The sequence below is a fragment of the Alteromonas hispanica genome, from assembly GCF_010500915.1.
GTDB lineage: Bacteria > Pseudomonadota > Gammaproteobacteria > Enterobacterales > Alteromonadaceae > Alteromonas > Alteromonas hispanica.
This window is the reverse complement of sequence record NZ_JAAAWP010000017.1, coordinates 1-48179: the sequence shown is the minus strand read 5'-3', so window position 1 is coordinate 48179 and position 48179 is coordinate 1. Positions and strand designations below refer to the sequence as shown.

Annotated in this window: 46 protein-coding genes and 1 tRNA gene; 23 read left to right on the top strand and 24 right to left on the bottom strand. The window is 42.9% G+C overall.

From position 1 onward, the window contains the following. Nucleotides 1-413 precede the first annotated feature (413 nt). Both GTW09_RS17260 and GTW09_RS17255 read left to right on the top strand, forming a co-directional pair. Entirely contained in the window at nt 414-959 is a 546-nt protein-coding gene (locus tag GTW09_RS17260; RefSeq protein ID WP_163112859.1) for a heme NO-binding domain-containing protein, read from the top strand. Between the two features lie 8 nt (nt 960-967). Next, nucleotides 968-2221 (top strand): sensor histidine kinase, encoded by a 1254-nt coding sequence (locus tag GTW09_RS17255; protein WP_163112858.1) that lies wholly within the window; start codon nt 968-970, stop codon nt 2219-2221. A gap of 61 nt (nt 2222-2282) precedes the next feature. Here GTW09_RS17255 and GTW09_RS17250 read toward each other — a convergent pair whose 3' ends face one another. Both GTW09_RS17250 and GTW09_RS17245 read right to left on the bottom strand, forming a co-directional pair. Continuing rightward, nucleotides 2283-2906, bottom strand: a complete 624-nt coding sequence (locus GTW09_RS17250; protein ID WP_163112857.1) for an HD domain-containing protein — start codon at nt 2904-2906, stop codon at nt 2283-2285. Between the two features lie 11 nt (nt 2907-2917). Then, entirely contained in the window at nt 2918-4042 is a 1125-nt protein-coding gene (locus GTW09_RS17245; protein WP_203565819.1) for a TauD/TfdA family dioxygenase, read from the bottom strand. Between the two features lie 98 nt (nt 4043-4140). Between GTW09_RS17245 and GTW09_RS17240 the strand changes: the two genes are divergently transcribed. Continuing rightward, nucleotides 4141-5043: a LysR substrate-binding domain-containing protein gene (locus tag GTW09_RS17240; RefSeq protein ID WP_163112856.1), complete on the top strand. Its 903-nt coding sequence runs from the start codon at nt 4141-4143 to the stop codon at nt 5041-5043. 54 nt (nt 5044-5097) lie between these two features. On the opposite strand, the gene GTW09_RS17235 is transcribed toward GTW09_RS17240, so the two are convergent. Further along, a tRNA-Arg gene (locus tag GTW09_RS17235) sits at nt 5098-5174 on the bottom strand. Between the two features lie 245 nt (nt 5175-5419). On the opposite strand from GTW09_RS17235, the gene GTW09_RS17230 reads away from it, so the two are divergent. Together GTW09_RS17230 and GTW09_RS17225 are read left to right on the top strand one after the other, a co-directional pair. Continuing rightward, complete coding sequence (locus GTW09_RS17230; protein WP_071978191.1) at nt 5420-5827, top strand: c-type cytochrome; 408 nt, start codon at nt 5420-5422, stop codon at nt 5825-5827. A gap of 104 nt (nt 5828-5931) precedes the next feature. Next, on the top strand, nt 5932-8532 hold the full coding sequence (locus tag GTW09_RS17225) for a sensor domain-containing phosphodiesterase (RefSeq protein ID WP_163112855.1): 2601 nt from the start codon (nt 5932-5934) through the stop codon (nt 8530-8532). A gap of 51 nt (nt 8533-8583) precedes the next feature. Here the strand turns inward: GTW09_RS17225 and rep are convergent, their stop codons facing one another. Continuing rightward, complete coding sequence (gene rep / locus GTW09_RS17220) at nt 8584-10599, bottom strand: DNA helicase Rep (RefSeq protein WP_071978189.1); 2016 nt, start codon at nt 10597-10599, stop codon at nt 8584-8586. Nucleotides 10600-10817: 218 nt separating this feature from the next. On the opposite strand from rep, the gene ubiK reads away from it, so the two are divergent. Continuing rightward, a complete protein-coding gene (ubiK, locus tag GTW09_RS17215; protein ID WP_163112854.1) occupies nt 10818-11069 on the top strand; it encodes a ubiquinone biosynthesis accessory factor UbiK in 252 nt (83 codons plus the stop codon). On the opposite strand, the gene ubiA is transcribed toward ubiK, so the two are convergent. Further along, entirely contained in the window at nt 11055-11918 is an 864-nt protein-coding gene (gene ubiA / locus GTW09_RS17210; protein ID WP_163112853.1) for a 4-hydroxybenzoate octaprenyltransferase, read from the bottom strand. The two genes, ubiK and ubiA, sit on opposite strands and share 15 nt — an antisense overlap. A 24-nt stretch (nt 11919-11942) precedes the next feature. Then, the gene (locus GTW09_RS17205) at nt 11943-12515 is read right to left on the bottom strand and encodes a chorismate lyase (RefSeq protein ID WP_163112852.1); all 573 of its coding nucleotides are present in this window, start codon (nt 12513-12515) and stop codon (nt 11943-11945) included. A gap of 235 nt (nt 12516-12750) precedes the next feature. On the opposite strand from GTW09_RS17205, the gene GTW09_RS17200 reads away from it, so the two are divergent. Then, nucleotides 12751-13167 (top strand): flagellar basal body-associated protein FliL, encoded by a 417-nt coding sequence (locus GTW09_RS17200; RefSeq protein ID WP_163112851.1) that lies wholly within the window; start codon nt 12751-12753, stop codon nt 13165-13167. 19 nt (nt 13168-13186) lie between these two features. Here the strand turns inward: GTW09_RS17200 and glpG are convergent, their stop codons facing one another. The 8 genes from glpG to GTW09_RS17160 form a co-directional block, all read right to left on the bottom strand. Then, complete coding sequence (gene glpG / locus GTW09_RS17195; RefSeq protein WP_163112850.1) at nt 13187-14071, bottom strand: rhomboid family intramembrane serine protease GlpG; 885 nt, start codon at nt 14069-14071, stop codon at nt 13187-13189. Nucleotides 14072-14183: 112 nt separating this feature from the next. Further along, nucleotides 14184-14495: a thiosulfate sulfurtransferase GlpE gene (gene glpE / locus GTW09_RS17190; protein WP_163112849.1), complete on the bottom strand. Its 312-nt coding sequence runs from the start codon at nt 14493-14495 to the stop codon at nt 14184-14186. Continuing rightward, nucleotides 14492-15520: an L-threonine 3-dehydrogenase gene (tdh, locus tag GTW09_RS17185; RefSeq protein WP_163112848.1), complete on the bottom strand. Its 1029-nt coding sequence runs from the start codon at nt 15518-15520 to the stop codon at nt 14492-14494. Before tdh ends, glpE begins: the two co-directional genes overlap by 4 nt. Next, nucleotides 15517-16713 carry a glycine C-acetyltransferase gene (locus tag GTW09_RS17180; protein WP_163112847.1) on the bottom strand — a complete coding sequence of 399 codons (1197 nt, stop codon included), beginning with the start codon at nt 16711-16713 and terminating at the stop codon, nt 15517-15519. Before GTW09_RS17180 ends, tdh begins: the two co-directional genes overlap by 4 nt. Before the next feature lie 171 nt (nt 16714-16884). Continuing rightward, the gene (locus GTW09_RS17175) at nt 16885-19347 is read right to left on the bottom strand and encodes a putative bifunctional diguanylate cyclase/phosphodiesterase (RefSeq protein ID WP_163112846.1); all 2463 of its coding nucleotides are present in this window, start codon (nt 19345-19347) and stop codon (nt 16885-16887) included. A 7-nt stretch (nt 19348-19354) separates the two neighbouring features. After that, nucleotides 19355-20530, bottom strand: coding sequence for a TonB-dependent receptor (locus GTW09_RS17170; RefSeq protein WP_163112845.1), 1176 nt, complete (start codon nt 20528-20530; stop codon nt 19355-19357). Continuing rightward, nucleotides 20527-20997 (bottom strand): hypothetical protein, encoded by a 471-nt coding sequence (locus tag GTW09_RS17165; protein WP_163112844.1) that lies wholly within the window; start codon nt 20995-20997, stop codon nt 20527-20529. The genes GTW09_RS17170 and GTW09_RS17165 overlap by 4 nt, the downstream gene beginning before the upstream one ends. Nucleotides 20998-21154: 157 nt before the next feature. Continuing rightward, nucleotides 21155-22159 carry a glycosyltransferase family 9 protein gene (locus GTW09_RS17160; RefSeq protein WP_163112843.1) on the bottom strand — a complete coding sequence of 335 codons (1005 nt, stop codon included), beginning with the start codon at nt 22157-22159 and terminating at the stop codon, nt 21155-21157. 94 nt (nt 22160-22253) lie between these two features. Here GTW09_RS17160 and GTW09_RS17155 point away from each other — a divergent pair, with 94 nt between their 5' ends. Together GTW09_RS17155 and coaD are read left to right on the top strand one after the other, a co-directional pair. Further along, a complete protein-coding gene (locus GTW09_RS17155) occupies nt 22254-22985 on the top strand; it encodes a 3-deoxy-D-manno-octulosonic acid kinase (RefSeq protein WP_203565818.1) in 732 nt (243 codons plus the stop codon). Between the two features lie 119 nt (nt 22986-23104). Beyond that, a complete protein-coding gene (gene coaD, locus GTW09_RS17150) occupies nt 23105-23590 on the top strand; it encodes a pantetheine-phosphate adenylyltransferase (RefSeq protein WP_071978177.1) in 486 nt (161 codons plus the stop codon). A 23-nt stretch (nt 23591-23613) separates the two neighbouring features. On the opposite strand, the gene mutM is transcribed toward coaD, so the two are convergent. The 4 genes from mutM to rpmB all read right to left on the bottom strand — a co-directional run bounded on the left by mutM (nt 23614) and on the right by rpmB (nt 25546). Next, the gene (mutM, locus tag GTW09_RS17145; RefSeq protein WP_163112841.1) at nt 23614-24423 is read right to left on the bottom strand and encodes a bifunctional DNA-formamidopyrimidine glycosylase/DNA-(apurinic or apyrimidinic site) lyase; all 810 of its coding nucleotides are present in this window, start codon (nt 24421-24423) and stop codon (nt 23614-23616) included. Beyond that, entirely contained in the window at nt 24424-24888 is a 465-nt protein-coding gene (locus tag GTW09_RS17140; RefSeq protein ID WP_163112840.1) for a hypothetical protein, read from the bottom strand. A gap of 254 nt (nt 24889-25142) precedes the next feature. Continuing rightward, nucleotides 25143-25298: a 50S ribosomal protein L33 gene (gene rpmG / locus GTW09_RS17135; RefSeq protein WP_013786148.1), complete on the bottom strand. Its 156-nt coding sequence runs from the start codon at nt 25296-25298 to the stop codon at nt 25143-25145. Between the two features lie 11 nt (nt 25299-25309). Next, nucleotides 25310-25546, bottom strand: coding sequence for a 50S ribosomal protein L28 (gene rpmB, locus GTW09_RS17130; protein WP_032094753.1), 237 nt, complete (start codon nt 25544-25546; stop codon nt 25310-25312). A gap of 370 nt (nt 25547-25916) precedes the next feature. Between rpmB and GTW09_RS17125 the strand changes: the two genes are divergently transcribed. The 3 genes from GTW09_RS17125 to GTW09_RS17115 are packed head-to-tail and all read left to right on the top strand — an operon-like array spanning nt 25917 to nt 28427. Continuing rightward, nucleotides 25917-26990 carry a CDP-glycerol glycerophosphotransferase family protein gene (locus GTW09_RS17125; protein WP_163112839.1) on the top strand — a complete coding sequence of 358 codons (1074 nt, stop codon included), beginning with the start codon at nt 25917-25919 and terminating at the stop codon, nt 26988-26990. 13 nt (nt 26991-27003) lie between these two features. Beyond that, complete coding sequence (locus GTW09_RS17120; protein ID WP_163112838.1) at nt 27004-27402, top strand: FAD synthase family protein; 399 nt, start codon at nt 27004-27006, stop codon at nt 27400-27402. Next, complete coding sequence (locus tag GTW09_RS17115; RefSeq protein ID WP_163112837.1) at nt 27399-28427, top strand: CDP-glycerol glycerophosphotransferase family protein; 1029 nt, start codon at nt 27399-27401, stop codon at nt 28425-28427. Before GTW09_RS17120 ends, GTW09_RS17115 begins: the two co-directional genes overlap by 4 nt. 41 nt (nt 28428-28468) lie before the next feature. Here the strand turns inward: GTW09_RS17115 and GTW09_RS17110 are convergent, their stop codons facing one another. The 5 genes from GTW09_RS17110 to radC all read right to left on the bottom strand — a co-directional run bounded on the left by GTW09_RS17110 (nt 28469) and on the right by radC (nt 33240). Further along, nucleotides 28469-30571, bottom strand: coding sequence for a YjbH domain-containing protein (locus tag GTW09_RS17110; RefSeq protein ID WP_163112836.1), 2103 nt, complete (start codon nt 30569-30571; stop codon nt 28469-28471). Further along, nucleotides 30568-31317, bottom strand: coding sequence for a capsule biosynthesis GfcC family protein (locus GTW09_RS17105; protein ID WP_338024975.1), 750 nt, complete (start codon nt 31315-31317; stop codon nt 30568-30570). Before GTW09_RS17105 ends, GTW09_RS17110 begins: the two co-directional genes overlap by 4 nt. Beyond that, the gene (locus tag GTW09_RS17100; RefSeq protein WP_163112835.1) at nt 31314-32006 is read right to left on the bottom strand and encodes a YjbF family lipoprotein; all 693 of its coding nucleotides are present in this window, start codon (nt 32004-32006) and stop codon (nt 31314-31316) included. Before GTW09_RS17100 ends, GTW09_RS17105 begins: the two co-directional genes overlap by 4 nt. Before the next feature lie 97 nt (nt 32007-32103). After that, nucleotides 32104-32469, bottom strand: a complete 366-nt coding sequence (locus GTW09_RS17095) for a hypothetical protein (protein WP_163112834.1) — start codon at nt 32467-32469, stop codon at nt 32104-32106. Nucleotides 32470-32562: 93 nt separating this feature from the next. Then, a complete protein-coding gene (gene radC, locus GTW09_RS17090; RefSeq protein ID WP_071978170.1) occupies nt 32563-33240 on the bottom strand; it encodes a RadC family protein in 678 nt (225 codons plus the stop codon). 193 nt (nt 33241-33433) lie between these two features. Between radC and coaBC the strand changes: the two genes are divergently transcribed. From coaBC to GTW09_RS17075, 3 genes are all read left to right on the top strand, one after another. Continuing rightward, the gene (gene coaBC / locus GTW09_RS17085; protein ID WP_163112862.1) at nt 33434-34690 is read left to right on the top strand and encodes a bifunctional phosphopantothenoylcysteine decarboxylase/phosphopantothenate--cysteine ligase CoaBC; all 1257 of its coding nucleotides are present in this window, start codon (nt 33434-33436) and stop codon (nt 34688-34690) included. Nucleotides 34691-34917: 227 nt separating this feature from the next. Continuing rightward, nucleotides 34918-35505: a nucleoid occlusion factor SlmA gene (slmA, locus tag GTW09_RS17080; protein ID WP_163112833.1), complete on the top strand. Its 588-nt coding sequence runs from the start codon at nt 34918-34920 to the stop codon at nt 35503-35505. Nucleotides 35506-35549: 44 nt separating this feature from the next. Then, a complete protein-coding gene (locus tag GTW09_RS17075) occupies nt 35550-36308 on the top strand; it encodes a glycosyltransferase family 25 protein (protein ID WP_163112832.1) in 759 nt (252 codons plus the stop codon). Nucleotides 36309-36374: 66 nt separating this feature from the next. On the opposite strand, the gene GTW09_RS17070 is transcribed toward GTW09_RS17075, so the two are convergent. After that, nucleotides 36375-38027, bottom strand: a complete 1653-nt coding sequence (locus GTW09_RS17070) for a M28 family metallopeptidase (protein WP_163112831.1) — start codon at nt 38025-38027, stop codon at nt 36375-36377. 246 nt (nt 38028-38273) lie between these two features. Between GTW09_RS17070 and GTW09_RS17065 the strand changes: the two genes are divergently transcribed. From GTW09_RS17065 to GTW09_RS17030, 8 genes are all read left to right on the top strand, one after another. Beyond that, on the top strand, nt 38274-38609 hold the full coding sequence (locus tag GTW09_RS17065) for a DUF1820 family protein (protein ID WP_071978166.1): 336 nt from the start codon (nt 38274-38276) through the stop codon (nt 38607-38609). A gap of 38 nt (nt 38610-38647) precedes the next feature. Beyond that, nucleotides 38648-40405, top strand: coding sequence for a DUF885 domain-containing protein (locus GTW09_RS17060; RefSeq protein WP_163112830.1), 1758 nt, complete (start codon nt 38648-38650; stop codon nt 40403-40405). After that, nucleotides 40402-40914, top strand: a complete 513-nt coding sequence (locus tag GTW09_RS17055) for a hypothetical protein (RefSeq protein ID WP_163112829.1) — start codon at nt 40402-40404, stop codon at nt 40912-40914. The genes GTW09_RS17060 and GTW09_RS17055 overlap by 4 nt, the downstream gene beginning before the upstream one ends. A gap of 256 nt (nt 40915-41170) precedes the next feature. Next, nucleotides 41171-41866 carry a translesion DNA synthesis-associated protein ImuA gene (imuA, locus tag GTW09_RS17050; RefSeq protein ID WP_163112828.1) on the top strand — a complete coding sequence of 232 codons (696 nt, stop codon included), beginning with the start codon at nt 41171-41173 and terminating at the stop codon, nt 41864-41866. A 2-nt stretch (nt 41867-41868) separates the two neighbouring features. After that, nucleotides 41869-43290: a Y-family DNA polymerase gene (locus tag GTW09_RS17045; RefSeq protein ID WP_163112827.1), complete on the top strand. Its 1422-nt coding sequence runs from the start codon at nt 41869-41871 to the stop codon at nt 43288-43290. Nucleotides 43291-43297: 7 nt separating this feature from the next. Then, nucleotides 43298-46414, top strand: a complete 3117-nt coding sequence (locus GTW09_RS17040) for an error-prone DNA polymerase (RefSeq protein WP_163112861.1) — start codon at nt 43298-43300, stop codon at nt 46412-46414. A 65-nt stretch (nt 46415-46479) separates the two neighbouring features. Continuing rightward, nucleotides 46480-47304 carry a type 2 periplasmic-binding domain-containing protein gene (locus GTW09_RS17035; protein ID WP_203565817.1) on the top strand — a complete coding sequence of 275 codons (825 nt, stop codon included), beginning with the start codon at nt 46480-46482 and terminating at the stop codon, nt 47302-47304. 180 nt (nt 47305-47484) lie between these two features. Then, nucleotides 47485-48024, top strand: coding sequence for an acyloxyacyl hydrolase (locus GTW09_RS17030; RefSeq protein ID WP_163112826.1), 540 nt, complete (start codon nt 47485-47487; stop codon nt 48022-48024). The last annotated feature ends 155 nt before the right edge of the window (nt 48025-48179 follow it).

The following is a 48179-nucleotide window of genomic DNA, read 5'->3' as shown; positions in this document are numbered from 1 at the left end:
GGTTCTGGCGACTGGATTATAACGAAGAAAGAACACATGAAAGTCTCGGTAACCTGCCTCCGGCAGCTTACCGAGAAAAACTGGAAAACTCTAGTTTAGAACTGTGTCATTAATGGGGAAGTGGACACTTGCATTGAAAGAGTTAAAAAGCACAGCGATGCTAGTGAATATCTCAACTTCATTCCATTGTTCCTTGTTGTAAATAAATTTTTTATTATGTAAATGTTTAGAAAAATTTTTAGCAATAAACACGCCAACAAAAAAAGCAATAAATTTCAAGCAATTAGATAAGCTCACTTATTCTGATGATTGCTTTGTAAAAAAGCCTGACAATTAAGCCCGCTACTTTTGAATTACATTCTTTTTTTTAGCGCTGTGCTATGTTTTATAAAGTTTAAGTAGGGAGTATTTTTATGTACGGCATGGTAAACAAGTTTATTTCAACTACGGTAATAAACCGTTATGGCGAGCAGGCGTGGAACGAGATCAAACAGTCGCTCGACGACTATGAGTCCTCTTTTATTGAAATGCAGCCCTACAGCGATGACGTAACTTTTGGGCTTGTGGGTGCCTCCATAACTTACTTGGGTGTCGATCTAGCCACTTTTTTACGTCAAATGGGAGAAGACTGGGTAAAAGAAACCTCTCAAGGCAGTTACCATTCTATGTATTCTCTGGTATCGGGGGGAGCATTTGAATTCCTATCAAATCTGAACAGTATGCACCAAGTCATTTCTGCACAACTTAAAGAGCTGGTCCCACCTTCTTTTTTATGCGAAAAAAACGATGACGGAAGTATTACCATTCACTATTATTCTAGTAGAGAGGGCTTGGAGCCCTTTGTTGAAGGTTTGCTAATAGGCGTGTGTAATTACTTTGAAGAGCCTGCTGCAGTTACTCAGGTTAAAACAAAAGATGAAGACACACCATTTAGTACGTTCCGGATTAATTTCATGTAGGAAGAGTTTTGCAAATTCAAACATTCCAATTTGAGCTAGACCAACAGCTTAATATTAAGAGCTTCTCTCCAGCGTTTGCAAAAATATGCAGTCAACTTTGCGAAAACAAGCCGCTGCTAGAAGCTTTTACATTGCTTACGCCCAAAATTCCCGTAAGCAAGCAATTCCTCACCATGTTTAACGGTCAATTAGTCACTATTTGCCCGACCGGCAATACCAACTTTGTGTTTGGAGGAGCGTTTTACCAAATTCCTACCGGGTATTACTTTATAGGTTACCCACAGCTTACTGAGATGGGTAAGCTGGCAGAAATGGGATTGTCGCTCACTGATTTTGTTAATCACGACCCCATTAATTTCTACATCGGTACACTTCAGCTAAAAGAAAGCATGTACGAGGATGTCAGGAAACTAAATAAAGACCTTAAGGCCAGTGCAGAGCACCTTGAATCTTTGGTAGACCAACGCACCAAAGAGTTGCTTCAATCGGAAAAAATGGCCTCTATTGGTACCCTTGCTGCTGGTGTAGCCCATGAAATTAATAACCCCATTGGCTTTTTACTCAGTAACTTGTCTAGCCTCGATGCCTACATGCAAAGCATCATTCCGCTAGTAACCGCATTGTCAAAACTATCACCTGAAGATAAAAATCAGATAGAAAATTTAACGCAATCCAGTATTAATTGGGATGATTTAGCGTTTATGTCAGAAGACATTCCGCCGCTTATTCATGAAAGTGTTGATGGTGCTAGGCGAGTAAGCAAAACCGTAGCAGGGTTACGCAGCTTTGCTCATCCTTCAGATTCAACACAAGATAGAATGTCTGTTCAATCTGCCATTAACTTAGCTATTTCTTTGGTTAATAACGAATTAAAACATAATGCTGCCTTACATTATGAACCCGGTGACGATTGCTATGTAAATGGTAACTTAACAGAGCTAAGTCAGGTATTTGTAAATCTACTCGTAAACGCAGTGCAGGCCATTGAAAAAAACGGTGTGATTGATATTGATATAGAAGAAACGGATAACACTGTACAGGTAAGAGTTAGAGACAACGGCTGCGGAATTCCCGCTAAAAATATCGACAAACTGTTTCAACCGTTTTTCACAACAAAAGAAATTGGCGCAGGTACAGGGCTTGGTTTAGCCATAAGTCATGGCATTATTGAAAGCCATAACGGTGAAATAACCATTGACAGTGAGGTAGGTAAAGGCACTTGCTTTATCATCACGCTACCTGCTGCTGATACCCTTGATTAGAGCCCGTTATTAACGCGTTTAATCACGGGCTCTACTGAATTTTTAAGGGGCTGCAGTTAAACTAAGCGCTGCTTTTTCCAGACATTGCTATATCTACCGCGCTTTTCCCCATGGTTTGATTGCCCACGTATTGTGGGTCGAACGCGGGGCGAGTAAAAATGCGGCGCACGACTGGCTCGAAGTGAGACAGGGGCTTAGTAGGATAATCAGGGTCGAATGATGCCTGGTCCCATTTCTCACAAAAATCCACGCACGACTGATACCAAGGGTGGTCTTTTAAATATTCACGCTCGTTCGGATCGCCGCCAAGATGGTGGGCGTAATAGAAATTTTGAAACAAGCCGTGCTGATTAATCACCCATGTCACTTCGGGGCGCACGTAGGGACGTAAAATAGCCGCTGCAAATTGTGCATGATTATGAGGTGCTAAATCGTCGCCCAAATCATGAACTAGCGCAGCCACTATCATTTCATCATCAGCACCATCTTCTTCAGCCCGAGTGGCCGATTGCAACGAATGCTCCAGACGCGACACCTGATAACCAGAGAGCGTATTTTCTAACTGCTGCAGGGCATTTAAGATCCTATCGGGCAGGCCTTTAGCAAAGTCATCTTCGTGCTTGTTCAGAAATAGATACTCTTCTTTGGTACCCTCTTTCATTTGTTTAAAAGATACGGTTTCCATATAACCTCCTATTACTGACCACTCATTTTTTGCTTCAACAATTTATAACGACCTTTTGGTGCATCGTAATCGATGTAAGCACCGTGCAAGTGTCTCAATCCTTTATTCGGATCGAAACCTGTTCTACCGTGTAACACGCGGGTATTGTGAAACATCTGCAGCTGACCTGGCTGTAAGCAGAACTTCCATTCAAACTCTGGCGAGCTTAATAGTTGCCCTAAACGTTTTCGCGCATTGTGAAAGGTAATAAGATCGCCATCGTTCAGCAAAGGCAAATTATCTAAACGCGGGCTATAGGCAATGCCGGTTACTTTTCCGGTAGCGTCCGACTCAATAATGGTGCGTCGCTCCACTAAATCGACTTCGCTATCGAAATGACGAAAGCGAACCGGCACTTCACTTAACATTTTGTAGCCCTCGGGCTGCTCTTTCTTTAGTTGCTCTAAAACAGACAAACTATCAACCAGTGTAGATAAGCCTTCGCCCGCTTGGTTTTGTAGGCAATGCAATAGCTGAATACCCGGCATTGGGTCGCGATAAGGGTTATCGGTGTGCGGCCCAAGTGGCACCGAGCGATAGGCTAAGTCGCTTGAATTAGGGCGTGAATATACTTCAAAAGACTTACCAAAGTTGGTTTCTCTTACGTGGCCAAAAATCTCCGCAACCTCAATAGTGGCATCAAGATTTTGGGGTACGTTATCAACTATTATTACTCCGTAGGTAAGAAACTTTTCAATACCTGCAATAAGCCCTTTATCTGAATGCAACGAATGATAATCCACATGAAAAACAGACTTATCGATATCGCTTTTCCAGGGGCGAGGGGCTGGAGCGCCATCAAGGTGGTCAAAATCGGCATTAAATTCGCTGAGATCATACTCACCGCTGTAACCGTCGCTAAAAGTTAAGCTAGCGCGTAGTTCACTTTTCTTTTCCACCCGCGTAAGCGCTAAATCTGTATCGAGTTGATGCGGATCGAACAGGCGATGCTTAGTTGTCTTATCCACGTTTTCCGTATCCTGACAACGCTCTCTTAGCCACAGCGCGGGTAATGAAATTTCTTTGCCATCGATGGAGGCCAGAACGCGAACTTGCTGCTCATCTATGTGGTAATTGAGTGTTTGCACCTGTTGCATTTTTGATTTTTCCTCTGTGAAATGTCAGGCTGCGAGTATCAAGCAATTCGCTTTAGCACAACAGTAGCTAAGGCTTATGGAAAACATGCAAATTCATTATGAAGCAGCGCAAAGAGTCACCAACACTACACAGCCTTATTGCCTTTGACGCCACTGTTAAACATGGCTCTATGACACTTGCAGCCGAAGAACTAGGCATAAGCCAACCGCTTGTATCACAAAGAATTAGAGCGTTAGAAGAAGTATTGGGCGGTGTACTGATAAACCGGGAAAACAAGCCAACAACACCTACTATGGCTGGCACAAAGTACCATAATGAAATAGAACGCTCTCTGGCGACCATCTTGCGGGCAACAGATAGTGCAAAACATGATTTCAACGATTTCAGAACCAAGATATCTATAAGTGCTTATTTTGGATTCGCTTTTCATTGGTTAATGCCAAGATTGCAGCGTTTACAGCAAGCCTTTCCCGACTATTTATTTGAAATACAGCCGACAAATAGCTTATCTGATTTAATAGCTTCCCAAGCCGACATTGTTTTTCACTATTCAAGCTTAGCGGGTAAGTATGAATATGAGCATATGATGATTAAGGAAGAGGTGTTTCCTGTGTGCTCACCCGACCTTGCCAAAAAACTAGGTTTAAAGCCTGGCCAAGCGCTTAACAATTTAAGTGACTTTCCTTTGCTACATAAGGATGTTGATGATCCGCGCTGGCCAAACTGGAAAAGCTGGTCGAAGGGCGTGGGCATTAAACCTTCAAATAATCCTATTGGGTTTCGCTATAACAATTTTCCATTAATTGTTGAAGCCGCTGTAGCTGGGCAAGGATTATGTCTTGGCTGGAAAGGTTTAATTACCTCATTCATTGAAGAAGGAAAGCTTGTTCCACTCGGCCCAAGCTTAACATCGCCAGGCCGTGGCTATACCATTTGTTCTAACTATCATTCTACCTTCGCCATAGGCAACGTGATTAAGTGGCTGGTGAACGAAGTTTAGGTAGTGGCAGTTGAAAAGTGAAAACGATGATTTGTTTGAACTAAACAGAAGAAATGGCGCACCTGGCGCGATTCGAACGCGCGACCTTCGGCTTCGGAGGCCGACACTCTATCCAGCTGAGCTACAGGTGCATTAAAGACGTTTGCAGATATTAATGTATGTTAATAATCACACGTTGCAAACGGGGCGTATGATACTTAGGGCTACGGCGAGCATCAACTAATTTGTTCTTTTCTTTTTATTTTACCAAAGCCCAATTGTTAAAAATCCTTACTTTTTATAGGTAATTGGATTCTAATAGTTGTTCAACCGCCAATTACCGTTATAATCTGGCGAGTTATATTTTAAACAAATTCATCATTGCCTGGAGACAGATGTGAAATTAAAGACTTGGTTAACTGTTGCTGCTACAGCGCTTACTGTTTTTGCAGCACAAGCACAAGAAATGAGTAACGATGAAATTGCAGATCGTATTAAACCACTAGGTAAAGTGCATGTTGCAGGCGCAGCAGCACAAGGCGACGCTGCTGCGGCAGGCGGAGCAAAATCTGGTGAAGACATTTACAATTCTGCTTGCGTTGCGTGTCACAGCGCAGGCGTTCTTGGCGCACCCAAATTACAGGTAGCAGCAGATTGGCAACCACGCCTTGATGAGCGCGGCTTAGACGGCGTTTGGCAAAATGCTATCAACGGCATCAACGCTATGCCTCCAATGGGTACTTGTGGCAACTGTTCAGAAGACGATATTAAAGCCGCTATCGAGTATATGATCGAAGGAATTTAAACTAGTCTGCTTTAGTTTAAGTTGTTTGAAAAATTAGCGTTTTTTCAGTGGATGAGGTAAGTTATTCCGCTACATAAAATGTTAGTTTTATATTGGCGAGTGGAATGTCATCAAATTCGACACAATCTGAGCTGTCTGAAGAAGAACTGCGGGAACTTATACCGCAGCTTCAACAGCTTACAGATAAGTACAAGCGCGCTGAACGTGTTCAGAAAGCGCTTTTTGATATTTCCGAACTCGCCAGTTCAGTTAGTAACCTAAACCACCTCTACACGTCTATTCATGAAATCATTGGCGATTTTATGAACGCAGACAATTTCTTTGTAGCCTTTTACGACCCCGAAAGCAATGTTGTCGACTTTTCTTATTTCGTTGATGAATTTGACGAACAAACGGTTCACCAGCTTCCCGCGGAATCGTTAATGGACGGCATGACCGGCTATATTCTTAAGTCGGGTAACCACCTTTTTTACAAGCGTGACGAAGAGCAATCTCTTTCCAAGGAATTAGGGTTTAAACTTGTTGGCTCTCCGCCTTTTGAACTGCTCGGCGTACCACTTAAACGTGGAAGCCAAGTTATAGGGGCTATGGTAGTTCAAACCTACGATGAAGGTGTTCACTACACGCAAGAAGACCTTGAGGTTCTGTTGTTCGTGTCTCAACACATTGTAACCACTGTTGATAGAGTTAAAAACAGAGAGCTTACTGAACGCACTATTCGTGATCGCACGCGACAGTTGAGACGAACTAACGACGATTTACAAGAAGAAATTCTTGAACGCCAAAAAGTAGAATCGCTGCAGCAGGCGTTATTTGAAATATCAGAGTTAGCGGCCAACCTTGAAGGCGATATGAACGTCTTCTATTCAAGTCTGCATGAAATTCTCGCCAGGCTTATTAGTGCGCCAAACTGTTACATCGCTATTGTAGATAAAGAGCAGAACAAACTAGAGTTTCCTTACTTCAGTGATACTAATCAGGCCAGTATAAATTCAAGGCCAATGAGTCGTGGTTTAACTGAGTTTGTGCTTCGCACTGGTCAAGCGGAATTAATAAACCCGCCTCGCGTTTTACAATTGGCTGAAAGCGGTGAACTAGACGTTACCGTTGCTCAGAAAATGCTTAAGAGTGCTAACTCTTGGCTGGGCTCACCGCTAGTTGTAGATGGCGATATTGCCGGTGTGATCGCAGTACAAACTTATGGTAAGCACGCCAAATATACTGCGAGAGACCAAGAACTTTTGCGCTTTGTTTCGCACCATATTGCTGTGGCTATGGAGCGCAAGAGCAACACCGAGGCAATTCAAAAGTATAATCTTCAGTTAGAAGAGCGAGTAAAAGAGCGCACTGCTGAATTAAACCGCGCTAACAGCTTTTTACAGCAGCAAATTGATGAACGTAAAGAAATTGAATTAAAGCTTATTCACGACGCTCATCACGACTCTCTTACCGACTTACCCAACCGAGCCATGTTTACTAGCCGCTTAGAATTAGCCGTTGCTAGCAAGCAGCGTTATAGCGAAAACATGTTTGCGGTACTATTTATCGATTTAGACCGCTTTAAAGTAATTAACGATACATTAGGTCACCACGCTGGCGATGAATTTTTAATTGAAGTGTCGAAACGCATTGCGCTTTGCATTCGCGGCCATGATTTATTGGCCCGCTTAGGCGGTGATGAGTTCGTTGTCTTATTGGATAACTTTGAAGACAGTAGCGATGTAGAAGAAGTAGCTCGTCGCATTATTTCGTCTATTTCAGAGCCGTTTTTACTGGATGGTCGAGAAATGTACTCTGGAGCAAGTATTGGTATTGCTCACATTCAAAGTTACTACAATGCCGCTGATGAAGTGTTGCGCGATGCAGATGCCGCCATGTATCAAGCAAAAACACTGGGCCGTGGGCGCTTTGTAATGTTCGATAAGAGCATGCGTGAAAGGTTAATTGAAGAGCTTGAGCTAGAGAATGAGTTTAGACGAGCACTAAGAGATGAAGAGTTTGATTACTTTTTACAGCCGGTAGTCAATCTTGGTGATAAAACCACTCTGTATAGAGAAATGTATATTCGCTGGTCTCATCCCACTTACGGGAAAATTGCGCGAGAGCAATTTAGGCAAGTTGCAGAACACAGCGGGCTAACGATTGATTTGGATCTCTTTCAGCTGACAAAAGCGTGCGAATTAATTAAGCGTTATGAGTCTACCGATACTCCTATAGAGCGTATTGCTGTAAACGTTTCAATAAATCATCTATTACAGCCCTCTATGGTCAATCGAATGACCGAAGTTATTGCAGAGCAAGGCGTTAAAGCCAAGCAATTGGTGTTTGAGTTCGATGAAAATGATTTAAATCGTCGCTCGCAGTTTATACTCCCAGCCATTAAAAAGCTTAAGCGCGCTGGTGTCACCTTGGTATTAGATAACTTTGGTAGCGGCTTAGCCTCTCTTAGCTATTTATTTGCCTACCCTTTCGACTTCATTAAAATTGATCATCGATTTGTTAAATCCCTACCACGATCACAACGTAACCTAAAACTTATTCAGTCTGTCATGTTGATTTCTGAGCATTTAAAATTCAGTGTAATCGCTGAGGGTGTAGACGCTAAATCTCAGCTTGATGCTCTTAACGACATTGATTGTGTTTACGGACAGGGCAAAGCGCTTGAACGCGCAACTGTACTGGATATGTCTAAGGTCACCGAGTAACTGTACACTTCTCTGCGCTCTGCGCTTCGTAGTTAGTAAACATTTACTTTTTTATTTTTTACCTAATATATCCCGTAAATTTGCAATTCCTACCTGCGCTTTTTGTTGGCGCTCTTCTTTTGTCGCTTTTGGTTTTTGATTTTCCCACTGGATATCGTCTGGGGGCAATTCAAATAAGAATCGACTTGGCTCGGGCTGAATAACTTCACCAAACTGCCTGCGCTCTTTTGCCAAACTAAAGATAAGCTCTCGTTGCGCTCGGGTTATTCCTACGTAAGCTAAACGGCGCTCTTCCTCTACATTATCTTCATCGACACTGCTTTGGTGAGGTAGTAAGCCCTCTTCCATACCCACTAAAAATACAATGGGGAACTCAAGGCCCTTAGACGCGTGTAGCGTCATGAGTTGAACTTGGTCGCTTTCACCGTCTTCTTCTCCCCGCTCCATCATGTCGCGAAGTATTAAGCGATTTACCACTTCATTTAGCGTCATGGGGCTGTCGAGATCGTTCCCCTCTAACATATCGTTCACCCAACCAAACAGTGTACTTACGTTAGCCATCGCCATTTCCGCAGCTTTAGGACTTGCGCTAGTTTCGTATAACCACTCTTCGTACCCCATGGTACGGATCATACTTCTCACTGCCTCTACCGTATTTCCACGCTCAGCGTTATCAGACAATTCAACAATCCAGCGCGCAAAGCCTGACACCGAATGAAATGCTTTATCCGGCAGCACACTATTTAAGTTATTGTGCGTAGCAGCTTCGAACATCGAAACCCCCAGGCTATTTGCAAAGTTACCCAGCTTTTCTAAGGTAGCTCTACCAATACCCCGCCCCGGCGTATTAATTACCCGCAGCAACGCATTGTCATCGTCTTGGTTTACCAGAAGCCGTAGGTAAGCCATGATGTCTTTCACTTCAGTGCGACCGAAGAATGACATGCCCCCACTTATTTTGTAGGGAATACGGTTACTCATGAGTAACTTTTCGAACAAACGACTTTGGTGATTACCGCGATAAAGAATGGCGTAATCTTTAAACTTTGTACGGTTCATAAACTTGTGCGCCAGCAGCTCGGCAACAACCCTCTCCGCTTCGTGCTCTTCGTTTTTTGCTTCAATCACTTTTAAAGGTTCGCCGTAATGAAGCTCAGAAAATAGGGTTTTATCGAATAAATGCGGATTGTTTTGAATGAGAATATTTGCACAGTGCAATATGCGTCCAGACGAACGATAGTTCTGCTGAAGTTTAATAACGTTTAGGCGCGGAAAATCTTTTTGCAATAGGTTTAGATTTTGAGGCTTCGCACCGCGCCATGAATAAATAGATTGGTCGTCGTCTCCCACCACGGTAAATCGAGAGCGCTCGCCTACCAACAGCTTCACTAACTCATACTGACTGGTGTTTGTATCTTGATATTCATCAACCAGTAGATAGCGTATTTTATTTTGCCACTTTGTCCTTATTTCTTCGCTTGTTTTCAGCAATAAAGTGGGCAGCAATATAAGGTCGTCGAAGTCTAATGCGTTGTAAGCTTTAAGGTTATCTTGATAGCGCCGGTAGGCTTCTGCAAACTCTTTTTCTCCCGTGCTTGTGGCTTGTTTAAGCAGCATATCGGGCAAAATAAGATCGTTCTTCCAATTAGAAATACAACTTTGCAGCAGTTTTAATTGGTCTTTGTCGCCGTCAAGCGTGTCGGCTGTAAGGTCAGTAAGCAGAGAAATGGAGTCTTTATCATCAAAGAGCGAGAACCCCGGCTTAAGGCCCAAATCTTTCACATGCGATTTAATTATGTTTAAACCTAACGTGTGAAATGTAGATACTTTTAACCCTCTTGCCTCGGGCTTTCCTAAGGTTTGAGCCACCCGCTCTTTCATTTCACGAGCAGCTTTGTTAGTAAACGTTACCGCCGCGATATAGCGTGCCGGCATATCGCAGTTGCGAACTAAATGGGCGATTTTATTTGTAATGACTCGTGTTTTACCGCTGCCAGCCCCTGCTAATACTAAACACGGGCCAGATACGTAGGTAACAGCAGATTCTTGAGCATCATTGAGTTTCATTGTGTTCCTAAAGCAGAGTTAATAGTCGTCGGTGACGAATAAATCACGTTGATTTTGTCATCAGTCAAACGTAGTGCAAAGATACCTGTAAAAAGATACGCGTAATAAACGGCCTAGACCGGCTAGCTAATTTTGCGGTTCACGGTTTTCATTGCATGTCGTGTCGATACCGATAGAATAGAATGACTATTTTGAGCTGTGTATTATAAGGGAATTCCATGCTGGATCCGAAAAAACTAGAAGAGTTAGCAAAACAGATTGCAGATGCTGTACCGCCAGGCGTAAAAAATATGGCCGAAGGCGCAGAATCACGTGTAAAAACAGTACTTCAGTCGCAGCTGTCGAAACTCGATTTAGTCACACGCGAAGAATTTGATATTCAAAGCCAGGTGCTCATTAGAACACGTGAAAAACTGGATATGATGGAAGCGCGTATTACCGAGCTTGAAAGCCAGTTAAACGAAAAATAAATAATTCGCCGCTAGTCCGATGGTTATACAAAGACCGACTTTATGACTTTCCAAAAACGCAGTAAAACAGCCCTCGCGCTGTCTGCGTTTTATTAGTTGGTAATGCCTTACACATAATAAACCAGCTGCTAAAACAGACACAAAGTATGGCCATGCGGCCCCTATCGCTAAACCAACGCCCCACAGAATAGTAAGAGTAACTGCCTCTAAAAGCATAACTATAGTGACATCGTGCTTGCCAAATAATATTGCAGAAGACTTCACTCCAATTTTAAGGTCGTCGTCTCTGTCTACCATGGCGTACATAGTATCGTAAGCAACTGTCCAAGTGAGGTTGGCTATAAACAACCACCAGCCATAGGCAGGTACAGTTTCTAATACCGCCATAAATGCCATGGGGATAGCCCACCCAAATGCGGCACCCAAAACAGCCTGTGGCAAATGCGTGTAGCGTTTCATGAAGGGATATGAAGCAGCAAGTAACAGTGCCACCACAGATAGCGCTATGGTTTGCCAATTTAAAAACAGAACCAGGACAAACGCAATGGCAATGAGCAAAGCGAAAAGCTGCAACGCTTGTTTTGACGTCACCTCACCTGTAGCTAGGGGCCGAGCAGCGGTACGCTTTACACTTCCATCAACCTTTCTATCGGCATAGTCATTAATAACACACCCTGCACAGCGCATAACAATCACTCCCGCGATAAAAATAGCGGTAATACCGAGCGATGGTAACCCCTGTGAAGCAATAATTAATGCCCATAGAGTTGGCCAGAGTAAAAGGTAAAAGCCAATGGGCTTGTCTAAGCGCATTAAGCGAGCATATGCGCTCCAGTTATACTGTTTCATGTCCACTTCTCACTCATTAATGACCTACAAATATACGCCATTTGAGGCATAAACTGGCGACGGGGGCAGGAAAACTTCAGCCACTATTAGGTGGTGAGCTTCAAAAGTAAATACAGAACGTCTACCCCACAAGCTATGGCTAGTATCGCCTCCTAACTGGGTAGCTTGTGCCGACGACAGCTTACACACCTGAAATTCCGACCGTAAAAAACGTTTATCATTAAATAACCGCTTTCCTAAAGGTTCACGGCCTAGATTTGATAACTCGGCGTCTATAATGGCTTGGGGGATAACAGAGCGGGCAAACACCCAAGGACTGTCGTTATCGCACAAAAGGATTTCTCGTACTTGGTAAGAAGTGGCCTGATGATGGGTCTCTTTGTTCCCTTGCAGTAGAGATAGCTCATTTTTGTGAGGGGTTAACACTTCTTGACCTAACAAGCGCAACGAGAAGCTATTACAAAGCGACTGTACTCTATCTGTTAACGAGCCCGTATCTAACAGCCAATCTTTTAAGGTTACATTGGGTATATTTGCGTCTTCTGGAGGCATCCATTCAACAGTAAGGCCAACAGGGAATGTAGCGGTAAAGCTCACTTCAACACACTCTCTTTCTTAGTCTTTTTGCATGATAACATTTATTTATGCACTGTAATTGCCTTCAACGCTAAACTTTACATAGTTAATAAGCGTAAGATGTTGTAGAACATAAACAAAGGGCTTTGTGCTATTCGCACCTTTGTAGTGGTGTACTACTTTTGCAGTAGTGCGTTTAGGCGCAGCTTTGCTACAATAAGGCTGATCAAAATTTTATCACTTTTCGGTTTTCACCATGCCCAAGTCTTTCATTTTACATTGTTTAGCGTTAAGCACGTTATTATTAAGCGTATCGTTTTCTGCTCAGGCTCAAGAAAAATCACAGTTTGCCTACATTGGCCTAGAACCCGAGATTGTAACAAACTATATAAGCGATAGTTCTAGCAAGTTAGGCTATGTGCGCGTTCAAGTTGAATTGATGATATACGATGTAGACCAGCTGGAAATTGCTGAACATCACATGCCTCTTCTGCGCTCTACGGCAATCGAAATTTTTGGTCAACAACCCGCCGAAAAAGTGAAGTCGTTAAAAGGGCGCGAAGACATTCGCCTAGCACTTTTAAAAGCGCTTAAAGAGCACATGAAGCAAGAAACTGGCGGTGAAGTAGTAAAGAACGTGATCTTCACAAAGTATCTTTATCAGGGCGATTAAGAGACTGACGCTGCCGGCTTTATTTAGATTTTCCAGACCCTAAGCTTAATACGCCGGCTAACAAGCACCCTGTTATCAAACCAGCTGTATGGGCTGCATTAGCCATATTGACCCATAAAATATCTGCGTAGCCCAATACCAACCACACCAACATAAAACCAACAATGGAATTAGGCAACGATAGCCCCCATTGCGGTCGCAACCACCCTAACCACCACACAAAGCCCATTACGGCGTATACCACACCAGATAAACCACCAAATAAAAATATGTTGGACGAAACAGGCTCGCTAAATAAGGCTTGTGCTGCGTTTGATACAACTGCCGATACAACGAACACAATGCACAGCATTGATACGCCAAACGTACGCTCAATTTTGGCGCCGAGCATGCTCCACCACAAAAGATTAAACACAATATGCAGTATGCTGAAATGAATAAACGCAGGGCCTAACAAACGCCACCATTGGTTATTTTCAGCCAACAAACCAAAGGGCTGCATGAGCAGCTGTTGGGGAAAAGGAGCGAATAACCCTAACTTAAAAATTCCATAGACACATACGCACAACATAAAAATAAGCGACGTAAACGGGGTTGAAACAGCATTTGCGAAAAGCTCACCAACAGAAAAACTGCTACCAGAGGATGCCAGCTTTACGTTTTGGCCGCTATCCCATGCGGCTTGCTGATATTTAGGGTGTGTTGGGTTGGCAAGAAAGTCTTTAGCAATGAGTTCAGCTTGAGCGGTTTGCTCAGCATCTTTGAGCACAACTATAAATTCAGACGATGATTTTTGCGATGAGCCAGACTCGGAGACGGAAGAGTGGATACCTTGGCTATTAAGGTAATTAGCGAGTAAATGCGCAGCGCTTTGCTGATTAAAGGCAATGAGCGGATGGTCCATCTAAGAATAACTCCAAAACACAAAGGAATACTGTAAACACCATATAGGTATTACGTCATTAGTAAATAGGAGGAAGAGAAGAAAAGGTGCACAAGGCACCTTTTTACTGGAACTATTCTGTGTCGACAGGATTGGCTAAACGCCACGCTTCGAAACCGCCATCCATACTATAGACAGTCTCAAAACCTTGCTGAGCAATAACTTGGGCGGCTTGTTGACTGCTCACACCGTGATAACACACCACTACCACGGGTTTGTCTTTCGGAGTCTGCTCTACAAACTCAGAAAAATTATCGTTATTTAACGGCTTTGCATTAGGTATGTGCCCATTGGCATAAGACTGCGGGTCGCGAATATCGACTATAGATACATCGCCTTTAAAGTCAGCGACATCTTGTACACTAATGTGTGAAAACGTGGTCATGATTGCCAGTCCAAAATAACTTTTCCAGATTGCCCAGAGCCCATGGTATCAAAACCTTTCTGAAAGTCATCAACGCTGTAGGTATGAGTGATTATGGGCGACAAATCTAGCCCGCTTTGCAGCAAACTTGCCATTTTATACCAGGTTTCGAACATTTCTCGTCCGTAGATACCCTTAATCACTAAGCCTTTAAAAATAACTTGGTTCCAATCAATGGCCACATCGCTTGGTGGTATACCAAGCATTGCCACCTTACCGCCGTGGTTCATTTTATTGAGCATATCGCGCAGAGCTACTGGTACACCAGACATCTCTAAACCCACGTCGAAGCCTTCGGTCATGCCCAGACTGTCCATGACATCTTGCAAATTCTCTTTAGATACATCGACAGCACGGCTGGCGCCCATTTTTTCAGCTAACGCTAAACGGTATGGGTTGATGTCTGTTATAACCACGTGTCGGGCGCCAACATGCTTAGCCACTGCTGCAGCCATAATGCCTATAGGGCCAGCACCTGTTATAAGCACGTCTTCGCCTACAAGGTCGAAGCTGAGTGCGGTATGCACTGCATTGCCAAACGGGTCAAAGATAGATGCCAGTTCGTCGCTAATGTTATGAGGAATTTTAAACGCGTTGAACGCAGGAATAACCAAAAATTCAGCAAACGCACCAGGACGGTTTACGCCAACGCCCTCTGTATTGCGGCACAAATGTCTGCGCCCAGCTCTACAGTTTCGGCAATGGCCGCAGGTAATATGACCTTCTCCAGATACTCGGTCGCCAATGTCAAAGCCTTTGACTTCCTGTCCCATGCCTACCACTTCGCCCACGTACTCGTGACCAACGACCATAGGTACAGGAATAGTCTGTTGAGACCATTCATCCCAGTTGTAGATATGCATATCGGTTCCGCAAATGGCGGTCTTGCGAATTTTGATCAGTAAGTCGTTATGGCCTACTTCTGGCTTTGGCGTGTCTTCTAACCAAATGCCCCGCTCAGCCTTCGCTTTTACTAATGATTTCATGCTATGACTCCCATTTCTTTGCCCACTTCAATAAACGCGTCTATCGCTCTATCGACGTGTTCAAGAGAGTGGCCAGCTGACATTTGCGTACGAATACGAGCCTGTCCTTTTGGCACTACTGGGTAAGAAAAGCCAATAACGTACACGCCTTTTTCAAGCAGCTTGTCGGCCATTTCGCTCGCTAAGCGAGCATCACCTAGCATGACTGGGATAATAGCGTGATCTTTGCCTGCTAACGTAAAACCAGCCTCTTCCATACGATTGCGGAAATGCTCTGCATTGCGCCACAGTTTTGCTCGCAGTTCATCGCCATCTTTCATCATTTCAAACACTTTAAGCGATGCGGCAACAATAGGTGGCGCAACTGAGTTAGAGAAAAGATAAGGGCGAGAGCGCTGGCGCAACCATTCAACCACTTCTTTTTTGCCCGACGTGTAACCGCCTGAAGCACCGCCTAATGCTTTGCCAAGTGTACCGGTTATGATATCTACGCGGTCAAGTACACCGCAGTATTCGTGGCTACCTCGCCCATTTTCCCCGAGAAAACCTGTAGCGTGGCAGTCATCTACCATTACCATAGCATCGTACTTGCCTGCCAAGTCACAAATAGAGGCAAGGTCGGCAATCACACCGTCCATAGAAAACACACCGTCAGTTGCAATAACCTTAAAACGGGCGCCTTCTTCGTTTGCCTTAATTAGCTGCTCTTCCAATGCAACCATGTCGTTATTTGCATAGCGGTAGCGTCTTGCTTTACTCAAACGGACGCCATCAATGATACTTGCGTGGTTGAGCGCATCTGAAATAATAGCATCTTCGGGGCCTAGAATAGTTTCAAACAGGCCGCCGTTAGCGTCAAAGCATGATGGGTAAAGAATAGTATCTTCGGTACCTAAGAACTCACTTATAGATGACTCTAGCTGCTTGTGAATGTCTTGCGTGCCGCAGATAAACCTTACCGATGCAACGCCAAAACCGTGCGTATCTAAGCCTTGCTTGGCCGCTTCAATTAATTGTTCGTTATTTGCGAGGCCAAGGTAATTATTGGCACAGAAGTTAACGACATGGTCTCCGTTAGCAACATCAATATCAGCTTGCTGCTGAGAAGTGATCACGCGTTCTTTTTTATATAAACCATCTTGCTTGGTGGCTTCAATTTGCGATTGCAAATGCGAAATAAATGCCGCTGACATGCCGTTCTCCGAAATAAATAAAAGTGTATTTTAGTAAAAGCCTAGTGAGGGGTATACAGTGATACGTTCTATTTCATAGGAAAGCCGATGAAGTGTGTAAATTATTTAGCACACTTATAGTAATCAAGATGGTAGTAATCACGATGGCCAGACTCGAGTTTTGGATGAAAGTTAGCTAGTAGTGCCGGTCGACTTTGAAAGTTTCCAATATCCACCTTCAACATACTTATTTAATACACTCCAAACCTGATGCTCTGGAATTGGCTTGCTAATCATGTAACCCTGACCATAATCGCATTCAAAATCACACAGTAAGTCATATTGAGCTTGTGTCTCGATACCTTCGGCAACCACCTGCATACCCATGTTACGTACCATAGACACAGTGGAATTAACGATATTGCGGTCGTCGGTATCATTGGTAATATTTGACACAAAGGAGCGGTCAATTTTTATATAGTCTGCAGGCAGAGACTTAAGATAGCTCAATGACGAATATCCTGTCCCAAAATCATCTATGGCCAACATGCACCCCATATTGCGAATGGTTTGCATAATATCTCTCGCTCGCTTTATATCCGACACTAACACCGTCTCTGTCAGTTCTAGACACACTTGCTCGGGCGCTATTTCGTTACGTTCGATCTGTTGCTGTAAATAGTCAGGTAAGCTGGGGTCGATAAACTGACCGGCCGATACATTTATTGCTACCTTAATGTCAGGGAAACCACTGTGACCCAGCTCCTGAATCAGTGAGCAGGCTCTCGCTATTACCCAATAGTCTAGTTCAAGCATAAAGGTGGTATTTTCTAAAAGCGGAATGAAGTCTGCTGGCGAAATAGCACCTTTGGTCGGGTGGTACCAACGCAGTAAGGCTTCAAAGCCTATCACTTTACCTGATTTCATGGCTACTTGAGGCTGTAGCGCCAGACTAAACTGGTTTTCTCTCAGCGCTTCTCGAGCTTCAGACTCTAGCTCGACCTTTTGCATTACGGCCAGGTTCATTTTAGCTTCATACACTCTGTAAGCTGCACCTTGCTTAGATTTTGCCGCGTACATGGCAATATCTGCATGCCTCAATAATTCAACAGGGCTAGCTTGAGAATGGCTCGTTATAGCAATTCCAATGCTTACTGAAATATAAAACTTGTACCCTTCGATAATAATAGGGGTAGCGAATTCATTGATTAGCTTGTTGGCAATATCATCGACCTGGGTGCGCTCCTCAATATCAGAAAGCAACACCACAAACTCGTCTCCACCAAATCGCGATGCGATATCACTCTCTCGAATGGGGCGGGATATTCGCATTGCCGCAGCTTTGAGCAGCGCGTCGCCTACATCGTGACCGTGGCTATCGTTTACTTTTTTAAAATCATCCAAATCCATGAACATGAGTGCCACTAGCTTTTCATCACGAAAAGAACGGGCAAGTTGCTTTTCAATCTGAAACGTAAGCATGTTTCGGTTGGGAAGCCCCGTAAGCGCATCGAACATGGCCATTTTTTCTAGCTTTGCTGTGTTGATAGCCATTTGACCGTCAAAATCTTCGAGCTGTTTCGCTAAATTATTGGCAGCGTTCTCTACCACATCTAATTCATCGACAAAGGTTACGTTTGATAAGCGTTTCTGCTTAGCGGCCACGGCATGGAATTCATAAAACTTGTGATCGGCTAACAAGGGGAGCCGCTCACTAATAGAAAGCAACCGCTTTTTATAACCGTTCAAAAAGAGGTAGAGCAGAATGGTAAAAATGAGGAATAAAACGATAGCCGAACCAACAACTACCGCCTGATATTGTTTAGTTTGCTGAACAACAGCCGTCACATCTTGCACCAACAAAAGGTACGGGCGGTTTGCATTACTTTTCGAAAACGGCAGCAAACTTATCAGCAACTGTTGCTCGCCAAGAGTGATATTAACCCCTCTGCTGGTTAGGCGATTAATAGACCAGTCAGGCGGTAAGCTATCGAACACCTGCGTTATATATTGACGATTTGCCGCAGAAAGCTGGCTAGCAATAGATAATGCAGCTTGGCTGCTTTTATCAGTGCCTTGCTTCACGATTGCCACCTTGTGCACACCGGCGGCTCGGTTAAATAAATAAAGTAGTTCGCGTAAAGATGTCGAAACCACCACAACCGGGATAGTGTCATTGCTACTCATTAGTGGAATAGACATGTAGTGCGTGCACACCTTGGCGCAAAAAATAGTAGAGCGGCTTTCTATGTTATTTCGGGTTGCTCTGACAAGTTGCTCCACAGCCTGGCGTGATTGATTGACACTTTGTCCAACAGGACCTGCCTCATCGAAAAGTATTAGCTCTTCGACCTGAAAATTGAGGGTAAAATAGTCAGACAGATTGTCCAGCGTGCGTTTTAGTTCATCAAGACTTTTATATTGAAGCTCTCTTTGCTGACTCACCACATCAATAAGGTTAATCATGCGGTTGTGCAGCACTTCTTCAAAAAGTTGAATTCGACGTTGATGGCTGACTTGGCTTTCTCGCTGCTGAAGCAATAAGCTAGCTTCCGACTCTTTAATTAGTAGTGCGGAGACAACAATAGTCACGGTTAAGACCATCGCCAACAGTATGGTGATGGTCTTAGTCGTGAAAGATACTTGAACCTTCATGGTATCTCTACCACCAATACATCAGTTGCAGAGACCACATATCCCAGTTTTTATCAGCCTGCTCTGCAACATTCAGGTTGAGAAGACTGACGACGCGCGTAGCGCCTTCAACCCAGTGATATTCTCCCTGCAGCCTCCATTTTGGAGCAATATCCCAGCGCAGCCCTATAGTCGTTGTGTCTTGATAACCAAAGTAAGCAGGGACAGCACCGCCAGTAGACTGCTCTAACAACTTTCCATCTCTATCGTTTCGATCATTATCATAGGTGTCGTAACCAACTAATCCGCTTAACTCACTGTTAAATAGATATCTGAGCTGGACAAAACCGCCTTGCCCTCGGCGCTTTTGATCAAAGTCTGGTGCAAAAAGCCCTTTGCTATGTTGAGTTTCAGAGAGAAGCTCCATGGAGAATTCCCACTGCTCTGCAAAATATTGTGCAGATAGCATGAACCTCTCTATGTTTGCATTACCCGCAAGACGATTATCTTGCGCTGCAGGTGTATAGCTAAAATCAGAATTGAGCCAACTCACTCCCACCTTCCATGTCATGGATGATGGCTGCCAAAACACGCTCGCCTGATGCACAAAATCTTGCTTCGCCTTACCGTTTGCTTCCTCACCTAACAAAAAATTCCGCTGCGCATCGTTTATATGAGAACGACCATAGCTCCAATTTATTTCCCATATATTGTTTTCCCCAAAATGGGTAAAACTGGTTAATACACCGTTACTGCCTAACGCAATATCGCGAAAGCCATCGAAATACACCGACTGAGGAAGCACAGCGGTGTAACGGGTTTGCGGTACATCCCGGGTTACAGAGTAAAGCCAGTGTCTGTTTTTAAAGCGTCCTGCATGAATGTGGGCTTGCCACCCTGCGCCCAAATCAGGAATTTTCCAGTCGACAAAAAGATAGTCAAGACGTGTGCCTTGCTCAAACCGGTTGCCGCCATCTAGATAGTTTATTTGCCCAGCAATAGATAAATTTTCAGACAGTCGATATAAGCCGTTAATGCCAATTTCAGTGAGTTCTGCAGTAACAGCGTTATTGTCGGTGATAAAACTGCTGTCTCTAGACTGCGTTAGCCCTTGAGAAACATATCCATGCCAAGAAAAATCTGACTGAGCAGAGAGAGCAGTAAAACTGCTTACAAGCAGCGAAAAACAAACCAATACTTTCATTTTTCTTCTACCTCTATGCGACGAAGTTTAACAATGTCGTTTTTGTCGCCATAACCAATAGCTCCCTCTGTTGACTCGAGCGCTTTTATTAAAGCGTTATATGTTGATACCCGTACAGGTGTAACGCCTTGCCCCGAGTAGGTTAATTGATCCCATAACCGAGATAGCTGATAAGGAAACATCTGTAAGATGTCTCTACAAAATTGCTGATGTAGTTCGTCGCTGTCTTGCAATACAAATACGGTGATTTTTGTTCCGTCTTGCCAGTATTGGCGATGACCTGTGAATATTTGTCGCAGCTCAGAACGATTAAGCTGAGACACGGTGACACTGTCATGAGCCATTACTTTTAACTCCGCCGCATGTAAAAAAGACGAAGTCATAATTATTGTCATAACAACAAGAAAAGTACGATAAGAAATAAGAGAAAAAGACTCTACGAGCCGCCTTATCAAGGGCGTTTTCATTTGGTAACAGCTCCCTGTTGTTGAGCAACAGTCTTTAATGAAATAAAAAGCACTGTGCTTGTTGAAATATTCAACTTTATTTTAGAGAAATAGAGCAATTAAGGTTGCTAAACACAGTGTAGTTACAAGCTGAACAATTTACCCAGAAAAAAGCAAGCTAAACCATATAGCCACTAACTTTTTCTTTTACTTGTTCGATGGAAATTCTTTCCATTAGGTGGCTGCCTTTTGCTCTTATCCCCCACGGTAGCTTGCGCCATGACTTGCCTTTTTGCTCTTCTATGCATTCATTATAAACGGACACAACATCATCAAGATTATTATATGGGCCTGTTCTAAGAGGGTTTGAATGCGCATAAAGCCCAATAACAGGGGTGCCAACGGTGGTCGCCATATGTGCAGGGCCAGTATCTGGTGCGATAACTAAATCTGCGTGTTTAAGTAACATAAGCAACTGATGAAGCGACGTTTTTCCCGTGAAATCCTGTAACTCCGTGGCTGCATGGTGCTTAATGGCGTCAGCAGTCTCTCTATCGAGCTTTCCTGGGCCGCCGCAGAGTATTACATTTACATTTTGTTGTTGAATATAATCAGCAATACTCGCGTATCGTTCTGGCAACCAATTGCGTTCGGCTTTGCTAGCAGCTGGGGCAATAACGATATACTTACCTAATTTTTGAGCTTGTTGACGCGCCCATAATTTATCTTCGTCAGACACTGGAATGTCCCATTTCAGCTTCTCTACACTGGGCACGCCGAGTGCATCTGCAAAATCCATGAAACCGTCTAAAACATGGGCATGCTTCCTACTTGCTACACGCTTATTCGCAAATAACCAATGAAGTTCTTTACTGCGTGTCCAATCGAAGCCAATGCGCAGCTTTGCATTGATTACCCGAGACGCTAAGTTAGCTCTAAGCGCCACTTGCATCATCAGTAGCGCATCAAATACCTCGTCTTTAACCGCATGTTTAAGATCGTCTACAGCCGCCTTTCCACGTTTTTTGTCAAAAATAATGAAACGAATATTGGGCATAAGCCTAACTAACTGGTATTCAACTTTACCGATAACCCATGTAATTTCAGTATCAGGCCACGCTGTTTGGATTCGATTGACCATCGCCACGGCATGACACACGTCGCCAATGGCTGATAAACGCATTAAACAAATCTTTTTTCCCACTTAGCGCTCTCTCATTGCTGAAAAACTTAAATAAATCGTTAGAATGTTAAATTTACCATAAGTTGTGAAAAACATGGCGATAATACGACGAGACCTAGGTGCCGGACACCACTTTCTATACGATGACGCCATTAGTGATGCCCTCGATGAAGAACTTGGCATCGACACTTTCACGCCCGAATATTGGCAGTTTCAAAATAAAATTACCGGTAAAGCAAAAGGCCGCGGCACTACCCTGTTTATTGAACACAACCATCATCAGTGGGTATTAAGGCACTACCAACGCGGCGGAATGATTGGCAAAGTGCTAAGCGATCAGTATCTGTTCACTGGTGTAGAGCACTCACGGCCATTCGAAGAGTTTAGGCTGCTGGCTGCTATGCGAAAAGAAGGTCTAAAGGTCCCCCTTCCGGTTGCGGCTCGCATCCATCGCCGAGGGGTAATTTACCGAGGTGACCTTATTACCGAAAAAATTCCCAACAGCCAAGATTTGCATCGCGTTTTATGCCAAAAGCCATTAGGAAAAGACCTATGGCGCAGCGTTGGCGAAGCCATGGCAGCTATGCACAAGTGTCAGGTTCACCATCACGATGCAAATATTCGTAATATCATGATGGATGATGACCAACAAATATGGCTGATTGATTTTGACCGTTGTCGCAAACGCAAAGGACATCACTGGAAAACGAGTAACTTAGACAGACTATTGCGCTCACTACAAAAAGAGAAAAACAAAAACCCTATATTTCATTGGTCTTTTGATGATTGGCAGTATTGCCTCGATGGCTATCACTCAATGCTATGAGGTGAAAGTAATAAGTTGAATGCAAAGGGTGTCATGCTTGGCCTGGTTTGTTCAGGCATTAACTGTGATACATTAGTGCCGTAAATCACTCTGACTACACAACTAAAAGATTTAACAATATGCATACACGAGCACTCTACCCGGGAACGTTTGATCCAATAACAAACGGTCATGCCGACTTAATCGAACGCGCTTCTAAATTGTTTTCTCACGTTATTATTGCCATTGCTTCTAACCCTAGTAAAAAGCCTCTTTTCACATTAGAAGAGCGGGTAGAGATGATTAAGCAAGTCACAGCAGATTTAGCGAATGTAGAAGTAGTTGGTTTTACAGGCTTGCTTGCAGACTTTGCCGATGAACAAAACGCCACCATACTTATTCGCGGGCTACGTGCAGTATCAGATTTCGAGTATGAATTTCAACTCGCCAATATGAATAGACGACTGAACCCGAAGCTAGAGAGTATTTTCCTCACCCCAGCAGAAGAAAACTCATTTATTTCTTCAACACTGGTAAAAGAAGTTGCGCTTCATAGAGGTGCCGTAGACGGATTTTGTCATCCCGTAGTAGAAGCCGCACTGCGAGAGCGATTGGGAAAGAAATAATCTTTAAAGCTCAGCTTTATAAGTTAGCGCTGACAATGAAGACAGAAAAAAGTGTTTCGCTGCCCAATCACTTTGCTTTGGATCATGTTTCCACACACTTCACAGTTTTCGCCTTTTTTACCATAAACGTTAAGGTGCTGAGCAAAGTAACCCGGGTTACCATCAGTCTGAGCAAAGTCTTTAAGTGTAGTTCCACCTTGCGTGATTGCCTTTGCAAGCACGAGCTTAATGTTTTCAGTTAAGCGCTTATATCGCTCAGCGCTAATTCGCCCTGCCTGTCTTCGAGGGTCGATACCGGCTAAAAACAAAGCCTCGTTGGCATAAATATTCCCCACACCTACCACTACGGCGTTATCCATAATAAAGCTTTTTACCGGGCTTTTTTTACCTCGCGACAATGCAAAGAGACGATTATCGTCAAACGCGTCAGTAAGCGGCTCTGGGCCTAAGTTATTAAAAAGCGTCAATGCTGCATTGGGGGCTTGGAATAACACTGCGCCAAAGCGCCTAGGGTCATTTAAACGTAAACATAGGCCTGTGTTTAATACAATATCGACATGATCGTGTTTTATCAGCGGAGTAGACGCGTCAATAACCCTTAGCTTGCCAGACATGCCCAGATGCAGTACCAAGCTGCCCACATCGGTTTCAATTAGCAGATACTTGGCTCTTCGTTTAACATCATTGATTTTATGCCCTACCACTAACGAGACGTCGTCAGGTATAGGCCATCGCATGCGCCGTTCTCGAACAATAATATTGTCGATTGTATTGTTGATGAGATGCGGTGATACACCTAAACGGCTAACTTCAACTTCCGGTAACTCAGGCATTTACTTTTTCCATGGCAGTAGTGTATCTAAACTAACCTCTTGTAATGTATACCAGGCATTATCGACTTCGACGAGAGTAGATGAAGAGCGTGGATAAAAGCCGTAAACGCGGCCATTTTCTTCACCGGCCAGCCAAACAACAACAACTAGAGGCTCTTCTCCAGCTACCTCACTTGCCACCGACGGAGCACGTTGTAATATGCCATTCTGCCAACCTAGCAGTTGCGCTTCTGGGCTTATTGACGGCGTGTGCTCAACGGTACGCTGAAGCCACTGCTGCCCCTGTCGTATTAGCTGGTTCCCATCATGCTCTATCTTCAACAGATAGGCGTTTTGTGGCAATAAACTGCGAAACTCGGACGCTCCCTTCTTAGGAAGAAAACTGTCTATATTAAACAAAGCAATCATGATCAACATGGCAACGATGACCACATTGTTCATTGCACGTTGTGAAAGTCTTGCCACTATATCGACCTGCTATCATAAAAGTGCTCATATCATAAAGGTTGAACGTTAGAGATACCAATTCAATCCCCTATCACTACTATAATTAAAAACTAAAAGGCGTGGATAGATCAAAGCAGACGATGTTCAAATAGATACTTAAACTTGTGTCATCACAAAGATCGCAGGATGATCTGAGTATTTCAAAACGCAAAAAACCCGGCAAAGGCCGGGTTTTCGTGGAGACAAAAGCAAGTGCTCTTTCTAAAAGGGCTTTACTTGATTTTTGCCTCTTTGAACATAACGTGCTTACGCACAACAGGATCAAACTTTTTGATCTCCATTTTGCCTGGCATGTTACGTTTGTTCTTATCAGTGGTGTAGAAAAAACCTGTACCTGCTGAAGAAACTAGTTTAATTTTATCGCGCATTGTCGGCTTCCTTAGATTTTCTCACCACGGGCACGAACATCAGCTAATACTGAGTCGATACCTTTCTTATCGATGATACGCATGCCTTTAGCAGACAAACGTAGTTTAACAAAACGGCTTTCGCTCTCAACCCAAAAACGGTGTGTTTGAAGGTTTGGCAAAAAGCGACGACGGGTCGCATTTCTTGCGTGTGAACGGTTATTACCAACCGTTGGACGCTTACCTGTTACTTGACATACTCTTGACATTGTATTTGTCTCCAGAACAACGATAACTGTCGCGCCAGTCAATCCCACCGCTCAAACAGTCGTTGGGTCAAATGACGTATTACTATAAATTAGAGGGCGCATTTTATACAGCAAAGGCAGGATCATTTCAATAAGAAAGTAAAAAAAGGTCACTTTTTAGCTGTTTTTTCCACGATCTTGGTATATCTACTACTAATTACTGTACTTTAATTAATAACCGCAACCCACACCCGATTATTTTTGTGGTAACTTACGGTGAACAATAGGCTCATTAGAAAGCCACAAATAAAGTGGGCGCAAACATACCACGGGTGCTCAAGCGCGTCACTAAAATAAAAAGCAACTATGCGAAAAATAGGTCACGTATCATATGACAAAGTCCGTCATTTTTGATGTTCAGCATCTTTACTACCTCCCTCAGTATTTTCCTGTCGCAAATGCACTCAAAGAATCGGGTGTAGAGGTAGAGTTTGTTTTACATCCAGAACCGGGCTACGACGAAGTAAAAACACAAAAGTTAGATGCTGATGGTTTTCAGTACCATTTTATTCCTGATGAATGCACCACACTGTCGTTTTATCAGACAAGAAGGGTAGATTGGATAATATTTGGCAATGTTCCGCCTTTTTCAGCGGCTGATAAGTCTACGCTTCATGCTAAATTGGCGCTTATGCAGCATGGAATTGGGCCTAAAGCCTGCTATTACAGCGTGTCTGAATATCCCTTCGATGTTCGCTTTGTTAAGGGAGAGAGCCGACTTACCCGCCTCAAAGCACTTTTTCCTACCAAAAAATTTGTCGACACGGGATACGCTAAATTAGACCCTATTTTCGCAGGAACTCCACCACCAAAAACGATTGACCAATTAGGGCTCGATAGCGATAAGCCAACGATACTTTACGCTCCAACGTTTTTCCCAAGCAGCATAGAGAAATTTAAAAAAGATTGGCCGCAAACGCTTCAAATGTATAACCTTATTATAATGCCACACTTTTTTAGTATGACGAAAAAGAAGTACCGCAACCAAAAAGAAAAAATAGAGCGATGGGCGTCTTTTGATAATGTATACGTGGCGAACAAACACGAATTTTGTCTGGTTTCATTTATGCAAATTGCCGATGTAATGCTGTCAGACGCATCATCTGCTATATTCGAATTCGCAGCGATAGATAAACCCGTTGTGTGGTGCGATTTTTCGCAAACACGATGGAGCTATTCTGGCCTTTTTAAGTTCAGATTAAAGAAGCGACTCGACTCAGATCTGTCTCTATTTAATGATATTGCCCATAGAGCTACATCTCCTAACTGTGCTAATAAGCTCATTGCGCAGTGCGTTCAGTCACCACAGAAAAAAAGCGAAACCCGCCAAACTATTACAAATAAAATGGTTGGCAAAAAGGATGGGCAGTGTAGTCAACGTATTGCTCAATATCTCATACAATAAATAAGGTGCAACATTGCGAAGAGTAATTACATTCGGTACATTTGATGTGCTTCACATCGGTCACGTCAGAATTCTACAACGCGCCAGAGCCCACGGAGATCACCTTACTGTAGGCCTTTCCTCTGATGAACTAAATTTCAGTAAGAAGGGGCGAAACCCTATCTATCCGTTTTCAAATCGCTCTGAGTTACTTAGTTCTATGCGCTTTGTTGATGACGTATTTATGGAAGAGTCGCTTGAGAAAAAGCGAGATTATATTCTTCAACATGAAGCAGACGTGTTAGTGATGGGCAACGATTGGGAAGGTAAATTTGATGAATTTAGTGATGTTTGTGAAGTAGTTTATCTTCCTAGGACACCATCAATATCCACTACAGAAATCATTGAAATAATAAAAGACGTTAACGGATGAAGTTTTTACTCTATCTTTCACAAAACTACTCTTTTGAAATTATGCGGCCATTGTCTAACCTGATGTTAGAACAAGGTCATGATGTGCGTTGGTTTGTGGAAGGTAGCGAAGTAAACAAAAGCCATTTTCAAAGCGAAGATGTTGTTTTGCCAACGATTTCGGAAGTTATCATATTTAAACCCGATGCTTGTTTTCTCCCTGGTAATGTTGCCCCATCTTTCATCCCAGGTTTAAAAGTTCAGCTATTTCACGGCTTTGAGTGGAAAAAGAAAGGTCATTTCAAAATTAGAGAATGCTTCGACCTCTATTGCACACAAGGTCCATTTTTTACTAAGAAATTTAACGAGCTGAGAAACGTTCATCCTCATTTTACGGTAAAAGAAACTGGATGGACAAAGCTAGACGAACTGTTTAAGACACACAGCTCAAAACGCGAGAAAGACTCCGTCCCCACTATTCTTTACGCTCCCACGTTCTCACCAAGTTTTAGTTCTGCCGACGCACTGTTTCTACAAATGTCAGAGCTTAGTAAAAAGCGGGCGTGGAAGTGGAAGGTGAAATTCCACCCCAAAATGAATAAGAATTCTATTAACACATTTAAACAGGCTCAGCATGAGCACTTTGAAGTCGTTGAGGCTCCTAGCATTATACCTTTACTGCAACAAGCTGATGTGATGGTGTCAGACACCTCTTCAGCAATTACTGAGTTTCTGCTTCTCGGTAAGCCTGTCGTAACATTTAATAATGCTCAGCCAGAACCAGTACTTATCAATATAGATAATGCCAACAAGCTAGAAAACGCTGTTGAAAAAGCACTGGAGATGGATGAAATGCTGGCTAATAGTATAAAAAGCTATGGTCAAAATATGCACCCTTACACTGATGGATTATCAGCAAAGCGAGTGCTAGAAGCGACTATAGATGAAATTAATAATTACCCGCGCAAAGAAAATGTAGCGAAACCAAAAAATTGGTTTCGCAATTTGAAACTGCGCAAGCGACTCGGCTACTGGGCTCTGAAATAAGCTTATTTAAATATTTACTTTCATATTCAGAGCGACGCAGTTTAATCGTAGAACGGCGACCTTATTTCAGTTTGATTAATTAAGCGAGCAGGACGCTGAAGCATCTGTCCACCATCTCTGGAAATTGGAATCCATGGGAAGAATCCACGCCCCTTAGACGGTTGAAGCAAGAATAAATCAGTGGGTATAGAGATATAAAAGCCTTTAGTGAAACTACCCTCACCATACTCTTCAGATGATACATTGGTAAAGGCCGCAAAAGCTCCGACAATAATGCCACTGTCAAACCGCTTCGCGTAATCAATGTTAACACCTCTGTCTTTTGCCAAAAACTGCCCTGCACTCACCGTGATTTGCGTGTCATCTAGAAACTCCGGTTTCCAATAAACGCTGGCATGGCCGGTAATGGCTTCATAATCTTCAGTTGCTAACTGTCTAAACGGATCACGCTGTTTTACATAGTTGATATCGACACCGTAAGCTAGGTTACTATCGACAGGACGATACATTACCTCACCGCCCACGCCTGCAAACATAGTTTCTAAATAACCGGCGTAAACTTGGCCAAATACATTTTCTGCCAGTCTGTCTTTATAATGCAATATTGCAGTGTCTAACCAAATATTATTGTCAGACACGTACTCTCTTACCCGCGTTCTTACTCTTGGAAGAGATACTTCTTCGTTATCAACTAGGTAATTAAATTTATCAAAGTTATCTAATAATGTTACGCGAGCGCTGCCCCTTACTGAGAACTTCTCATCGAAGGCATAACCTCCCCCTAGTAAGAACCCTGTTTGGTACAAGAAAAAGTCTTCAGGGTTCCCAATAGACTGAGTGAAAAAGAAATCTGCGCTATAAAACATCCCTTTCGTGTTCTCTGGATCGTAAGCATCTAAGACTTCTTGCGACGGTTCCGTTCTTACATAAGTTTGCTTTATGTCAGCGTCGACAGATTCATATCGCGCGGCGGCAATAAATGCCTCCGCGTCTACTTGTGTATCTACCATTGGCTGGCCACCACGGTTGTCTACAATGTGGTATGTCTCTACTGAATCCGGTAACTCAGAAGCGGCAACACGGCCAATTCGCTCTATTGCTTCATCTTGGTCACGATAACTAACTTGTGTACCGTAGAATGTAGCCTTGTTTTCTTCTAACTCAGCATCCGACAGCACAAAACCAGCACTGCGAAACATATCGTTATACAAAGCTGACTTATTGACGTCTTCTATCTTTTTAGGGGGGCGCCTAGTCATTAAAGACCGAGGCTCTTCATCGAATTTCAACTGTGATACCGTGTTCATATTGAAGCGGTAAGTAACCCCAAAGCCAATTGTATTGCCTCGCTGATAGTTTAGACTTAAATCAAGGTCTTTATAGCGATAAACCGCACCAATATTCCAGCGTGAGTCTTGCTCTAATTCACCCGCTCTATCTCGAGAATAATCATTACCCTCAAATTCAAGTTTTAATGTGAGCGGCTCCCATGGGGTTTGGTATTCTACACCACCAAAAAATGACGCAGTGCCTTTGAAAAACTGGTCATAATCAACTTTGCCCCCTCGCCCCGAAAAGCCACCTGGACGTTCGCAAAAGCTCTCTCTTAGCTCACAAAAAGGGTTGGTGATATCATCAGCAGTTCCTAAATATCCCCAGCCTAAGCCCAAGTGGAAATCAAACGGTCCTACAGATTTGCTCGCATTGATATATTCACTTTCGAAAAAACCCGTGCCACCGAAGTCTCTAAATCCAACACTGATATCAGGGAGATAATAGCTCTCTTTCCAAAGTCTGAATTTTACATCTAAACCTTTGTCTTTGAGCGTTTGATCTCCGCTAAAAGACTCCACTTGACTATAGAGCTGTGTACGTACGTCGGTGTAACGCGCGGTTGCTTCCATCCAATCATACAGCTGGATATTTACAGACCAGAAGCGATATTCGCCATTATCAGTATAATTAATAGCCATACCGCCTTGCTCTCGCATGCGAGCAGTAGGCGTTTGAATAAGCCCGTTACCCCCTTGCACCATTTGCGAAGGCGTTACTTTTATTTGCGTGTCTGCATGAGAAACAGACGATAATACACTGCCCACAACCAGCGCTAATGTTGTTTTTTTTGAAGGAAAATACGCACTCATTGAGGAAGGATCCTATTTACTGCTAAAGCGGCAACGCGCTCATTAAGAAGACTAATTTCGTTGCTGAATAACTCAGATGAGATAGGTACATAAACCTGACTGCCCGGCATTAACTGAGAAAAGTCTAAATTCCAGAGCGCCACGCCCTTACGCTCAATCTCTCCTGAGGGAAGAATAACGTAAACATGGCTTTTATCAGCATCTCTGAGTTTAGCTACGTTATGAGATGCCGTATAAACCGAGGTGTCACTTTGATGTTGATATGCACCGGGTTTAGCGACAGCTCCAGAAAAATGAATAACATTAGGCCGTCCATCGAGTCTTATCCAGTATTTGCCAGGCTGAAACATTGGATTTTCTTCATAAAAAAGTCGCGCTCTGTTATAAGATATTGGCATTTTTAAGCGGGTAGAAACCGTCCATGCCCCCACCTGCTGATAAAGGCTGCTTAACGCTTTATGTGTATCGCTATTAGAATCAAAATTACTGAGTAACTCCCTGATATTAGATAACACAACTTCTTTATCGTGTTCCGCAGAATCGTTAGATAAGTCGAATGCTGCAGCGGTAGGCCAATACCACTGACCGCTGTCTGCAACAATAGATAATGCGCTTGACAGTCTTATGGGTCTATCAAATTGATATGTCTGCTTATTTATCATAACAGTAACGAGGTCGCGCTGAGCTGTCGCGATACCGGTAAAAAGAAAAGCTGCTATTAGCAAAGTATGAATTAGTGTTCTCACTGTCCTCGCACTCCTTGCTTATTCATTTCGCGCACGATGCGGCTCAAATACACCATTTCGTATGTATCACCAGTAGGACTGAACTTTTGCGTTGACGCGAAAAGCTCTTTTGTTGTTTTATGTAGGTAATAAACATTTTCCCATGATAACCCTGTGTCAATAAAGGGTGTGTAGTCAGGAAAAAAAACGGTTTCCACAACTTTTATTAAGGGGACTGAATACTCGAGATAGTTACGAGTTACTTCGCCCTCTATTTGCCACGCCGAGTTTACAGCAACACCGAAACCTATATCCGACACATCAATTTTCCGCTTCCAGTTATATGCTAGAACATCGGCACCACCAAGCGGGTTATGTTGAAGGTTACTGGTATAAAAAATATCGTTATCCAAGCCTTCTGTTTTTACAATAACACCGTGATGCATAGTAAAAATAACTTTATCTGCCGACACCCAGCGATAACGATCGCCGTCAATATAGGCTAGCGCCAGAGAGGCTGTATCACGATCGCCTGCTTTTATCTGCATCAAATCGGCCTTACTAGCTGTGATTTCTTCGACCGTGTAACTGACTGTGCGATCTTTTAGGGCAAGCTTAAGGGTGTTGTAATAGGCTAGTGTTGTAGTTGAACAACCTGAGATCGCAAGGATAAGAATTCCAACGATCGCAAAAGAAAAGTATGGTTTCATGTAAATGCGCCGACGAGAGGAAAATTAGGGTAGAAAAGTTTCTTGTTACTAATAAAAAAGCCGCTAATTAAAGCGGCTTTCAAAAAATCTGTTGTATTTACTGTACTGTCGGAGCGTAAGTAAATGTCACAGGAACAGTAACTGTAGTAGTTGCTGTAGTTGTGCCAGAAGTAGTTACCGTTACAGTGTTAGTTGTGCCCACGCATACGCCATCTACCAAAGGATCGTCACCCTCACAAGTAGGAGTTGCTGGATCTGGATCCGGATCAACTACCGTAGGAGCGTCTGCAGAGTTGTTGTTTGAAACAGCAACAAGAACACCAAGACCAACAGCAGCCGATGCAACAACGCCACCGGTGACAACACCCGCACCGCCTGCGCCTGAACCACCTTCTACTTCTTGCGCGTTAACGCCAGCTACCATAGTAGCAGCTGCAAATAATGCAATAATCGACTTTTTCATAACAGTCCTTTAATAAAAATACCCACTAATATCCTATGCTAAATCATTTTTGACGCTTTGACTAGAATATAATCAAAAAAATGACCTAGGCAGCTATGATAACAACCCTCTTTGAGCAAAAGAAATAGTTTCTTTGTCTCCCACGACAAAATGATCTAGCACAGGCACATCGATCGTGCTCATTGCGGCTTTGATCTCGCTGGTTAAACGAATGTCTGCATGGCTAGGCTCTGCCACGCCAGAAGGATGATTGTGAACCAAAATAACCGCCGCCGCATTATCTCTCATCACTTGCTTAATTAATTCCCGTGGATAAACAGCCGCACTATTTATCGTGCCTGTAAACATAACTCTGAATGCAATAAGCTGATGCTGACTATTGAGCATTAACAGCGCAAACTTTTCTTGTTCGCAATCTCTTAGCTTAGCTTGCAAATATCGCTTGGTATCCTCTACATTGTTGAAAGCATCTTGACGAGTAAGCTGTATTTCTAAATTGCGACGAAAAATTTCAAAGGCTGCATGAAACTGCGCATAACGGCAGCGGCCAATACCTTTTAGCGACGTAAAGCGCTCCTCTGATGCAGTAACAACCTCTCTTAGTGTACCGAGTTCGTTAAGCATATCATGCGCAAGTTCAACGGCAGATTTTCCTCTTGTTCCCTTCCCAAATAATATTGCTATTAACTCAGCATCACTGAGACTATGAGCGCCAAAAGAGAGTAATTTTTCTCTTGGCCTTTCACTGGATGGCCATGCTTTTATTGTCATTATATTGCTCTGTTTATTCTGTAGCCATGTTATAGCGGAAAACCACTACCTCAACGACTGTATTCTAGGCGGGTTTGCTTAAAGCGGGTAAACCAGCGATTAACCGATATCAACTTTTGTTTACCTATCCCAGATTTTAGCTTCGTGATAGTTTAATATGCTGTTTAACAATCATTTGCTATCTGTGCTTCTTATGACTCTATCCCTTGCAAATAAAAATGTTTTACTTGGCGTAACTGGCGGTATCGCAGCCTATAAGTCACCAGATCTTGTGCGCAAACTCACTGCATTGGGCGCTAATGTGCGCGTTGTATTAACAAGTTCTGCGGCAGAATTTGTTAGCCCGCTATCTTTACAGGCGGTGTCTGGGAATACGGTACATCAACATTTACTCGACCCTGCTGCAGAAGCAGCTATGGGCCATATTGAGCTTGCAAAATGGGCAGACGTACTTTTAATCGCTCCCGCCACAGCGAATACGCTAGCGAAATTAGCCTACGGTATGGCCGATGACTTATTAACTACAGTTTATCTTGCTACTACGGCCAAGGTATTTATTGCACCAGCTATGAACCAGCAAATGTGGAAGGCGCCAGCGACCTTGGCTAACGTAAACATATTGACCAACTACGGTGTTGAATTTATCGGCCCAGCAAGCGGCGAACAAGCTTGTGGTGATTTAGGGGCGGGTAGAATGGTTGAGCCTATAGATATTGCACATAGAGTATGTGAAGCCCTATATGACATCCATACAATAAATAACAAACAATCTTCAGTACCTATCAATTGCGGCGAGGTACTGACAGGAAAACACGTGTTAATTACTGCAGGTCCCACCCAAGAACCTCTCGACCCTGTTCGCTATATATCAAACCATAGCTCAGGAAAAATGGGGTTTGCTGTAGCTGAAGCGGCAGTTAATGCAGGCGCTGAAGTTACCCTTGTAGCAGGCCCAGTTTCTCTTGCTACGCCCAAAGGCTGTAAACGTATAGACGTAGTCACAGCAGATGAAATGTTGACCGCCTGTACGCAAAGTGCATCCAAAGCGGATATTTTTATAAGTACCGCAGCAGTAGCCGATTATAAAGCGGTAAATGTGGCTGATAATAAAATCAAAAAATCAGATGATGAGTTAACGCTTACTTTTATAAAAAACCCTGATATTCTAGCTACAATTTCACAAAGAAAAGACAGACCATTCTGTGTAGGCTTTGCAGCTGAAAGCCAAAATGTAGAAGACTACGCTCGTTCGAAGTTAGCAAAGAAAAATCTTGATATGATTGCGGCTAACAACATTACTGCAGATGGTCTAGGCTTTAATAGTGATAAAAATGCACTTCACGTGATATGGAACGGGGGTGATAAAAAGTTACCGGCCACCAGCAAGCGTGAGTTAGCGCATCAACTGATTTCGCTGATAGCAACACGTTTTAGTAGTACTCTTCAGTAATGATACTGCTTAGTGTTAATTAGGCTAGGAGATAAGAGCGAGGCAGATAAATAAACATGCAGTTTGCTTCGCTTTTGGCCAGTCATGAACTGGCTTACATAACGCGTTAGCTTTAGCAGTGCGTTAGTTTCAATAATAAGAATATAAAAACAATAACTTTTGGCAATAGCCAACTTAACAAGGAACCCGAGTGTAACTTACTCGGTTGCGGAGGAAGTCATTTCGTCATGCCTGCAGTCAAAAAAACCAATCGCAGAGCGCAGATTCTGCAAGCACTTGCTGGAATGTTGGAAACTAATCCAGGACAGCGCATAACAACAGCAAAGTTAGCCGAAAAAGTAGGGGTTTCCGAAGCCGCACTTTATCGTCACTTTCCAAGTAAAGCCCGCATGTTTGAGGGGTTAATAGAATTCATCGAAGAAACCTTATTCACTCGCATAAATAAAATAGTGAATGAAGAAAAAGATTCTTTAACTCGCTGCCAGATGATTTTGCACCTTATTTTAGGGTTTGCAGAAAAAAACCCCGGTATTACGCGTATTCTTAACGGCGATGCGTTAATGGGTGAGCAAGAGCGCTTGCGTGCACGTATAGCAAAACTATACGAGCGCCTAGAGACTCAACTTAAACAAGTGCTAAGAGAGCGAAAGCTGAGAGAAGGCAAAACCCTTTCCGCCGATGAAGCCATTATTGCTAACATGCTCATTTGTTATACTGATGGACGCATAAACTTGTTTATCAGAAGCGGATTTACACGTAAACCTACCGAGCAGTTTAACGAGCAGTGGGCAGCCTTCAAACAAATGTTTGTGTAGCAAATCCTGAAATAATCAGCATTGAAAAGCCACTATTTTTACTTATGGATAGGCGTATGAATAGCTTCCCTATTTTTATAATAAACATGAAAAGTTCGATCGATCGTTGGGAGTCGACATCATCAAGACTCAAAGCACTTGGACTCAGCGTAACCCGATTTGATGCTACAGTTGGATGTGAACTCAGTGAGGATGAAATAAAGCAATGGTACGACCCTGCTGCAAATCGAAAGCACCACCATAGAAACCTTACTATCGGAGAAATAGGCTGCTATATAAGCCATAAGCGGCTTTGGCAAAAAATGGTGGAAGATGAAATACCATACTGCTTAATCTTAGAAGACGATTTATGCATCGACAAGACACTTCCTTTTACTCTGCAACATATTGAACAGCTCCATGGCTGGGAAATGATCAAGCTGTTTGATAATCGTAACAATCGTTTTATCGATTCAAAGTCATTAGATGAAAGCACTACTCTTGGCAATTTTTTAAAGGTACCAAACTGCGCCGCGGCATATGCATTGAATTTATCAGGCGCTAAAAAGCTTCTTAAACGCAAGCTGTTTTTTAGAGCTGTTGATATAGACATGCAAATCCATAGCGAAATAGGGATCAGTGTTGCAGGTATTCGACCTTATCCATTTACTCAAAACAACGCTTTTAATAGTGAAATCGAAGCGGTAAACAGTGGGCGGCACTCGAATCACAGCACCTTTTGGAGAAACCTAAAATTTCGTGTAAAAATGTATTTTGAACGTAAAAAGCTCTCAGCAGATTTGACGAGAATTACCAGCTTGTAAGGATAAAAATACAATCGGTGTCACCTAGATAACACCGATTAGTTTGTGTTTCATTGTTAAAACTATTTATTTACTAAACGTTTCCCCAAAGAAATCACCTTCATTCCACTGAGGCTTAGCTTCTTGATTGGCTAACGTCCAACCTATTTGAGCATTCACCTTGGTAAAGGTTTCAGCTGCTTTCCAATTAAATGGCTGGTTAATGTCATCGCTAGGCTTGTGATAGTGAGTCGACAAAAACTGCCCAAACACTTTGCTGCCATCTACGCTTGGATCTTTTGATTTAAGACCTGGTACCATGAAAACAGCAGGAACGCCCTGTTTTACAAATGCATAATGGTCTGAACGAGTAAATAAAGCCTGTTCTGGCCATGGATCGGGGCTTAACTCAATATCAGCGTTGGCCGCTGCTTTTTCTACAGACTTCTGTAAATCACTATGGTTAGCACCAAATGCAATCACATCTGCAAACTCATAGGTTAAAATAGGCATATCAAGGTTTACGTTAGCCACCATAGACGTTACCGGCACTGTTGGATTGCGAGCAAAATAATCAGCTCCCAGTAGCCCCTTTTCTTCGCCCGTAACAGATACAAACAAAATTGAGCGCTTGGGCTTTTCTTCCATTTCACTGAACAGTCGCGCTGTTTCTAGCATTACAGATGTGCCCGAAGCATTATCCATAGCACCGTTATTAATGTTGTCTTTCTTAACTGTTTTCGCAAAACCAATATGGTCGGAGTGAGCAGAAAACACTACGTACTCGTTTTTCAACTCAGGATCTGAACCTTCGAGCATACCGACAACATTAGGACTTGTGATGGTGTCATGCGTGCTTGTTTTGCTGATATCTACTACACCTTCTAACGCGAACCCCTTAGGAACTTTATCCGCTTCAAGATCAGCATATATCTCATCTAAGCTGCGCTCAGCGCCTTCAAATAACGTTCTAGCTGCGCCTTCGCTCATGTAGGCGCCGCCTTTAAGCTGAGGAAAGCTGTTAGCAGGTTCATTGTTATCATTCAGCCATGCCATACGCGGTGTATGGATGTAACTTAAACGGCTTTGATACGGACGAACCTTTTCGTTTTTAGGTGTAGTAATGGTAATCATGCCAATGGCGCCATTATCTACGGCATACTTTTGCTTTTGATAACCTGAAGCAAAATGTGCCCCTTCTTCAGATGGAAATTCGCTGGGTTTACCAGCTAACGTAACCACTATTTTGCCGTCTACATCTAAGCCTTCATAATCGTTGTGCGATAGTTCGTCAGCAATAATGCCATACCCCACAAATACCATTTCACCCTCTAGTTTTGCCTCTTCACTCAATAAGCTAGGACCAGCGAGATATTGTTTGGGATAAGCAAAATCTACGGTATTACCGTTTTTCGTTAACGTAAACTGAGGAGATTCTTGAACTAAGTTTGCCTTGCGAAAAGAGACATTTTGGATGAATCCATCGGTACCCGCTGGCGTTAAGCCATACTTTGCAAACTCTGTTGCAATATAAAGCGCAGCAATATCGTGTCCACGAGAGCCAGTATCGCGGCCCTCCAACAAGTCATCGGCTAAGAAAAAGAGATGAGATTTGATGCGCTGAGTATCAGGGCTAAATACATTTTCTGTCGCTGCATGCTTTGCAGACGAATGGCCATGTGCACCCACAGCAAAAGTCATTGCTGTCATTACACTGCCTAGGAGTAGTTTTTTTATCATTTTGTTCCACCGTGTTTTGTTTACACCAAGCTTTTATTCAAGTGTAACGCTGTAAGCAATATGTTAACGCAGTTTATAGCGGGAATGCTATGCGACGTATTTCGTTTAACACAGGTTTTCTGCCATTGCTCGCATATGAGAGTCGTTATAAAATTTAAAAATAAATAAGTGGTCAAATACTCGAATATTGCGCTTCATAAACAAGGCGTAATGGTAAGTATGGTTTTTAAATGACAAGAGCAGCACATGGCTAACGAAGAGTTGTTATACCGCATTCAATTTATTAGTAACGGCGAACGTTACGAGCTTTACGTAAAAACCCTTATGCAAGGCAGTTTATTCGGCTTTGTTGAAATTGGTGATTTTGTTTGGGACACGCATACCAGTGTTGTGCTTGATCCTAGCCACGAGAAATTAAAATCTGAATTTTCAGGAGTAACAAAAACTTATATTCCGATGCACAATGTACTTCGCATTGACGCCGTAAATAAAAAAGGTTCGGCCAAAATTACTCAATTGGAAAATAAATCTGATAAAGTAACTGTCTTTCCTAGCCCAATTTATACACCAACTAAAGAGTAACGCGCCGGGGTTTCCGGTTAAGGTTACCGGAGACCCTTATGTATCGCTTTTTAATAGCCGCGACACTTGTTATTTTCAGCCTAGGTATTTCGGCAAAAACATACGATGACAAAAGCCTGTATGCCTTACTTGATGATATCTGGCAGTACGAACTGTCGGTATCTCCACTCCTTGCCTCTCGTCAGGGTAATACTGAGCTTGCTCATGCCCTTCCAGATATATCCATCAAAGGACTTGAAGAGCAAAACAAGCATTGGCTGGATTATCAGAGCGAGTTAGCTAATTACAATGAGAACAACCTAACTCAAGAAGCCTATATTGCTTTGCTGATGCAGCAATATCGTTTGGCTAATTATATCGACCAATACAAGTATCGCGATTACCTTGTTCCTATAAATTCAGAGTACGGATTCCATAGTGCAATGGCCTCTCTGCCTAACTTATCGACTTTTAAGCGAGTAACAGATTACAAGGCATACATTAGTCGCTTACAAGGGTTAAAGCCTTATTTCGAACAGCAAATTGCCTATATGGAACAAGCGCTGTCAGAGGGCTACACTCAACCACGCGTTGTACTTGAGGGTTTTGAAAACTCTATCTCGACATACTTAGTTGATGATGTAAAAGACAGTGGCTTCTACTCTCCGTTCATGCAGTTCCCCGATTACTTTAGTGACACTGAGAAAGCATCTTTAGAAAAACAAGGTCAGCAGGCAATACGTCAGTTTGTACTGCCTGCTTATCAGGCATTTTATGACTTTATGGTTAACGAATACATTCCAGGGTCACGTACTACTATAGCCGCGGAAAAATGGCCTAACGGGGTTGAGTACTATGCCAACCGAGCGAAACACTACACAACAACCGATATGACACCTCAAGAGATCCATGAGCTTGGTTTGTCTGAGGTAGCGAGAATTCGCGCCCAGATGCAGCAGATTGTTGATGATTTAGAGTTTGACGGTTCAATAAACGCATTCATCACATTTTTACGTGAAGATCCGCAGTTTTACGCCACCAGCGCAGAAGAGTTATTAAAAGAAGCCTCGTTCATTGCAAAGAAAATGGACGCTAAACTGCCGTCTTTATTTGAGTATCTGCCTAGAACACCTTATGGCGTGGCACCGGTTCCAGATGCTATCGCTCCTAAATACACCACTGGCAGATACATTCATCCTAGCAGAGATGATGAGCCTGGCTATTATTGGGTAAATACTTATGCGCTTGATAAGCGTCCACTATATGCGTTACCTGCATTAACGCTGCACGAAGCCGTACCTGGTCATCACTTACAAATTTCGTTGGCAGCAGAGCTTGAAAACCTTCCTATGGTACGCCGTAACACATACATTTCTGCATTTGGTGAAGGCTGGGGCTTATATTCTGAGTTTCTGGGTATAGAAGCAGGTATTTACGAAGACCCTTATGATAACTTTGGTCGCTTGAGCTATGAAATGTGGAGAGCCTGTCGCTTAGTTGTCGACACAGGTATGCACACCATGGGGTGGAGTCGTCAGAAAGCGGTAGATTACATGATGGAAAATACTGCTTTGTCAGAGCACAACGTTAACACCGAAATAGACCGCTATATTTCCTGGCCAGCCCAAGCTTTGTCTTACAAAATAGGCGAGATAAAGATAAAAGCCTTAAGACAAAAAGCAGAGTCTGCATTGGGCGAGCACTTCGACGTACGAAAATTCCATCGTGCTGTTTTAGAGAACGGCTCTGTACCTCTTTTCATTTTAGAACAGAATATTGATGCGTTTATTGAGGAACAAAAGGCGAAGGAAATATGATTATTGCTTTTGGTATTATTGGCTTACTTCTGCTGCTTTTGATTTTCTTTGTGCTTCGCACACAGAATTTGCAAAAAGAACTAACGCTTTCTCGTCATTCTAATAAGCAAAGTAATAGCAAGGCCAACTACGCTTATCGAAACTTAGTTTTAGTAACCGAGGCTTTAGAAAAAAACCTTACGCAGCGGTTACAGTCTCTATATAAAAGTCGGCTTATTACGCAAGAACAGCACAATAGCTTATTGCCCTTAATGACATGTTTCGCCAGCATTGTAATGAACTGCTGTGAAAAAGGTGACACGCTAGAAGAATCGCTCAAGAAAGTGTTAACCGACGAAGATCCATCGCTTGAGGGAATACAGTTGGTAGTAAAAGAGTTACCAAGTAACCTAAGAATGCTGTGGTCGAAAAATACGGCGGATAGCTTTATTGCTTTTTGTCAGGCTGTTACAACAATAAAAAGCGGCGACGCTTCAGAGAACAGTGTTCCAGCTCAGAAAGCATCGTAACTGCCTCAACACTGTAATTTGCTATTCTTATTCATTGAAAGCTGCTGTTTAGGCAGCTTTTTTGTTTTTTATTCTGCTTTGCCTTTTGTTTTGCCCTTTTGCTTATCACACCTAATTCAAAAAGAAATTTAATACATTCTCTTTTCAAAATAATCAGTATGTTAGCGTGAAGTTATGCGCAGAAGCGTCGGTTTATCTTGAAAAGACAATACCTCTCTCTATAATACTGTACATATATACAGTATTTGTTGGTGTTATGAATAAGTCAGTATCTGCATTAGAAAACCATCCCCACATATGGAGGGCAAGAGAGCAAAGCCAATGTGAAGAACGTTTTTCACTTGGCTATGATCAACTCGATCAGGCACTCAATGGCGGCGTATCGCCATCTGGCGTTGTACGCATACGCACGCTTACAGGTATTGGCGAACTGTCACTGTTTAAACAAGTATTAAGTCAGCACCGCAGCCACAAGATGATTGTTTTTATCAATCCGCCAGGAAGAGTCCAAACTCCGTGGTTAGAAGCATTTGGAATAAATGCTGAGCAAGTATTAATTGTTAAGCCGCATACCGAAAAAGAGTCGCTATGGGCTACAGAACAATGCTTAAAAAGTACGGCTTGCCATTGTGTTGTGGTATGGAATAACGCGGTAACGGCAAAAGAAGCCCGACGTCTGCAAGTAGCCGCAACACATAATGATGCACTCTGCTTACTATTTACTGCGCCGAATAAAAATAGCGACGACGTAACGCAGACTCTGCCCATTTCATTAGATTTATGCCTTCATTACCGCGAGCACGCCCTTGAAATTAATGTGTTAAAACAGCGGCAAGGCTGGCCAAAAAATAACATTGTTATACATAACAAGTGGACGGTGGATAACCGTGCAATCAAATGGGCTTTAGAACATAACAAAGTGAAGCGTCACGTTCTGCACTCTGTGAGCTAGCTATGTTGTGGGCATATCTTTATTTTTATCAAATTACTCTAGATACGCACCAAGAGAGCGGTCTTAGCCCTGTTGATAGCGCTCACCTAGAAATACCTTCCTCACCTGTAATTGTTTATTGCGAAAAAACGAATCATATTGTTCAACGCAATCATGCCGCTTTACAACAAGGTATTGAAATAGGTCACGGGCTAGCTCAGGCAGCAGCTTTGTGCCCGCACGTATGTATCATTCCTTTCAATGTAGACAACGAGCACCTCACACTGACGCAGTTAGCACACCGATTGTACCCTTTAGCGTCAGACATTGTGTTAGATACTCATAATACGCTTGCTGTTCGCCTTGATAACTTGGTGCACTATTATGGTGGACACAAAGCACTGTGGAGCACTCTAACCCATGAACTTTCGCAGTCAAATGTGCATTACCATTTCGCTACGGCCTGGTCTATTGAGGCAGCTAAAGTACTTGCTTTAAAGGGCATTGATAGATATTACGATAATCACGATGATATAAGGCAATCGCTCTCGCACTGCCCGCTGTCTTTAACGGCGTTAAATAAAAAAACAAAAGAAGCGCTCACCCGAGTAGGTATTCACCGCGTTCATCAGTTACTTGCTATGCCTGTGCATGAGTTAGGCAGGCGATTTGATAACAATACCATCACTTATCTTACTGCCTTACGCGGAGAAGTATTTCCCCGAGTAAAACTCTTTCGTCCTGCGGAACATTTTGAGCACTTTGCCTTACTCCCCTTCGATGTTGAGAACACTCAACACCTTATTCCCTTTATGGAAAAGCTACTGGAGTATCTTGCACACTATTTACGCGCTAGAAATTTACAAACATCTACGCTTAGTTTTCATATAGCTTTTAGAGATCAGCCGTCGAATCACCTAGAAATAAAGTCTGCATTACCACAGAGTACTAGCGACAGCTGGCTTTCCTTACTTAAACTTCGTATTGAAAACCTAGTTTTACCCGAACCCGCGGTATCACTGACACTGCGTTGCGATAACTTTGAAGCCATTGACGATAACAATGGGGACTTCTTTAGTAACCGCTTTAATGATGTGGCACAAAAACAACTTATTGGGCGTTTAAATGCAAAGCTCGGTGAAAAGTGCACGTTTAAACCAAGTATTTCAAACACGCATCAATTTGAATATATGTCTAACGGGCCTCGTTTAACAAAAGAGACGGTATTTTCATCAGACATTGTTCCTACTTTTCTTTTCGAGGCACCTAAACCACTTACTCAGTCTACGCAGGTTTGTTTTGGCCCTGTAAGGCTTCACAGTGAATGGTGGCACGATGCGCCGCATAAACGCGATTACTTTATCGCACAAACCCGGCAAGGCGTACGCATGCTTATCTTTAAAGATGAAGCAAGCAAGTGGTGGGCACAAGGCTTATTTAGCTAATACTCCTATGAACTACAGCGAACTTTTTTGTCAAAGTCACTACAGTTTTCTCACTGGGGCCTCTTCTCCTGCAGAGCTAGTAACGACTGCTTCATTCCTAGGATATCAAGCCATTGCTATTACTGATGAGTGCTCGGTGGCAGGTGTGGTACGCGCATTTGATGAAATAAATCATCAGCGCTTATCTATTAAACTAATTATCGGAAGCTACTTTGTATTCGACGATTCACTTTCTTTTGTCTTGCTATGCCCAAATAAAGAAGCTTACAGCGAGTTATGTCGAATAATTACCAATGCACGTAGGCGTTCCGAAAAAGGCGAATATCAGCTGGCAGAGTGGGACTTGCGAACAATAAAGCACTGTCAGTTTATTTGGCTTCCTTCAGGAAAAAAAGAATACGACGACCGCTGGGCAACATGGCTGGCTAAACAGTCGGCGATTAATGTGTATATTGGCGCTCAGCGACTTCTTGATGGTAGTGATCACCACAGATTTGAAAATTGCAACTACCTGCAAACTACCTACGAACTCCCAGTTATAGCCTGTACTGGTGTACTCATGCACCACAGTGAGTGCTTACCATTACAGCACGTTTTACATGCAACACGAGTGCATACTCGCATTGATGATATAGGCCGTGCTGCATTAAGTAATGCCGAGCGAAGCTTGCGCACAACACAAAAAATTAAAAAGCTGTATCCAGAAAAGTGGCTCCTTAATACTAATAACTTGGCGTCGCAATGTAGTTTTTGCCTCAGTGAGTTGTGTTATCAATATCCAGCAGAACTTGTACCTTCCGGTTACACACCAACATCGTACCTACGAGTGTGTGTTGAAAAAGGCATTAAACGACGCTTTCCCGATGGTTTACCTCCTGAAATAAGCGCCATCATAGAAAAAGAGCTGGTATTAATTAAAGAGCAAGAGTATGAATACTTTTTCTTAACCATCTACGATATTGTTCAGTTTGCTAAGCAACAGGGTATCTTATATCAAGGTCGAGGCTCTGCTGCTAACTCTGTCGTGTGTTATTGCCTTGAAATTACCGCCGTAGACCCACGCCAAATTAACGTTTTGTTCGAGCGATTTATCTCTAAAGAACGTAACGAACCGCCTGACATTGACGTGGACTTTGAACATCAACGACGAGAAGAAATCATTCAGTACATCTTTCGTAAGTACGGTAGAGAACGTACCGCGATTGCCGCAACTGTTATTTGTTATCGCTTTAAGTCGGCATTTAAAGATGTCGGCAAAGCGTTGGGATTTAGTGAGTCACAGCTCGACTTCGTTATTAAACAAATAAATCGTCGTGACCGAGTTATTCCATGGAAATCGCAACTCAGCGATCTCGGTCTAGACCCAAGCAACAAACGGGTTAGCCATCTTATAAATTTAACTGAACAACTACTAGGTACACCTAGGCACCTATCACAACACGTGGGAGGCTTTGTTATTAGCGCCGGCCCTCTCTATGAACTTGTTCCCGTTGAAAATGCGGCTATGCCAGAGCGAACAATTATTCAATGGGACAAGGACGATATAGAAGCCCTTGGCTTGCTTAAAGTAGATGTACTCGCGCTGGGAATGCTCAGCGCAATACGACGCACATTTGAACTCATTAATAAGCAATTCCCTGTGGAAGTGAATATTCCTTTTATTACTAAATTAGGCGATGACAAACAGGTTTTTGATATGATTTGCCAAGCCGATACGGTAGGCGTATTTCAAATCGAGTCTCGTGCTCAAATGTCGATGCTACCGCGACTAAAGCCACGTAAGTATTACGATCTTGTTGTGCAAATAGCCATTGTCAGGCCAGGTCCCATTCAAGGCGATATGGTGCACCCTTACCTCATTAGGCGCCATGGCAACGAAGTTGTTAGTTACCCATCAAAGGACGTTGAGAAAGTATTATCGCGAACCATGGGCGTTCCTATTTTTCAGGAGCAGGTTATTCAGCTTGCTATGGTAGCCGCTGGGTTTAGCGGTGGAGAAGCAGACCAATTGCGAAGAGCGATGGCAAGCTGGAAAAAAGATGGTCGTATTTTTGAGTTCAGAGATAAATTAATCAAAGGTATGACGGATAAAGGCTACGATAGCGGCTTTGCACATAACCTTTTTGAGCAGATTAAAGGCTTTGCTGGTTATGGGTTTCCAGAATCTCACTCAGCTTCATTTGCTGTGCTTGCGTATGTTTCTTGTTGGTTAAAATTTTATTTCCCAGTAGAGTTCTATACTGCACTTCTCAATAGTTGGCCCATGGGGTTTTACACTCCATCTCAGTTAGTACAAGACGCAAAGCGCCACGGTATTACCGTTTACCCTCCTTGTATTAATAACTCTGCTGTAGAGCATCTTATGGTAGTAGAAAACGGCCAAAAGCAGTTACAACTTGGACTCATACTCGTTAAAGGATTAAGTAAAGAAAGCGCAGAAATCGTAGTGCAGCAGCGGCCTAAAAAGGGGTTTTCTACGGTAAACCAAGTTCGGCAGTTAAACTTACGCAGTAATGAGCTTGAGGCGCTAGCAAGCGCTGATGCATTTCGTTTGATATCTGGCAATAGATACGAAACTCGTTGGCAAATGATGGACAGCCAAGGTAGCCTACCACTTTTTGATGGCGACACTTGTTATCAAGAAATTGATAGCGTTTATGATAACAGCAAAGTTGAAAAGCCGCTGCTGGGTCATGCTCCCTCAGAAGCGCAGAACCTACTTGAAGATTATGCCTCAACGGGATTATCGGTTAGCAGACACCCTATATCCTTACTGAGGCAGGAGAAAGATCTTAGCCGTATCAGTTGGGCTAACACTCTTGCAGGCAAACACAACAGATCGGTAGTAAGTATTCTTGGTGCCGTTACTGGAAGACAAGCGCCTGGCACAGCTTCAGGTGTTACCTTTCTTACCCTTGAAGATGACACTGGCAATATAAACGTAGTAGTGTGGCAAGCAACAGCCAGAGCTCAGCAACAGGTGTTTTTAAAAGCGAAGCTTCTACAAGTTAACGGTATTGTTGAGCATTCTAAAGAGGGCGTTATACATGTTATTGCCGGTAAGCTTATTGATAGAACAGCTTGGCTGGAAACAATCGCTATTCCATCTCGAGATTTTCATTAAGATGGGTTATTTTAGTTATAGATATGCTGACCTACCATACAAGTATTTTCATTCTGGAGTGTTAAATGAAGCAACGGATAGCAGCAAGCCTTTTTATCATATGCGGTTTATTATGCTCATCTTACGCACTAGCCGAGCGCTTTATTGTTGGAGCACAAAACTTAACTTATTTTCCTCATTATGATTTTGAGTCTGATGTTGATAAAGGCGTTGGCTGGGCAATTTTAGAGGCTTTTTCTGAAGCATCAGACCATGAATTTATTTATGTAAACTTGCCCATAAGACGGCTTCAGATGGAACTAGCCAAAGGCAATATCGATTTTGTCTACCCAGACAACCCAAGGTGGTATAACAGTATCACCAACACCGACGATAAAACTTTTTCGTTGCCGTTAACTTATACCGTAACAGGTACTATGGTAAAAAAAGACAAGGCCGGTAAAGGGATAGATTCTATTAAGCAACTTGCCATGCCCCTTGGGTTTACTCCTGTTAACTGGCAGCAGAGAATTAATAACGGTGATACGCAACTAACCGCTGTTCAGGATATTCCACAAGGGTTAGCTTTACTGCAACAAGAAAGAGTTGATGCGCTAGATTTAGAATACAACGTGGCTCGCCACTCTATTAGTCGCCTGTCTCGATATGATGACATCACTTTAGATCTCACACTTCCACATAACGAAATTCCTTTTTCTCTATCCACTCTTAATAACAAGAAAGTCATTGATGAATTAAATACTTTTATTGCAACTAACCCAACGCTGATTGCGAGCATTATTGAAAAGTACGAAATCGCTTACCTCTCCGAGCTATATCCTATTTTGATGCATGAGCAAGGCTTAGCGCCTGATGAGGTATGGTCAAAAGAGGCTCCTGCCAACAATTAGCTGTTTAAAACCTACACTCAAAAACTTCACGTTACCACGTGTAAAAACTGCATATTGATCAGTAAATTACACTTCACTGCATATTTAGATTTCAACTCAAAATAGCCTAAACCTCTGATTTTCAGAGGCTTTAATTTTGGAAGCTATCTTGCTTACACTTCTTATAATTAAGGAGTTCCTATGAAACGTCATTCACCGTTATTCTATTTTTCGCTTTTCTCTACTCTACTATTAAACGCTGCGCCACTTTGTGCAAAACAAACAGTTAGTGCTGACTACATGCATGGCTTCGACGGCATTGACGGTGTTAGATTTGCTTATCGCCCTATCACTCAAGATATCGCCACATCATGGTTTGGCGACATCAAATTATATTGGGAAGCCAGTGCTGTAGTGTGGGAGTACGGTGAGACCAATACAAGAAGCACCAGCTATGCAGTATCTATTACCCCAGTTTTAATGAAACAAATAACGGACATTGCTGATAAGTATCCTCTTTACCTAGAAGCAGGTATTGGCGCTAGCTATATTGGCGATCAAGAAGTCGCCGGTAAAGATATTGGATCAAATTACCAATTTGAAGACAGGCTAGGACTTCTCATGGAACTAGATGAAAGCCAAGACGTTGCACTCAGATACATGCACTTTTCAAATGGCGGGTTAAACAGTGACAATCCAGGTCTAGACTTTCTTAACCTCTCTTACGCATACCATTTTTAGAATTGATAAAGAGGGACAGTGATAAAGAGGGTCAGATCCTGAGGTATCCCCACAAATAATGACTAAAATTCAGTAAGATAAAAAATAAAGGGAACATTCATGACGTTTGGTGATCAGATCTTTCGCCAAAAACAAATGAAGGTTAAACGCCATGA

Excerpts from the sequence above, each read along its gene's own strand:
- GTW09_RS17260 (WP_163112859.1), top strand. The coding sequence starts at position 414 with ATGTACGGCATGGTAAACAAGTTTATTTCAACTACGGTAATAAACCGT.
- GTW09_RS17250 (WP_163112857.1), bottom strand. The coding sequence starts at position 2,906 with ATGGAAACCGTATCTTTTAAACAAATGAAAGAGGGTACCAAAGAAGAG.
- GTW09_RS17245 (WP_203565819.1), bottom strand. The coding sequence starts at position 4,042 with ATGCAACAGGTGCAAACACTCAATTACCACATAGATGAGCAGCAAGTT.
- GTW09_RS17240 (WP_163112856.1), top strand. The coding sequence starts at position 4,141 with ATGAAGCAGCGCAAAGAGTCACCAACACTACACAGCCTTATTGCCTTT.
- GTW09_RS17225 (WP_163112855.1), top strand. The coding sequence starts at position 5,932 with ATGTCATCAAATTCGACACAATCTGAGCTGTCTGAAGAAGAACTGCGG.
- rep (WP_071978189.1), bottom strand. The coding sequence starts at position 10,599 with ATGAAACTCAATGATGCTCAAGAATCTGCTGTTACCTACGTATCTGGC.
- ubiK (WP_163112854.1), top strand. The coding sequence starts at position 10,818 with ATGCTGGATCCGAAAAAACTAGAAGAGTTAGCAAAACAGATTGCAGAT.
- ubiA (WP_163112853.1), bottom strand. The coding sequence starts at position 11,918 with ATGAAACAGTATAACTGGAGCGCATATGCTCGCTTAATGCGCTTAGAC.
- GTW09_RS17200 (WP_163112851.1), top strand. The coding sequence starts at position 12,751 with ATGCCCAAGTCTTTCATTTTACATTGTTTAGCGTTAAGCACGTTATTA.
- glpG (WP_163112850.1), bottom strand. The coding sequence starts at position 14,071 with ATGGACCATCCGCTCATTGCCTTTAATCAGCAAAGCGCTGCGCATTTA.
- glpE (WP_163112849.1), bottom strand. The coding sequence starts at position 14,495 with ATGACCACGTTTTCACACATTAGTGTACAAGATGTCGCTGACTTTAAA.
- tdh (WP_163112848.1), bottom strand. The coding sequence starts at position 15,520 with ATGAAATCATTAGTAAAAGCGAAGGCTGAGCGGGGCATTTGGTTAGAA.
- GTW09_RS17180 (WP_163112847.1), bottom strand. The coding sequence starts at position 16,713 with ATGTCAGCGGCATTTATTTCGCATTTGCAATCGCAAATTGAAGCCACC.
- GTW09_RS17175 (WP_163112846.1), bottom strand. The coding sequence starts at position 19,347 with ATGAAGGTTCAAGTATCTTTCACGACTAAGACCATCACCATACTGTTG.
- GTW09_RS17170 (WP_163112845.1), bottom strand. The coding sequence starts at position 20,530 with ATGAAAGTATTGGTTTGTTTTTCGCTGCTTGTAAGCAGTTTTACTGCT.
- GTW09_RS17165 (WP_163112844.1), bottom strand. The coding sequence starts at position 20,997 with ATGAAAACGCCCTTGATAAGGCGGCTCGTAGAGTCTTTTTCTCTTATT.
- GTW09_RS17160 (WP_163112843.1), bottom strand. The coding sequence starts at position 22,159 with ATGCGTTTATCAGCCATTGGCGACGTGTGTCATGCCGTGGCGATGGTC.
- GTW09_RS17155 (WP_203565818.1), top strand. The coding sequence starts at position 22,254 with ATGGCGATAATACGACGAGACCTAGGTGCCGGACACCACTTTCTATAC.
- coaD (WP_071978177.1), top strand. The coding sequence starts at position 23,105 with ATGCATACACGAGCACTCTACCCGGGAACGTTTGATCCAATAACAAAC.
- mutM (WP_163112841.1), bottom strand. The coding sequence starts at position 24,423 with ATGCCTGAGTTACCGGAAGTTGAAGTTAGCCGTTTAGGTGTATCACCG.
- rpmG (WP_013786148.1), bottom strand. The coding sequence starts at position 25,298 with ATGCGCGATAAAATTAAACTAGTTTCTTCAGCAGGTACAGGTTTTTTC.
- rpmB (WP_032094753.1), bottom strand. The coding sequence starts at position 25,546 with ATGTCAAGAGTATGTCAAGTAACAGGTAAGCGTCCAACGGTTGGTAAT.
- GTW09_RS17125 (WP_163112839.1), top strand. The coding sequence starts at position 25,917 with ATGACAAAGTCCGTCATTTTTGATGTTCAGCATCTTTACTACCTCCCT.
- GTW09_RS17115 (WP_163112837.1), top strand. The coding sequence starts at position 27,399 with ATGAAGTTTTTACTCTATCTTTCACAAAACTACTCTTTTGAAATTATG.
- GTW09_RS17110 (WP_163112836.1), bottom strand. The coding sequence starts at position 30,571 with ATGAGTGCGTATTTTCCTTCAAAAAAAACAACATTAGCGCTGGTTGTG.
- GTW09_RS17100 (WP_163112835.1), bottom strand. The coding sequence starts at position 32,006 with ATGAAACCATACTTTTCTTTTGCGATCGTTGGAATTCTTATCCTTGCG.
- GTW09_RS17095 (WP_163112834.1), bottom strand. The coding sequence starts at position 32,469 with ATGAAAAAGTCGATTATTGCATTATTTGCAGCTGCTACTATGGTAGCT.
- radC (WP_071978170.1), bottom strand. The coding sequence starts at position 33,240 with ATGACAATAAAAGCATGGCCATCCAGTGAAAGGCCAAGAGAAAAATTA.
- coaBC (WP_163112862.1), top strand. The coding sequence starts at position 33,434 with ATGACTCTATCCCTTGCAAATAAAAATGTTTTACTTGGCGTAACTGGC.
- slmA (WP_163112833.1), top strand. The coding sequence starts at position 34,918 with ATGCCTGCAGTCAAAAAAACCAATCGCAGAGCGCAGATTCTGCAAGCA.
- GTW09_RS17075 (WP_163112832.1), top strand. The coding sequence starts at position 35,550 with ATGGATAGGCGTATGAATAGCTTCCCTATTTTTATAATAAACATGAAA.
- GTW09_RS17070 (WP_163112831.1), bottom strand. The coding sequence starts at position 38,027 with ATGATAAAAAAACTACTCCTAGGCAGTGTAATGACAGCAATGACTTTT.
- GTW09_RS17065 (WP_071978166.1), top strand. The coding sequence starts at position 38,274 with ATGGCTAACGAAGAGTTGTTATACCGCATTCAATTTATTAGTAACGGC.
- GTW09_RS17060 (WP_163112830.1), top strand. The coding sequence starts at position 38,648 with ATGTATCGCTTTTTAATAGCCGCGACACTTGTTATTTTCAGCCTAGGT.
- GTW09_RS17055 (WP_163112829.1), top strand. The coding sequence starts at position 40,402 with ATGATTATTGCTTTTGGTATTATTGGCTTACTTCTGCTGCTTTTGATT.
- imuA (WP_163112828.1), top strand. The coding sequence starts at position 41,171 with ATGAATAAGTCAGTATCTGCATTAGAAAACCATCCCCACATATGGAGG.
- GTW09_RS17045 (WP_163112827.1), top strand. The coding sequence starts at position 41,869 with ATGTTGTGGGCATATCTTTATTTTTATCAAATTACTCTAGATACGCAC.
- GTW09_RS17040 (WP_163112861.1), top strand. The coding sequence starts at position 43,298 with ATGAACTACAGCGAACTTTTTTGTCAAAGTCACTACAGTTTTCTCACT.
- GTW09_RS17035 (WP_203565817.1), top strand. The coding sequence starts at position 46,480 with ATGAAGCAACGGATAGCAGCAAGCCTTTTTATCATATGCGGTTTATTA.
- GTW09_RS17030 (WP_163112826.1), top strand. The coding sequence starts at position 47,485 with ATGAAACGTCATTCACCGTTATTCTATTTTTCGCTTTTCTCTACTCTA.